The following is a 57671-nucleotide window of genomic DNA, read 5'->3' as shown; positions in this document are numbered from 1 at the left end:
GGGGCGGTCCGTCCGTACAGTGGTTGACGTGCCAAGGATTCGAGCGGCCTCCGTGGCCGAGCACCGGTCGATGCAGCGAGCCGCCCTGTTGGACGCGGCGAGGTCCCTGCTGTCCGAGGGCGGGACGGAGGCGCTGACCTTCCCGGCTCTTGCCGAGCGGACAGGGCTGGCGCGGTCCTCCGTCTATGAGTACTTCCGGTCGCGGGCGGCCGTCGTCGAGGAACTGTGCGAGGTCGACTTCCCGGTCTGGGCGGCCGAGGTCGAGGCGGCGATGGCCGCGGCGGACGGGCCCGAGGGCAAGGTCGAGGCGTATGTGCGCAGGCAGCTCGCCCTGGTGGGCGACCGACGGCACCGGGCCGTGGTGGCGATCTCGGCGAGCGAGCTGGACGCGGGGGCCCGGGAGAAGATCCGGGCGGCGCACGGGGCGCTCGTGGCCATGGTGGTCGAGGCGCTGCGGGACATCGGGCATGAGCAGCCTCGGATGGCCGCGATGCTCTTGCAGGGGATCGTCGACGCGGCTGTGCGGCGGATCGAGTTCGGGGTGGCGGAAGATCCTGCGGTGATCACGGATGCGGCTGTGGGGATGGCTCTGCGGGGTGTGCGGGGCTGAACCCGGCCGCGGGCGGGGCAGCGGGGTAGTGGGCTGAGAGTCGGTCGCGGGGATGCATGCCCGCCGCAGGCTCCGCCGCGTCTACGTCGGCAGCGGTACGCCCAGTACCGGCAGCAGGCGGGACGGGCCCCTGCGGAGCAGCCACGGGGGAAGCAGCGTCAACGGGTCCAGGTACGTGTCCCCTCTCAGCAGACCCCAGTGCACACACGCGGCCGTGCAGTGCCCGGCCCCGATCTCCACCGTGCCCACCACCTCGCCCGCCGTCACCTCCGCGCCCTTTTTCACCGTGGCCGTCACCGGTTCGTAGGTCGTGCGCAGGGATGGGGTGCCCGTGCCCGACAGCTCCACCGAGACGACGCCCCTTCCCGCCACCCGGCCTGCGAAGTGCACCCGGCCCGGTGCCACTGCCCGGACCGGGGCGCCGGGGGTGGCAGTCAGGTCCACGCCTCGGTGGCCGCGGGCGTAGGGCGATGGGGGCGGTTCCCAGGCTCGTAGGACCAGCGGGCGGGTTCCGACCGGCCAGGTGCGGCCGACGGTCGGGGTGGGCGGGGCGTTTGTCGAGGTGGGGTCGGTCCGGGGTGCCGGGGCTGTCCAGGCTCCCCGTGCCGTCGACGCCGCCGATGCCGTCAACGTCAGGCACAGCAGCAGTCCAAGCCCCGTACGCACTCCTCGTTTCGCTCGCATGGGAGGAGCCTGGCCGGATTCGTGGCGGTGTGGGCGGGCCTGTGGAGTACTGACCGGTTGTGGACAACGGCGTCACCCGAGGCCTCGCGGGTCCCGTACACTTCCTTTGGCGATCCGGGTCACCGGGTCGACTTCGCACGCCCCGGCATCCAGCCCCGTACAGGGTGGGTGTCAGCGCCTCTCGGTCCCTCGTGGCAAGGCGTATGCGGGCGTCAGGCGTGGGTGCCGGCCGGTGCCCACAGCACAACCGAGAAACACAAGGAGAACGGCCATGGCCGTCGTCACGATGCGGGAGCTGCTGGAAAGCGGCGTCCACTTCGGTCACCAGACCCGTCGTTGGAACCCGAAGATGAAGCGCTTCATCTTCACGGAGCGCAACGGCATCTACATCATCGACCTGCTCCAGTCGCTGTCGTACATCGACCGCGCCTACGAGTTCGTCAAGGAGACCGTCGCCCACGGCGGCACGGTCATGTTCGTCGGCACGAAGAAGCAGGCGCAGGAGGCGATCGCCGAGCAGGCGACCCGCGTCGGCATGCCTTACGTCAACCAGCGCTGGCTGGGCGGCATGCTCACCAACTTCTCGACCGTCTACAAGCGTCTGCAGCGCCTCAAGGAGCTTGAGCAGATCGACTTCGAGGACGTCGCCGCGTCCGGTCTGACCAAGAAGGAGCTTCTCGTGCTCTCGCGCGAGAAGGCCAAGCTGGAGAAGACCCTCGGTGGTATCCGCGAGATGTCCAAGGTGCCCAGCGCCGTCTGGATCGTGGACACCAAGAAGGAGCACATCGCGGTCGGTGAGGCCCGGAAGCTCAACATTCCGGTCGTCGCGATCCTCGACACCAACTGCGACCCCGACGAGGTCGACTACAAGATCCCGGGCAACGACGACGCGATCCGCTCCGTCACCCTGCTCACCCGCGTGATCGCCGACGCTGTCGCCGAGGGCCTCATGTCCCGTTCCGGCGTCAACACCGGTGACAAGGGCGAGAAGGCCGTCGCCGAGCCCCTCGCCGAGTGGGAGCGCGAGCTCCTCGAGGGCGAGAAGAAGGCCGACGACGCCGAGGCCCCCGCCGCTGAGGCCGCTGCTGTTGAGGCCCCCGCCGAGGAGGCCGCTGCCGAGGCTCCGGCCGAGGCCGCTGCTGACGCCGAGGTCGCCGCTGAGGCCCCCGTCGAGGCTCCCGTCGCCGAGGCTCCGGCCGCGGACGCCGAGCAGGCCTGACCCTCACCCCTTCGGGTTGTTGACGGCGGGGGCACCTCCATCGGGCCCCCGCCTTCGATCCGTAGATCTTTCAGACTTCGAGAGAGACTCCGAGAATCATGGCGAACTACACCGCCGCCGACGTCAAGAAGCTCCGTGAGCTCACCGGCGCCGGCATGATGGACTGCAAGAAGGCGCTGGACGAGGCCGAGGGCGATGTCGACAAGGCCGTAGAGGCCCTGCGCATCAAGGGCCAGAAGGGCGTCGCCAAGCGCGAGGGCCGTTCCGCCGAGAACGGCGCCGTCGTCTCGATCATCGCCGACGACAACACCTCCGGTGTTCTGGTCGAGCTGAAGTGCGAGACGGACTTCGTCGCCAAGGGCGAGAAGTTCCAGGCTGCCGCGGGCACGCTCGCCGAGCACGTCGCCAAGACCTCCCCGGCCGACCTGGAGGCGCTCCTCGCCTCCGAGATCGAGCCCGGCAAGACGGTTCAGGCGTTCGTCGACGAGGCCAACGCCAACCTGGGCGAGAAGATCGTCCTGGACCGCTTCGCGCAGTTCGCGGACGGTTTCGTACTGGCGTACATGCACCGCACGATGCCCGACCTGCCCCCGCAGATCGGTGTCCTCGTCGAGCTGGACAAGCCCAACGCCGAGGTCGCCAAGGGCATCGCTCAGCACATCGCCGCCTTCGCGCCGAAGTACCTCTCCAAGGAGGACGTGCCGGCCGAGGTCGTCGAGACCGAGCGTCGTGTCGCCGAGGAGACCACCCGCGCCGAGGGCAAGCCCGAGGCCGCCCTGCCGAAGATCGTCGAGGGGCGCGTCAACGGCTTCTTCAAGGACGCCACGCTGCTCGGCCAGCCGTACGCGCTGGACAACAAGAAGTCCGTCCAGAAGGTCCTGGACGAGGCCGGTGTCACCCTGAAGCGCTTCACGCGCATCAAGGTCGGCATCTGAGTCCGTACCGCGATCGACGCGCGGCCCACGTAGGCATGCCTATAGGGTCGACGGCAGTCGCGCGCGTACGCCGTCACGCACGCGCGCGTGGCGGACGACAGCAGATCTGACGAGGAGGCCATTGCCGAACATGGGATGCGATCGACACCCCATCGGCAGTGGCCTCCTTCGTATGTGTGACACGTGAAGAGGCGAGATTCTCCATGACCACCAAGGCCCAGAAGAGCGACGACGGCAAAGTGCGCGGCCGGTACATGCTGAAGCTGTCCGGAGAGGCCTTCTCCGGTGGCGGGGGCCTGGGCGTCGACCCCGACGTGGTGCACAAGATCGCCCGTGAGATCGCGGCCGTCGTGCGCGACGGCTCCCAGATCGCCGTCGTCCTCGGCGGCGGCAACTTCTTTCGCGGCGCGGAACTCCAGCAGCGCGGCATGGACCGGGCCCGCTCGGACTACATGGGCATGCTCGGCACCGTCATGAACTGCCTCGCTCTCCAGGACTTCCTGGAGAAGGAGGGCATCGACAGCCGGGTCCAGACCGCCATCACCATGGGGCAGGTCGCCGAGCCCTACATCCCGCTGCGCGCCGTACGGCACCTGGAGAAGGGCCGTGTGGTCATCTTCGGCGCCGGTATGGGCATGCCGTACTTCTCCACCGACACCACCGCCGCACAGCGCGCCCTGGAGATCGACGCCGAGGCGCTGCTGATGGGCAAGAACGGCGTGGACGGGGTCTACGACTCCGACCCGAAGACCAACCCCGAGGCCGTCAAGTTCGACTCGCTCGGCTACGGCGAGGTCATCACCCGGGACCTCAAGGTCGCCGATATGACCGCGATCACGCTGTGCCGCGACAACAAGCTCCCGATCCTGGTCTTCGAGCTTCTGGCCGAGGGCAATATCGCTCGGGCCGTCAAGGGTGAGAAGATCGGCACTCTCGTGGGTGAACACAGCAGCCGGGACTGACCGGGGATCAGCCCTGCCCGGGGACGCACCCTGAGCGGGGGATGGACAATGTCCTGCCGGTCGGGAACCGTGCAGGAAGAAGACGCGACGCAGCCGGCCGCCGAACCCGACCGAGAACAGCAGCCGGGCCTACTCAAGACACGCAGGAGCAAGTGGTGATCGAAGAGACCCTCCTCGAGGCCGAGGAGAAGATGGAGAAGGCCGTCGTGGTCGCCAAGGAGGACTTCGCCGCGATCCGCACCGGCCGTGCGCACCCGGCGATGTTCAACAAGATCGTGGCCGACTACTACGGCGCGTTGACGCCGATCAACCAGTTGGCCTCGTTCTCCGTGCCCGAACCGCGCATGGCGGTGGTGACCCCGTTCGACAAGACCGCGATGCGCAACATCGAGCAGGCGATCCGCGACTCCGACCTCGGCGTCAACCCGAGCAATGACGGAAACATCATCCGCGTGGTGTTCCCCGAGCTCACCCAGGAGCGCCGCAAGGACTACATCAAGGTGGCCCGGACCAAGGCCGAGGACTCCAAGATCTCGATCCGGGCGATCCGGCGCAAGGCCAAGGACGCCATCGACAAGTTCGTCAAGGACGGCGAGGTCGGCGAGGACGAGGGCCGCCGCGCGGAGAAGGAGCTCGACGACACCACCGCGAAGTACGTCACGCAGGTGGACGAGCTCCTCAAGCACAAGGAAGCGGAGCTTCTCGAAGTCTGATGAACGACTCTTCCTGGGGGGCGCCGCCACACGCCGGGTACTGGGGGCCGTCCGACCAGGGGCCTGTCCAGGGGGCTGCCCCGGCGGGTCCCACGTACGATGCGCAGCACGCGCCGCAGACTCGCCCCATGCCCATCGTGCCCGACGTACCCGCACATGGCGGAAACCAGGATGACGACAGGGGGGCCGCTCGGCCGGGCGGCCCCTTGTTCCGCGACGAGATGCCGCAGGCACAGCCCTATGGGGCGGTGCCGCAGAAGCCGGATTCCATGCCCACGCCCGACGATGCCTCGCAGCCCGCCCCCGCACCGCAGAAGAAGAGCGCGGGGCGGGACCTGGGCGCGGCCATAGGGGTCGGCGTCGGGCTCGGTGCGGTGATCATCGCGTCGTTGTTCGTCGTCAAGGCCGCCTTCGTCGGCGTGATAACTGTCGCCGTCGTGGTGGGCCTGTGGGAGCTGACGTCCCGGCTCCAGGAGCGCAAGGGCATCAAGGCACCCCTGGTGCCGCTCGCGCTCGGCGGGGCCGCGATGGTCGTCTCCGGATACGTCCGGGGTCCCGAGGGCGCATGGGTCGCGATGGCGCTCACCGCGCTCGCCGTCCTGGTCTGGCGCATGACGGAACCACCGGAGGGCTACCTCAGGGACGTCACGGCAGGGGTCTTCGCGGCCTTCTACGTCCCGTTCCTGGCCACGTTCGTCGCGATGATGCTCACCGCCGACGACGGTGCGCAGCGCGTGATGACGTTCCTGCTCCTGACCGTCGTCAGCGACACCGGCGCGTATGCGATCGGCTGGCGCTTCGGCAAGAACAAGCTCGCGCCGCGCATCAGCCCCGGCAAGACCCGCGAGGGCCTGTTCGGAGCGGTCGCGTTCGCGATGGTGGCGGGCGCGCTGCTCATGGAGTTCGCGATCGACGACGGCACCTGGTGGCAGGGTCTGGTGCTGGGCCTCGCGGTCGCGGTCAGTGCCACGCTGGGCGACCTCGGTGAGTCCATGATCAAGCGGGACCTGGGCATCAAGGACATGGGCACACTGCTGCCGGGGCACGGCGGCATCATGGACCGGCTGGACTCGTTGCTGCCGACGGCTCCGGTCGTGTGGTTGCTGTTCGTCGCCTTCGTCGGGTGAGGTCGATCGGAATGTTCCAGTACGGTCCGGGTTTCCTGTGAAACACCTATGTCGGCCTGAAACCACCCCTTTCGAACCTAAGATCGACTTCAGTGCGGTCGATGTGTCCGGAAGGGGTGGCGTGCATGTGGGGGCGTAGTCGTCTCAAGCAGCAGCGGCAGGCCGAGGGGCTGGCAGCTGTCGTCGGCCCTGTCGAGGCGGCCGATGCCGCTCACCAGGCGCTGCTGGAGCTGCGCCGGGCGGTGCAGGGCGAACTGGCACGGCTCGAAGCGCTCCTCGACCGGGGCGACGGGCTGCCCTCGGACACCATCCGCGAGCAGACGCTCGGCGCGGTGAGCGTCTTCGCCGACCTGGACGGTGTGTCCCGGCGCTACGACGAGATCCGCACCGGGACCGTCGTGGCGGCCGAGCACGGTGTCGAGGTGGCCGCGCCCTGGCTGGAAGCGCTCGGGGGGCACATCAGGACGATGACCGAGCTGGGGGAGACGTTCACCGGAGTCGGTGAATCCATCGCCTATCTCCGCGAGCGCACCGAACGGCTGCGCGCCGACCTGGTCCCGCTGCGCGAGGGGGCCCACACGGCCCTGCGTGCCGCCCAGGACGAGCTGGCCGCCGCCCGGGGCGCCGACGACTGGGACGACTGGCAGGCCGGCCTCACGGCCCTGGGCGATCAGTTGACCGAGCTCGACGGGGGCCGTGTCACACCGACGGCCCGGCGCAAGGTCAGCGATCACTATCGCGAGCTGGAGCGGGAGGTCGTGCAGCTCCGGGGGGTCATGGCCGCTGCGCCTCGGTGAGGGTGTAGAGGGCCTGCTGGGCTGGGCTTTTGTTCCTGCTGCGGGGGTTGTCCACAGGGCGGCGAGGGGCCTGTCCGGATGTCTGCGGCACTGGTATGGCCGTGCCTAAGCCCGGAGAACTGGCACTGATCCGGCAGCAACAGGCCCCCTACCTGCGCGTTTGGTGCAGGTAGGGGGCCTGTTTCGGTAGCTGGGCCGTCTGTGGGCCGTGGGGCTGCGCCGATCAGGCCTGTGAGAGGCGGCGGCGAACCACCGCGCCGCTCGCGGCGATGAACTGTGCGGTGGCGGCACGGTACCGGTTCAAACGGCTGGTGTACCCGGCTTGGTCGACATTGCCGCGACGCCAGTAGCTACCGAGTTGCTGGCCGGCCTTGTTCAGTTCGTCCAGTGCTGAGAGCAGGGTCTGATCTGTCGAAAGGATGTGCAGCCGGGCAGATGCCAGCTCGTGAGCTGACAGATCCCAGTTGCTGACGCGGTCTTCCATGCTGAGGACCTGCTCTTCCCAGACCCGGTTCTGGAAGTCTCGGGATGAGGCGGCTAACAGGGCACATTGCTCCAAGAGCAGCTCTGCCAGGCGAGCCTTGCCCTCAGCGCGCTTCACGAGGTGCTGTCCCAATAGCGCGATCGCCGCACCGACGATGGTTGCGAGCAACGTCCCCCATGCGTCCATAGTCGGCATTGTTCCCTCGCCGTCACTCGCTGCATGCCGAATCGGTGGACGCAGTTACTGAGGCGGTACGTGCTTGTCGAGGGAAAGAACGCTGTCCACTGCTTTGTTGGTTCGCTCCTGACTCGATGGCATGAGGTGCGCGTACACACGCAGGGTCAGCCCCGGGTCGGAGTCCCCCAGGTACTGGCTGACGGCCTTGATGTTCTCGCCGGCGTCCAGGAGCGCGGACGCGTAGAAGTGCCTCAGCGCGTGCATGCCGTGCTCGCGCGCGGACTCGTACTTGGCGCCCTTCTCGACTTGGAGCTTCTCAAGACCACCGATGTTCGCGAAGGGCGGCCAGGAGCTCGACGGCCTCGGTGACGTACTGGTAGACGGTGGTGGTGCCGATCCCGAAGCCGGCCGCGAGCTGGGCACAGGGCCGGCCGTTGCGCAGGTGGACGAGGGTGAGCAGGGCCTGTCGGCCCGCGCTCAGGCGCCGCCATCGGGTGCCGAGAATGCGCCGACGTTCCGGGCTTCATCCGCCTGTCAGGCCAACTGCTCAGCCAACGCGGGAGGTTGGAAAAGGCTCACTGCGTACCGCCGACGGAGTTGAGACGATCAGGGTGCTGTGCGAGCGCATTCTGCAGGAGCTCATGAGGCCGCCACTGAGACCATCGGCGCCGCCCCGGGCGAGCACTCCGACCAGCGCACCACCTGGCGCAACGGGCACCGGGAGAGGCTGCTGACCAGCCAGGCCGGCGACCTCGATCTGAAGATCCCCAAGGTGCGGACCGGGTCGTTCTCCCCCTCTCTGCTGGATCGGCGCCGGCGGATCGACCGGGCTCTGTTCGCCGTGGTCATGGAGGCATACGTGCATGAGGTCTCGACCCGCTCGGTCGAGGTGCAGGGAGGACGTACAGCCAGACCCCAAGGCAGGAGACGTCCAGATCACGCTGCTGATAGCCGGACCTCGCTCGGCATGGCGGCGGCATTTTGCTGACTTAGCATGAAAAAGTAGCGCTTGGTTAGTTCGATTACTGCTCGAGCAGGAAAGCAGGGTCACATCATGTACATGATGCGCGAGGTCTACCAAGCTGAACGCGGGAAGGCGCCGGAGATCGTGGCGGCGTTCAAGACCCTCACCAAGATGTTTGAGGAGGCCGGGTACGCGAACCGGCGAATCTACGTCGACTACGCCGGTCCCATGGATACGGTCGTCTGCCAATGGGAATTCGACAGCCTCGACCAGTACTTCTCCATGGAGCGAGCTTCCTTCGTGGATCCCAACGCCCAGTCACTGATCGATACGCTCAACAGCAACGCGGTATCCGGCTACAAGGAGATCTACGAGGTCATCCAGTAGCGGATCGCGTGGGCGGCAGAGGCCACCGTCACCCGCGCGTTCCCGAGCCACGACCGGCTACACCACTCAGCGGGACGCCACCGTTCACCGCCGTGCGCGCACCCCGCCTGACTGAGGGCCGGCCCATGGGCGGTCCGTCTGTCCAGCGGCCCGTCTCGTAGAGTCGGACAAGCTGTACCCGACCGGTAGAACTTGCACGGGCTCTACCAGCACAGACGCACCCTCCGACTATGGCGTGCGGGCCGCCTGTGGGCCGTCCGAGGGGGCCCATGACGACCAGAGACGACCAACGACGACCACCCACCCCGGCTCGCGCACCAGGTCACACGATTCGATCTGCGACACTGGTACAGCCATGCCTAAGCCCGGAGAACTCACATTCGTCGCCCCGCGCGGAGCTCAGAAGCCGCCGCGGCATCTCGCCGATCTCACGCCCGCTGAGCGTAAAGAGGCGGTTGCCGCGATCGGTGAGAAGCCGTTTCGTGCCAAGCAGCTCTCGCAGCACTACTTCGCGCGGTTCGCGCACGATCCGGCCGAGTGGACGGACATTCCGGCCGCCTCGCGCGGCAAGCTCCAGGAGGCGCTGCTTCCGGAGCTGATGACGGTCGTCCGTCATCTGTCGACCGACCAGGAGACCACGCGTAAGACGCTGTGGCGGATGGTCGACGGGACGCTCGTCGAGTCGGTGCTCATGCGGTACCCGGACCGGGTGACCATGTGCATCAGCTCGCAGGCCGGCTGCGGGATGAACTGCCCGTTCTGCGCGACCGGGCAGGCGGGGCTGGACCGGAATCTGTCCACCGCCGAGATCGTGCATCAGATTGTCGATGGCATGCGGGCGCTGAGGGACGGCGAGATTCCTGGCGGTCCTGCGCGTCTCTCCAACATCGTGTTCATGGGCATGGGCGAGCCCCTCGCCAACTACAAGCGGGTCGTCGGTGCCATCCGCGCGCTGACTGACCCCGAGCCGGACGGGCTCGGGCTGTCGCAGCGTGGGATCACCGTCTCGACCGTCGGACTGGTACCGGCCATCCACCGGTTCTCCGACGAGGGCTTCAAGTGCCGCCTCGCCATCTCCCTGCACGCCCCCGACGACGAGCTGCGCGACACCCTCGTGCCCGTCAACACGCGGTGGAAGGTGCGGGAGGTTCTCGACGCAGGGTGGGAGTACGCGGCCCGGTCGGGGCGCCGGCTGTCCATCGAGTACGCGCTGATCCGGGACATCAACGACCAGGCCTGGCGTGGGGACCGGCTCGGGCGGCTGCTCAAGGGCAAGCCTGTGCACGTCAACCTGATTCCGCTGAACCCGACTCCGGGGTCGAAGTGGACCGCCTCGCGGCCCGAGGACGAGAAGGCGTTCGTCGAGGCGATCGCCGCCCACGGGGTGCCCGTCACCGTTCGGGACACCCGGGGGCAGGAGATCGACGGGGCGTGCGGGCAGCTCGCGGCCACCGAGCGGTAGTCTTACGCCGTACATACATATCTTCATATTCCGACAGGGGAGCGCCACAGCGCTGAGAGTGCGGCAGCCAGATCACATTGGTGGGCCGCAGACCCTCTGAACCTCGCCCAGGTCATTCTGGGTAGGAAGTTCGGTCATCACTCTTGCTGTTGCGCCCTGCCCGGGACCCGTCCGTCGGGTCGCGGGCAGGGCCGCGTCTCTTCCTGGTCATCCCAGGAGGAAAATTCCAGTGAGCATCACCAGGCAGGTCACGGCCGTGGCCGTCGGGCTCGGCCTTGTCACGCTGACCGCGTGCGGGTCCGAGGACGGCGGGGGCAGCGGCTCGGCTGCCGAGTCCAAGACAGTCACCCTCATCAGCCATGACTCGTGGGCCGTCTCGAAGGGCGTCCTCGCCGCCTTCGAGAAGCAGTCCGGGTACACCGTCAAGGTCCTCAAGGACGGCGACGCCGGGCAGGCCGTCAACAAGGCGATCCTGACCAAGGACAACCCGCAGGGCGACGTCTTCTTCGGCGTCGACAACACCCTGCTCTCCCGCGCGCTCGACAACGGGCTTTTCCAGCCGTACGAGGTGAAGGACGCCGGCGCGATCCTGCCCGCGTACCGGGCTGACCAGGACAAGCACCGGGTCACGCCGATCGACACCGGTGACATCTGCGTCAACTACGACAAGGCCTGGTTCAGCGAGCACAAGCTGACCCCGCCCGAGTCCCTCGACGATCTGATCAAGCCCGCGTACAAAAATCTGCTGGTCACCGAGAACGCCTCCACCTCCTCTCCCGGGCTCGGGTTCCTGCTCGGGAGCGCCGCCAAGTACGGCGACGACGGCTGGGTCGACTACTGGACGAAGCTCAAGGCCAACGGCGTGAAGGTCGTCGACGGGTGGGAGCAGGCCTACAACGAGGAGTTCTCCGGGTCGGCCGGCGGTAAGAAGGCCAAGGGCGACCGGCCGCTCGTCGTCTCGTACGCCTCCTCGCCGCCCGCCGAGGTGATCTTCGCCGACCCGAAGCCGGCCACCGCCCCGACGGGGGTCGCCACCGGCACCTGCTTCCGGCAGGTCGAGTACGCCGGGCTACTGAGCAACGCCAAGAACGGCACGGGCGGCAAGGCGCTGCTCGACTTCCTTGTCGGCAAGACCTTCCAGGAGGACATGCCGCTGAACATGTTCGTGTACCCCGTGCGGGAGGGTGCCCAGGTGCCCGCCGAGTTCACCGAGTTCGGGCCGCAGGCCAAGGACCCCGAGACCATGGACCCCGCGAAGATCGCCGAACACCGTGACCAGTGGGTCAAGGCGTGGACATCGCTCGTACTGAAGTAGCCGCAGGAGCGGAAGCAGGCGAAGCGGCCGATGTGGCCGCGCGCGGGAAGGGCGCTGCTCTGCGGGGCGCCCTGCTCGTGCTGCCCGTCGTCTTCTTCGCGCTCTTCTTCGCCTACCCCGTCGCCGCGATCGTCGCGCGCGGTCTCCACGTCGACGGGGTCTGGCGGTTCGGGCAGGTGGGGGAGGTGCTCGGGGACTCCGGCATCCGGCACGTCCTCTGGTTCACCACCTGGCAGGCGCTCGCGTCGACCGTGCTCACGCTGCTGATCGCGCTCCCCGGCGCGTATGTCTTCGCGCGCTTCGATTTCAGGGGCAAGCAGATTCTGCGGGCCGTGGTGACCGTGCCGTTCGTGCTGCCGACGGTCGTCGTCGGTACGGCGTTCCTGGCGCTGGTCGGGCGCGGCGGGCTGCTCGACGAGCTGTGGGGCATACGGCTGGACACGACCGTGTGGGCGATCCTGCTCGCGCATGTCTTCTTCAACTACGCCGTCGTCGTACGGACCGTTGGAGGGCTGTGGGCGCAGCTCGATCCGCGGCAGGAGGAGGCCGCGCGGATGCTCGGCGCCTCGCGGTTCGCGGCCTGGCGGCGGGTCACCCTGCCCGCCCTCGGGCCCGCTGTCGCCGCCGCCGCGCTCATGGTCTTCCTCTTCACGTTCACGTCCTTCGGGGTGGTGCAGATCCTCGGCGGGCCGACCTTCGCCACCCTCGAAGTGGAGATCTACCGCCAGACCTCGGAGATCTTCGACCTCGGGACGGCCGCCGTCCTGACGATCGTCCAGTTCGTGGCCGTGGGCGCGATCCTCGCCGTGCACGCCGGGACGGTACGGCGGCGGGAGAGCGCCCTGCGGCTCGTGGCGCCGGAGACGACAGCGCGCCGGCCGCGCGGCCGGGGGCAATGGGCGCTCTTGGGTGGGGTGCTGGCGAGTATCGCCCTGCTGCTCGTGCTGCCGCTCGGCGTGCTCGTGCAGCGGTCGTTCGGTACGCCCGGGGGTGCCGGCCTTGGTTACTACAGGGCGCTCACCAGCGACGACTCCGGGATCTTCCTGGTGGCGCCGATCGCCGCGATCGGGAACTCGCTCCAGTACGCCGTCGCCGCCACCGGCATCGCCGTCGTCGTCGGGTCGCTGGCCGCCGTGGCACTCACCCGGCGCGATGCCGGGCGGATCGTACGGGGGTTCGACGCGCTGTTGATGCTGCCGCTCGGGGTGTCGGCGGTGACCGTCGGGTTCGGGTTCCTCATCGCGCTCGACGAGCCGCCGCTGGATCTGCGGAGCAGCTGGATCCTCGTACCGCTGGCGCAGGCGCTGGTCGGGGTGCCGTTCGTCGTGCGGACCATGCTGCCGGTGCTGCGGGCCGTGGACGGGCGGCTCAGGGAGGCGGCGGCCGTGCTCGGGGCCTCGCCCTGGCGGGTGTGGCGTGAGGTCGATCTGCCGATCGTGCGGCGGGCGCTGCTGGTCGCGGCCGGGTTCGCGTTCGCCGTGTCGCTCGGTGAGTTCGGGGCGACCGTGTTCATCGCCCGGCCCGACAATCCGACCCTGCCGGTCGCGGTGGCCCGGCTGCTCGGGCGCCCGGGTGACCTCAACTACGGCCAGGCGATGGCCCTTTCGACGATCTTGATGGTGGTGTGTGCGGTGGCCCTGCTGGTGCTGGAGCGGCTGCGGACCGACCGGACGGGGGAGTTCTGACCATGCTCAGTCTCGAAGGCGCGACCGTACGGTTCGGGCCGCGGGCCGTGCTCGACGATGTCGGTCTCGATGTCGACGAGCACGAGATCGTGTGCGTGCTGGGGCCGAGCGGCAGCGGCAAGTCGACGCTGCTGCGGGCGGTTGCGGGACTCCAACCCCTGGACGCGGGGCGGGTGTTGCTCGACGGCCGGGATCTCTCCGGTGTGCCGGCGCACAAGCGCGAGGTCGGTCTGATGTTCCAGGACCACCAGCTGTTCCCCCAGCGGGACGTTGGTGGCAACGTCGCCTTCGGGCTGCGTATGCACCGCGTGTCCAGGGCTCAACAGGACGTGCGTGTGCGGGAGTTGCTGGAGTTGGTTGGGTTGCCGGGGGCCGCTGGGCGGGCCGTCGCCGCGCTGTCCGGCGGGGAGCAGCAGCGCGTCGCCCTGGCCCGCGCTCTCGCGCCCCGCCCCCGGCTGCTGATGCTCGATGAGCCGCTCGGCCAGCTGGACCGCTCGCTGCGCGAGCGGCTCGTCGTCGAACTCCGGGAACTCTTCGGGCGGTTGGGCACCACCGTGCTCGCCGTGACCCACGACCAGGGCGAGGCCTTCGCCCTCGCCGACCGGGTGATCGTGATGCGCGACGGGCGGATCGCCCAGTCCGGTACGCCGCTCGAGGTCTGGCAGCGGCCTGTTGATGAGTTCGTGGCGCGGTTTCTCGGCTTCGACAATGTCGTCGGGGCGACGGTGAGCGGGCAGGTCGCGGACACGCCCTGGGGCAAGGTGCCGGTTCCTGAGGGCGCCGTGCAGGGGGTGCGCACGCTGCTCGTACGGCCCGCCGGTGTGCGTCTGGTGCCTGCCGACGAGGGCCTGCGCTGCTCCGTGGCCGCGCGTACCTTCCGGGGTACGCATGTCGCCGTGCAGCTTCAGCCGGAGGATGCGCCTCGGCTGGAGGCGGCGTGTGCGCTGCGGGAGGCGCCGGAGTCGGGGGATGAGGTCGGGGTCGCCTTCGATGCGGCGGAAGTTGTCGTGCTGGGGTGAGGGGTCGGCTGTTTTCGCCCCCGCCGCCCCTACCCGTCCCATCCATGGGGGCTGCGCCCCCAGACCCCCCTTTCGCGCTGGACGCGCTCGTCCTCAAACGCCGGACGGGCTGAGAGGCGGGGGCCTGGGCTGGAGAAGCGGCGGGGGCTGGTGGGTGGGAGAGAAGCTGGGGCCGGACGGGCCTTGTCCTCGAACGCCGGACGGGCTGAGAGGCGGGGGCCTGGGCTGGAGAAGCGGCGGGGGCTGGTGGGTGGGAGAGAAGCTGGGGCCGGACGGGTCTCGTCCTCGAACGCCGGACGGGCTGAAGATGCCGCCGGTGGTTGAGAGGTTCCGCTGTCGCGCTGAAAATCCCGGGCCTGGGGTGATGGTGCGGCCTTAGGGTTCGGGGCATGATGACGCTCGAACATGACCGCTATTGCGATGAAATCGCCCACCAGGTGGGGCAGTTGAGGACTGTCGTGACCTCCGGTGCCGATCTGTCCGCGACCGTGCCTACCTGTCCCGAGTGGTCGCTGGAGCAGCTGGTGCGGCACACGGGTGGTGCGCTGCGGTGGGTGGACATGCTGGTGCGCACGCGGGCCGAGGGGGACGTCGACGAGGAAGCGGTGCCCCTGGGCGGCGGTCCCGATGTCCAGGGTGATGCCGCCGCGTTGGACGCCTGGCTGGCCGAGACCGGTGAGCTGGTCGTCGGTGCGCTGCGTGAGGCCGGGCCGGACACCGCGGTGTGGGCGTGGGCCGGGATCCACACGTCGGGGTTCTGGGCGCGCCGGATGGCCCACGAGATCACCGTCCACCGCGCGGACGCGACCCTCGCCGCCGGGCTGCCGTACGAGGTCGCGGCCGACATCGCCGCCGACGCGATCGACGAGTGGCTGCAGATCGTCGAGTTCGTGCAGCGGACCGAGCCGCACGACGCTGCGGTGGAACTGCGCGGGCCCGGTCGCAGTATTCATCTGCATGCCACGGACACCGCCCCCGAGCTGAACGCCGAGTGGCTCGTCGAGCTGACGGAGGACGTCCTCGTATGGCGTCGTGGCCACGAGAAGGCGACGGTCGCCCTGCGCGGCCCGCTCACCGACGTCATGCTCGCCTTCTACCGCCGACTGCCCCTGGACAGCTCCCGGTTGGAAGTCCTCGGGGACCGGGAGCTGCTGGAGTTCTGGCTGGAGAGGGCCACCTTCGGGTGACAGGTGACAGGTGACAGGTGACAGCGGAGTGGCCCGCCCCTTGATACCGGGGCGGGCCACAACGTACTGCGGGACAGCGGGTGGAGCGGAACGTCAGCGGTTGCCGGCCGTTCCACGACGGCGCATGCCGAAGAAGACAGCGCCGCCACCGACGGCGACCAGGGCAGCCGCGATACCGGCGATCACACCGGTGTTCGAGCTGGCGCCGGTCTCGGCGAGGTTGGAGCTGCCGCCCGCGGGGGTGGGAACGCTGTCCGCCGGGGCAGCCGGGGTGCTCTCCGGCGCCGACGGGGTCGGGGTGGCGGACTCCTCGGGCTCCGATGCCGACGGGGTCGGCGTGGCGGGCTCCGAGGGGGTCGGGGTCTCCGACACCGGCGGGGTGGGCGTTGGGGTCGGGGTCGGCTCCGTCTTGCAGGCCTCGCCCGGGGTGGTCAGATCCGGCTTGATGTCCTCGTCGACCTGGTTGCCGGCCTTGATGTGAACGCGGTACGTCGCGTTCGGCGCCCAGTCCTCCGAGAAGTCGACGGTGACGCCCTCGCGGGTGCCCACGACGTCCTGGGTGCCGATGAGCTTTTCGCCCAGGAACACGGTGACCGTGGCGGGGGTGCCCGACGGGTCCTTGTCGGTGACGCTGATGACACCCTTTTCGCCGTCGCACTTGGCGGCGGCGGAGAACTCACTGATGTTGCAGGCGAACGCGTTGCCGGCGACGCCCAGGGCGAGCGCGGCCGAAGCGGACGCAACACCGAGAATGCGCACAGAACGTGCGGTACGGCGAGATATGGACACGATTGCCCTTCGCGGGATGCACAACTGAGGGGGGTGGAGGGAGTGATGAGACCTCATCACCTCGTCACTCCCAGGAGAATCACAGGTTTATAAGCGCGGCGTAAGGGCTGTCAATCTGTATGCAGGTTCCAGGCATTGGTTTTGCCTACCCGTTAACCGGCGAGGCGTTTCAAGGCCTCCGGAGCGTCTTCGATCCGGTCGACGAGGGCGATACGGTCCTCCATCGCCCGCTCGCGCGCGAGAGCTTGGAGCAGTGGCCAGGCGGGCAGCCGTTCGGTCCAGTGCGCCCGGTTCACCAGCACCATCGGTGTGGGCTCGCCGCGCGACTCGTAGTAGTTCGGAGTCGCGTTGTCGAAGATCTCCTGTACGGTCCCGGCGGCGCCCGGCAGGAAGACGATCCCCGCGTTCGAGCGGGCCAACAGGCCGTCCTCGCGGGTGGCGTTGGCGAAGTACTTGGCGATGTGCGAGGCGAAGGCGTTCGGCGGCTCGTGCCCGTAGAACCAGGTCGGGATGCCGACCGAACTGCCGCCCTTGGGCCAGCGCGAGCGGACCTCGAAGGCGGCGCGCGCCCAGTCGGTGATCGAGGGCGCGAACGACGGTGCCCCGGCGAGGAGTTCGCACGCCTTGTCGAGCATGGCGTCCTCGAAGGGGGCCGCGTACGCCCCGAGGTTCGCCGCCTCCATCGCGCCCGGCCCGCCGCCCGTGGCCACCGTGAACCCCGCGCGCGTCAGCTCGCGCCCCAGGCGCGCGGCACCGGCGTACGCCTCGGTCCCGCGGGCCATCGCGTGCCCGCCCATCACCCCCACCACCCGCGTCCCGTACAGGAGTTCGTCGAGGGCGTCGGAGATGGCGTCGTCGTGGACCGAGCGCAGCATCGAGGCGAAGATGTCGCCGTCGGCCTTGGTGAGCTGGAACCAGGCGTACGCGAGGGCGTCGGGCGTCCGCTCGTACCCCTTGTCGAGCCCGGCGAACAGCTCGTGCGGCGAGTAGAGATGGCCGCGGTACGGGTCGAAGGGCAGGTCCGGGACGGGCGGGAAGACCAGGGCGCCGTCCGTACGGATCTTCGCCGCCGCGTCCTCACGCATCGGGCAGCCGAGGAAGACGGCGCCCGCGGTGTCGCTGGCCAGCAGTTCTTTCGTACGGTCCGTCAGATCGACGGCCTGGACGCGGAATCCGGCGAGGGTGCCGCGCGCCGAGACGGTCGCGTCGAACTCCTGGAGCGTCTCGATCTCACGGTCGTCGTGGTGGGCCGCATGGGCGGGGCTCGTCTGCACCCGCCCATGTAAGCACGGCCCGTGACACGGCCCGGTTCAGCCCTGGATCGCTGCCGGGTCCATCCAGGCCACCTCCCAGTGGTGACCGTCGAGGTCGTCGAAGGAGCGGCCGTACATGAAGCCGTGGTCCTGGGTCTCGCCCGCCGGTGAGCCGCCGATGGCGAGCGCCCTGTCGACCAGCTCGTCGACCTTCTCGCGGCTCTCGGCGCTCAGCGCGATCATCACCTCGCTGGTCTGCGTCGCGTCCGCGATCTCCTTCTTGGTGAAGGTCGCGTAGAACGGCTTCTTGAGCAGCATCGCGACGACGCTGTCGCTGATCACGACGGACGCCGCGTTCTCGTCGGTGAACTGCGGGTTGATCGTGTAGCCGAGTTCCGTGAAGAACTTCTTCGAGGCGTCGAGGTCGTTCACGGGCAGGTTCACGAAGATCATCTGCTGGTACGTCGGCGAGGTCATCGGAGTATCTCCCATCGGATGCGTGCTGTTCGAGGGGTAGACGCCGGGGCGGCGCGGAACTCATCGGCGGGTGCGGACTTTTTTCGTACGGGTTTTCAGGCGGCCAGCGGCAGGGCGGCCAGCTCCGCGATCACGAGGGTCAGCGGGGCGAACAGGGCGAGGAGGGCGCCCGCGCGCAGGGCGGCGGCGGTGCGCAGCGTCGTGGCCGGGGCGCCCAGGCGGAGCAGGGCCGCCGTGGTGTCCGCGCGGGCGTGTCTGGCCTCCGCGGCGGCCGTGAGGAGCGCGGCGACGGTGGCGCCCGCCACGACCAGGGCACCCAGAGTGGTCAGGGGGCCGAGGGACGGGTCGTCGGCAGCGTCGTCGTAGAGCACGATCATGGCGTACGCGCCCGACGCCACCGCGCAGACGACGCCCAGCGGGCGGCCGATGCGGGTCGCCTCCTCCATGAGGACGCGGCCGGCCAGGAGGCGGAGGGCGCCGGGGCGGACGGCCTGGAGCAGGCGTCCGCAGAGGTGGGTGAGGCCGGGGCCGGCGAGGGCGAGGCCCAGGGCGGTGAGGGTCCAGCCGACCAGTACGGCGGCGGGGCTGCCGGTGGCTCCGCCGGGCATGGCGAGGCCGGTGGCGGTGGTGTCCCGGCCGGCGTACGCCTCCACGGCGAGGCCCGCGGCCAGCACCGCGATACCCCAGGGGAGCTCTCGGGGGGTCGGGCGGGGGGCGGGGAGGGGGTGCGGGTCGGTGCTGGTGAGGTTGGGTTCCTGGGCGGGGTCGCTGGAGGTGCCCGGGGTGGGTGCTGGGAGGTGGGACGCGCTGCCCGGCGCTGACGGGGTGCCGCCTCGCTGTGGGACGGGCGCCGCCCCAACGGCACTGCTGCCCGCAGCTTTGCGGCCTTGGGGCGCTGCCCGGCAGGTTTCCCGGGGGCGCAGCAGCAGGGCGACCGACAAGGACGCCGCCACCGGGACCAGGGTCAGCAGGGTCAGGGCGGCAGGGAGGGGGAGGGGCTGGTCCGCGGCCAGGAAGGCTGCCGCGTCGCCGTCGAACGGCATGCCGGTGAGGTCGCCCCGCAGATGGAGGAAGAGCAGGAGGGCCAGCATCGAGCCCAGCAGGCAGGAGAGGGCCGTGGTCGTGGCCGAGATCGCCATCAGACGGGCCGGGCCCAGGCCGATCGCCGACAGGCCGGGGCGCGGTCGCGTGCCGGGGTCGGTACGTGCGACGGTCACCGCGAAGTACACCGTGGCCGCGAGGGGTGCGACGCACCAGGCCAGGCGCAGGGCCGAGCCGCCGGGGGTGTCCTGGTGGGCGAGGGCGTGGCCCAGGGTGGACAGGAGGAGGAAGCCCGTGGCCGCCGACGCCGTCGCGACCAGCAGACGGCGGAACTGGACGGCCGGCTGGGAGCCGCGGGCTAGACGGAGAGCGAGCACGCGGCTCGGCCTTCCGTGTCCGTCTCGTTCCCGGGCCCCGTTCCGTCGACCGGGGGCAGATGGACGGTGTTCACGCGCCGCCCGTCGAGCAGCGGGACCGTGCGGTCCGCCAGCGCCGCCGTGTCCGCGTCGTGTGTCGCCAGGACCACCGTGATGCCGTGCGAGCGGGCCGCTGTCGTCAGGGTCCGCAGCACCTGGGCCCGGTCCGCCCGGTACAGGGGCGCCGTCGGTTCGTCCGCGAAGAGGACCGTGGGCGCTGAGGCCAGGGCCCGGGCGATCGAGACGCGCTGGCGTTCGGACTGGCGCAGCTCGTACGGGCGTTTGCGGGCCCGGTCGCCGATGTCCAGGCGCTCCAGCCACTCCATGGCCGCCGTCCTGGCCCGCCCGCGGCTGGTGCCGCGCAGCATGAGGGGCAGGGCCGCGTTCTCCCAGACGTTCAGTTCCGGTACGAGGACGGGGGCCGGGTCGATCCAGCCGAACCGGTCGCGGCGCAGCCGTTCCCGGGAGAGCGGGCCCATCGTGTGCACGGGCACGCTGTTGAACCAGACCTCGCCCCGCAGCGGTCGTACCAGGCCCGAGAGGCAGCGCAGCAGGGTCGTCTTGCCGCTGCCGCGCGGACCGCTGACGGCGAGGATCTCGCCCTCGCGCACACCGAGCGAGACACCGCTCAGCGCGGGCGAGCCGTCCTCGTGCTGGAAGTGCAGGGCGCGTGCCCAGAGCACGTCGTTGTCCGGCGGGGCCACCATCGCGTACACCTCGGTTCAGATCCGTTTTGCCGTGCCAATCCCCCGTGCGGGGGAACGAAGGCAGGGCCGATCGGTTACAGGCACGCTAGGTATTCGGTGGCGCGGGGCCGGACAGCACACGGCCCGGGTACGCCCGTTCTCACTCCTACGGGTGTACCCGGGCCGTATGAACAGCTGAACCGTCAGCCGGACAAGCCGGATCGCCGGACAGGCCTTACAACTTCGTCCACGCCTCCGTCAGGGTCGCGCGCAGGATCTGCTCGATCTCGTCGAACGTCTCCTGGTTCGAGATCAGCGGCGGGGCGAGCTGGACGACCGGGTCGCCGCGGTCGTCGGCACGGCAGTACAGGCCGTTCTCGAAGAGGGCCTTGGAGAGGAAGCCGTAGAGGATACGTTCCGTCTCCTCCGCGTCGAAGGACTCCTTGGTCGTCTTGTCCTTGACCAGTTCGATGCCGTAGAAGAAGCCGTTGCCGCGGACGTCGCCGACGATCGGCAGGTCGTACAGCTTCTCCAGGGTCGAGCGGAACGCGCCCTCGTTGTCCAGCACATGCTGGTTGAGGCCCTCGCGCTCGAACAGATCGAGGTTCGCCAGGCCCACGGCCGCCGACACCGGGTGGCCGCCGAACGTGTAGCCGTGCAGGAAGGTGTTGTCACCCTTGTAGAACGGCTCGGCGAGGCGGTCCGAGATGATGCAGGCGCCGATCGGGGAGTAGCCCGAGGTCATGCCCTTGGCGCAGGTGATCATGTCCGGCACGTAGTCGAACTTGTCGCACGCGAACATCGTGCCGAGGCGGCCGAAGGCGCAGATGACCTCGTCGGAGACGAGAAGGACGTCGTGGCGGTCGCAGATCTCGCGGACCCGCTGGAAGTAGCCGGGCGGGGGCGGGAAACAGCCGCCGGCGTTCTGGACCGGCTCAAGGAAGACCGCGGCCACCGTGTCCGCGCCCTCGAAGAGGATCTCCTGCTCGATCTGGTCGGCGGCCCAGCGGCCGTAGGCCTCCGGGTCGTCGCCGAAGAGCGGGGCGCGGTAGATGTTGGTGTTCGGGACCTTGTGGGCGCCGGGGACCAGAGGCTCGAAGGGGGCCTTCAGAGCGGGCAGGCCGGTGATGGACAGGGCGCCCTGCGGGGTGCCGTGGTAGGCGACGGCACGCGAGATGACCTTGTACTTGGTGGGCTTGCCGACCAGCTTGAAGTACTGCTTGGCGAGCTTCCAGGCGGTCTCGACGGCCTCGCCGCCACCGGTGGTGAAGAAGACCTTGTTGAGGTCGCCCGGCGCGTAGTCGGCCAGACGTTCCGCCAGCTCCACCGCCTTCGGGTGGGCGTACGACCACACCGGGAAGAAGGCCAGCTCCTGCGCCTGCTTGAAGGCGGCCTCGGCCAGCTCGACGCGGCCGTGACCGGCCTGGACCACGAACAGACCTGCCAGACCGTCGAGGTAGCGCCGGCCCTTGTCGTCGTAGATGTAGGTGCCCTCGCCCCGGACGATCGTGGGGACGGGGGCGTTCTCGTACGAGGACATGCGGGTGAAGTGCATCCACAGGTGGTCGTACGCGGTGCGGCTGAGGTCCTTGGGACTGTCGGTGGACTCGGTGGTCACGGTTATCGGGTTCCCCACATGTAGGTCTGCTTCTTGAGCTTGAGGTAGACGAAGCTCTCGGTGGAGCGCACGCCGGGCAGGGCCCGCATGCGTTTGTTGATGACCTCCAGCAGGTGGTCGTCGTCCTCGCAGACGATCTCGGCGAGGATGTCGAACGAACCCGCTGTCATCACCACGTACTCGACTTCCGGCATGGCGCTCAGCGCGTCGGCCACCGGGTCCAGGTCGCCCTCGACGTGGACGCCGACCATCGCCTGCCTGCGGAAGCCCACGGTGAGCGGGTCCGTGACGGCGACGATCTGCATCACGCCCTGGTCGAGCAGCTTCTGGACACGCTGGCGCACGGCCGCCTCCGACAGGCCGACGGCCTTGCCGATCGCGGCGTACGGACGGCGGCCGTCCTCCTGGAGCTGCTCGATGATGGCGAGGGAGACGGCGTCCAGCTGGGGAGTGCCGCTCCTGGACTCGCGGGAGTCCTTGTGCTCTGCGCTTCGACTGGCCACAGGCTCACTGTGCACGAGGAGTCGACGGTTTCGCAAGGTTCGATCGATGAAATTCGTTGCCAGCGGGCGCTTTGCTTGCGGATTTCGCAGCCTGCGGGGGATCGGGGGTGTTGAAAACGTCGGACTGCGGAATAGGGTGGGTGTCTCAGTCAATGGACACCTGAACCTGGAGGGCCGGCAGTGAGCACCGAGCTGCGTCGTCTGCGCAACTACATCGATGGTGAGTTCCGGGACGCCGCCGACGGGCGGACCACCGAGGTGGTCAACCCCTCGACGGGCGAGGCGTACGCGAGCGCGCCGCTGTCCGGGCAGTCGGACGTCGACGCCGCCATGGCGGCGGCCGCCGCCGCGTTCCCCGCCTGGCGCGACCAGACGCCGGCCGAGCGGCAGCGGGCCCTCCTGAAGATCGCGGACGCGTTCGAGGAGCGGGCCGAGGAGCTGATCGCGGCCGAGGTGGAGAACACCGGCAAGCCGATCGGGCTCACCCGGTCCGAGGAGATCCCGCCGATGGTGGACCAGATCCGCTTCTTCGCGGGTGCGGCCCGGATGCTGGAGGGGCGGTCCGCCGGCGAGTACATGGAGGGCATGACGTCGATCGTCCGGCGCGAGCCGGTCGGGGTCTGCGCGCAGGTCGCGCCCTGGAACTACCCGATGATGATGGCCGTATGGAAGTTCGCCCCGGCGATCGCGGCCGGCAACACGGTGGTGCTGAAGCCGTCGGACACGACTCCCGCGTCCACGGTTCTCATCGCCGAGATCATCGGCGCGATCCTGCCCAAGGGTGTCTTCAACGTCATCACCGGTGACCGCGACACCGGCCGGCTGATGGTCGAGCACAGGACGCCGGCCATGGCGTCGATCACGGGTTCCGTGCGCGCCGGTATGCAGGTCGCCGAGTCCGCAGCGAAGGACGTCAAGCGCGTCCACCTGGAGCTGGGCGGCAAGGCGCCCGTCGTGGTCTTCGAGGACACCGACATCGCCAAGGCGGTCGAGGACATCTCGGTCGCGGGCTTCTTCAACGCGGGTCAGGACTGTACGGCGGCCACCCGCGTCCTCGTCCAGGCGTCCATCCACGACGAGTTCGTGACCGCGCTGGCGAAGGCCGCCGCCGACACGAAGACCGGCCTGCCGGACGACGAGGACGTGCTGTACGGGCCGCTCAACAACGCGAACCAGCTCAAGCAGGTCTCCGGGTTCGTCGAGCGGCTGCCCGCCCACGCGAAGGTGGAGGCGGGCGGCCACCGGGTCGGCGAGAAGGGCTACTTCTACGCCGCCACAGTCGTGTCCGGTCTGAAGCAGGACGACGAGATCATCCAGAACGAGGTCTTCGGACCGGTCATCACCGTCCAGTCCTTCACGGACGAGGCGCAGGCCGTGGAGTGGGCCAACGGTGTGGACTACGCCCTCGCGTCCTCGGTGTGGACGAAGGACCACTCGCGTGCGATGCGGATGTCGAAGGTCCTGGACTTCGGCTGCGTGTGGATCAACACCCACATCCCGCTGGTCGCGGAGATGCCCCACGGCGGCTTCAAGAAGTCCGGCTACGGCAAGGACCTCTCGGGGTACGGGTTCGACGACTACACGCGGATCAAGCATGTGATGACGTCGCTCGACGCCTGACGATCGGCTCGTTCAGGTGAGCGCGCGGCCCCGGACGGGAGTGTTCCGTCCGGGGCCGGCTGTGATGAGGAGAAGTGTGACCACGCGACTTGACGACGACGGTCCGGATTTCGATCCCGACGACCCCCTCGCCGTCATCCTGCGGGCCGGCACCGAGTATCTCGGCCCGCCCGTCGGCCGGTACGAGGCGGTCCGGCGCCGTGCTTCCAGGCGCCGCCTCCTGCGCACCTCGGCCGGCGTCGGCGTCGGTCTCGCGTGCGCCGTCGGTGTCCTCGTCGCCCTGCCGTTTCGCGCGACGGTGTCCGACGCGCCCACCTCCCCGACGGTCCCCCTCGCCCCGCCGCGCGTGAGCGGCGCCCCGTCGAGCACGCCCTCGACCGCGTCCACGCCGTCGTCGTCGACCGTGCCCGAGAGCCTCCAGCCCTCCTTGGCCGCCCCGGCCGAACCCTCCGCCCCCACGCCCGCACCGGTCTCGCCGACCGCCGCACCGGCCCCCGTCCCGACGGTCGACGCCCCGTAGCTGCCGGGACACGGTTGCTCCTACCATGGAGGTCGCCGTCGGGGGAGGGTGGGACGTGACACGCAGCACACCTCAGCCGTCCGGGCGCCGGCTGGAGAACTGGATCGCGTGGGCGGTCCGCAACGCGGACGGTGTCGTCGCCATCGGGGTCGCCCTGGTCATCGGGACGATGGACATCCTGGACAAGGACTTCGACGACAACATCGTCTCCGGCGCCATCCTGCTGGTCCTGGCCGCACTGGTCTACGGCTCGCTGACCGAGCGCCGCCGCCGGATGGCCGACATCCGGGCCGCGACCGGCGGCACCAGCCGGGCCATCGAGGATCTGGCCATGGTGCGCACCCTGTCCGGCGCGGAGGTGGGCCTCGCGCACGAGCAGGCCCGGCACTCCGCCTCCCGCTGGGTGTTCAAGGGCGGCACCGGCACCTATCTGCGCGCGGTCACCCTGCCCGAGTGCGTCCTGGAGGCGCAGCGGCAGCGCCGCTCGCTCAGCATGAAGATCGACATCGTCAATCCGGCCGACGACCGGGTCTGCACGGCGTACGCGCGCTTCCGGCGCACCTTCGGCCACCGCCAGGAGGGCGGCGCGTTCACGGAGTGGACCCCCGAACGCACCCGCAAGGAGGCGTACGCCACCGTGGTCGCCGCCGCCTGGCACCGGCAGCGCCTCGACACGCTGGAGATCGACGTGCACCTGTCCTCGGTGGCCCCGACGCTGCGCTTCGACCTGTCCGACACCTGTCTGATCATCACCCAGGACGACCCGCGCCGCGTGAGCCTGTACGTGGAGCGGGGGCGGCCCCTGTACGACTACTACGTCACCGAGTTGCACCAGAGCCGCGAGCAGGCGGTCAAGCTCGATCTGCGGGAGGCCACGCCGCTCGGCGACGAGCCGACCGTGGACGAGGTCAGACGCCTGCTGGACCGGCTGGGCCTGCCACTGCCGGCGAGTTTCACCGACCGTGACGTCGGCGACATCATCGACAGGGCGCTCCGGGCGGAGGATCCCTACCGCGGGTGAGCGCCGTCATGCCAGGGGCTGCAGGGGGGAAGCGATGGACTACCCGGCCCTGGAACGGGCCGCACGGCAGGGAGTCGCCGCCGAGTCGATGCGGTACGCCGCGTCGGAACTGGAAGAGATCGCCGCGGGCCGCCGAGCGCTGCGCGCGGTACGTCACCCCCTGGGATTCGTCTGTCTGCCCGTCCTGCGCGACGGTCCCCGGGGGGTCTGCGTCCATGTCTTCGGACCGGCCGACCCCGTACTGACGGATCATCAGGTCCACTCGCACAGCTGGGAGTTGACCAGCACCGTGCTGTACGGGCGGCTGGGCAACCGGCGGATGGGGGTCCGCGAGGAGACAGAGCGGCCCACCCACCGGGTGTTCGAGGTGCACAGCGAACCGTCGGGAGTGGACGAACTGCGGCCGACCGAACGGCTGGTGCGCTGCCGGCCCGGCACCGAACAGACGAGCTCACAAGGCCAGACCTATCGCCTTCCGGCGGGTGAATTCCACACCACGGTGGTGCCGGAGGGCCGTCCGGCCGCCACCCTGGTGCTGGGGCGGACGCTCCCCGGCCGGGCAGACCTCTCCCTGGGCCCGTTGCAGGCCCGGGGCCACCGGATGGTCCGCGCGCTGTGCGACCCGCACCAGACCGTCCGGATCGCCCGGGCCGCCCTCAGGAGGATCCATGAGCCCGACTCCACGCCACTCCTCGACTGACGCATCGGCCTCCTTCACCGCCGAGTGCCGTACGGCGGTGGCCGCCGCCGAGGAGGCCGGCGCGCTGCTGCGCTCCCGCTTCCCGGACGGTTTCGCCGCCCGCCCCAAGGGTGAACTCGGCGATGTGGTCACCGACCTGGACCTGGCCGCCGAACGCCTCGTGGTGGACCGCATCCGGGCGAGCTTCCCGCACGACCGGATCCTCGCGGAGGAGGCCGGGGAGCTCGGTACCGGCTCGGACGACGGTCGTACGTGGCTGGTGGACCCCCTCGACGGCAGCAACAACGTGGTGATCGGGCTGCCCGTGTACGTCGTCGGCATCGCCCTGTGTGTCGACGGGGCGCCGGTCGTCGGTGTGGTGCACGACCCGGTGACCGGACGGACCTGGTCGGCGCTGCACGGCGGCGGCGCCCACGGACCGGACGGCCGGCTCGTCGCGGCCCCCGTCGCCCGCGCGCTGTCGGCGGCGGGGCCGCTGCTGGCCTGGACCCAGGGGCACGCGGTGCGCCGCGACGACCCCGCCGCCCGCGCGCTGCGGCACACGCTGGAGATCCGGAGCCGGAGGCTGCTCCAGCTGTGGGCACCGCTGCTGGCCTGGACGATGCTGGCCCGGGGGGACATCGACGGGTTCGTGGGCTACCGCGCCGAGGCGATCGACCTGCCGGCCGGCGCGCTGCTGGCCCGCGAGGCCGGGATGGCCGTACGGCACCTGGACGGCCGCGAGTTCGGCGGCGGCTTCACCGGACCGGACACCGGGCGTTGCTTCGTCGCGGCCCGGCCGGACGTCCTGCCGCAGCTGCTGGAGCTGGTGGCACGGGCCGAGCTGGGGGACATGGTCTGAGGGACGGGAACGGGGGCGGCTACCGGGTCAGTGTCAGGGCCGCGACCGACGCCGTCACCGAGGCGACGGCCAGGACCGCGCCGGTTCCCATCAGCCGCGCGACCGGCACCCGTACGCCGTACGCGTGGCAGCGTTCGTACCAGAGCAGCGTGGCGAGTGAGGCCCAGGGGGTGATCACCGGGCCCGCGTTGGTGCCCACCAGGAGGGCGAGCAGCTGGTCGTGGTTGGCGGGGGAGACGGCGCCCTCTCCGGCGAGGTAGACGGGGAGGTTGTTCAGGACGTTGGACAGACCGCCGCCGACCGCCGCCGCCCGGATCATGCCCACGATGCCGCCGTCCTGGCCGATCGCCGAGGCCAGCAGGTCGTGCAGCCCGTTGGCGTTGACCGCCTCCACCACCAGGAACATCCCGGGGACCATCACCAGCAGCCGCCACGGAATCAGCGACAGCCGCAGCTCCGAGCGGCGGCGCAGCGCGAAGACCCCGACGGTGACGACCGCGGCCGTCGCGGACGCCACCCACAACTCCACGTCGGCCACGAGGGTCGCCAGCAGGAAACCGGCACAGGCGACCGCGCAGACGCGGAAGAGCACGGGGTCGGCGGGCCGGTGCACCTTGGGCGGCACATAGCGGTCGGCGGCCGGCGTCGCCGGTACGTTCGGCGTGTCGGTCGGTCGTACGTCGGTGGCACGCGCCGCCCCCGGGCCGCCGATCGGGGGGACCGCAGCCGGTGCGCCCTCACCCCGCTTGCCCTTCCGCCAGAAGAACACCCACAGGCAGGCCATGGTGACCCCGATGGCCGCCAGCTGGGGTGCCCACATGCGGCCGGCCAGGCCCAGGGGGGACAGGGCCACCCGGTCGGCGGCCAGCAGGTTCGTGAGGTTGGAGACCGGGAGGAGAAGGCTGGCCGTGTTGGCCAGCCAGACCGTGGTCATCGCCAGCGGGACCGGCGAGATGCCGATCCGGACCGCCAGGGCCAGCATCACCGGCGTCAGCAGTACGGCGGTCGTGTCCAGGTTCAGGACGATCGTCGTCACCGAGGCGAACGCCACGCACAGGAGGAAGAGGAGCGCGTAGCTGCCCCGGCCCGCCCGGGCCACACGGGCCGCCACCACGTCGAACACCTCGGCCCTGCTGGTCAGCTCGGCCAGCACGATCACCGTGGCCAGGAAGGCCAGCAGCGGGGCGATCCGGGACATCGCGTCGGACGCCTGCCCCGTCGGCAGCAGGCCCGTGGCCACGCACACCAGTCCGGTCGCGAGGAGACCGATCGCCACCCGGTCCAGCACATGCAGACGCCGAAGGAAACGCACGGTGGGAAGGGTCGCACACTTGTGCCACGGTGTGACCAGGGGGTGTCCGGCCGTTTCGTCGTCGGAGGGATCCGGCCAGGAGTGTGGCTGTGAAAGCAGCCCATTTCGATGCTCGTTCATTGCATGATGAATGCTATGGGGGCTCGTCAGACTGCCGGTGACACCGGACCGCTGGACTTCTTCGTCAGTTACTCGCCCGCCGACGAACGCTGGGCGTCCTGGATCGCCTGGACTCTGGAGGAGGCCGGGTACCGCACGGTGCTCCAGGCCTGGGACTTCGTGCCGGGCACCAACTTCGTCGACTTCATGGACCGGGGTGTCTCCGAGTCCGCCGCCGTGATCGCCGTACTCTCGCGCAACTACGAGCGCTCCCGCTACGGCCGGATGGAGTGGCAGGCCGCGCTGCGCGCCGACCCGGACGCCCCGGAGAGCCGGCTGCTCACCGTGCGGGTCGAGGACATCCCGGTGGAGGGGCTGCTCGCCACCATCACCTACGTCGATCTGGTGCCGGTCGTCGACCCGGCCGCCGCCCGTGAGCTCCTCCTCACCCGGGTACGGCAGGCCCTCGACGGACGTGCGCGGCCGACCCTGCGCCCCGAATACCCGGGCGGCGAGGGCAGGTCGACCCCGGGTCGGTCCCCGTCCACGCCCGCCGAACCGGCCGCGTCGTCCGGTCGGCCGCTCGGGCGGCCCGGCTGGGCAGGGCGGCGCAGGCCCGCCGCGCCGCCGGTGTATCCGCGGGTCGCCGGGGACGGGCGGGCGCGGGAGGCGGCCACCGTCCTCCAGCTGGCCGGGCCCGCCTTCGGTCGGGGGCAGGATCCGGCCGAGTTGCAGGCGGCGATCTGGGGCGACCTGGTCGAGCTCGCCGACGCCGGGGCGCCCGCGCCCGACCTGCTGGTGGTCACCGGTGACCTGACCGCCTCCGGCAGCCCTCGGGAGTTCGACCAGGCGCTCGCCTTCCTCACCGGACTACGGGCGCTGCTCGGCCTCGAACCCCACCGGGTCGCCCTCGTCCCCGGCGGCCAGGACGTCAACCTGGCCGCCTGCCGGGCCTACTTCAGCACCTGCGAGGCCGACGAGATGCCGCCCCGGCCGCCGTACTGGCCCAAGTGGCGGCACTTCGCCCGGCTCTTCCAGGAGCTGTACCAAGGGCTCGACGTCGTGTTCGACAGCGACCAGCCCTGGACCCTCTTTCCCGTGCCCGAACTGCACACGGTGGTGGCGGGGCTCAACTCGTCCATGGCGTACAGCCATCGGCTCGACGACCAGTACGGCCTCGTCGGACCCGAGCAGGCCGCCTGGTTCGCCCAGGCGCTGCGGCCGTACGAGGAGGAGGGCTGGCTGCGGATCGGCGCGCTGCGGCACGCCCCGGGGACCGGCCGTACCGGCGGTGGCCTGCGCGGTGGCGCCCCGGACGGCGCGGGGCCGCTGCGTGACTCCGATGTGCTGGCCCGGCTCACCGCCCCCCGGCTGCATCTGCTGCTGCACGGGCCGGCCGGCGGCGCGCCGACCGCCCTGGCCACCACCGGCGGTGAGGTGCCGCTGCTCGGCGCCCTCGGGCCCGGACGGCACCGGCTGCTGCGCATCGGACGGGACGGACTGGTCGCCTGGCAGGGGCCCGGGGAGCCGGAGCGGCGCCAGGTCGAATGGCGGCGGACGCACCGGGCGTTCGGCGCCGGGGAGCCGGAGGCCGGCGACGATCCGGACACCGGCGCCACCTCCGCACCGGAGTCCGAGCCGCGTGGTGTGCAGTCGCCCGCCGAGGTGCTGCTCGCCCGGGTCGCCGAGGTCTGCCGGACCCGGCACGAGGGCGCCCAGCTCCGGCCGGTCGCCGGGCCGGTGCCCCAACTCCTCGTCACCTGGAACCAGTCGGGCTTCGTCCGCCAGCAGCGGGTCGCCGTGCTCACCGGCACCCCGACCGCCGACGACGTCGAACGGGTCGTGGCCCTCGTCCACGCAGCAGACTCCGAGACCGAGGCCGAACTCGTCCACGACGGCCCGCAGCCCGCCCGCGAACTGCGCGACCTGGCCCGCCGCCGAGGCGTCCGGGTACGCAGCTTCACCGAGTTCCAGGGGCTGTTGGACCTGCGCGGCTACGTCGGCGCACAGAGCGAACGGCTGCGCACCGACCCCCGCTATCCGCCGGGCATGTATCTCCCGCAGCGGTACCGGGAGGTGGAGCGCCTCGACGCCGAGGACCGTGACGGACTCGTCGACGACATGCTGCGCCTCCTCGACTCCGACCAGGGCCGCTTCCTGCTGCTGCTCGGCGACTTCGGGCACGGCAAGACCTTCGCGCTGCGCGAGCTGGCCCGCCGTATCCCGGCCGAACTCCCGCACCTGGTACCGCTGTTCATCGAGCTGAACGCACTCGACCGGGCCTACTCCTTCGAGGGGCTGGTCGCCGCGCACCTCGCCGGGCACGGCGTCGACAACATCGACCTGCGCGCTTTCCGGTACATGCTCCGGCAGGGCCGGATCGTGCTGCTCTTCGACGGCTTCGACGAACTCGTCACCCAGGTGACGTACGACCGGGCCGCCGAACGGCTCCAGGTGCTGCTCGACTCCGCCGTGGACAGCGCCAAGATCGTCGTCAGCAGCCGTACCCAGCACTTCCGTTCCCAGGGGCAGGTGCTGACGGCGCTCGGCGAACGCGTCGGTCTGCTCCCGCACCGCCGGGTGCTGGCCGTCCAGGAGTTCACGCCCCGGCAGATACACGCCTACCTGGTCAACCGCTACGACGGTGACGAACGCGCCGCCGAGCGCCGGGTGCGGCTCCTGGACGCCATCCCCGATCTGCTCGCCCTGTGCCGCAACCCCCGGCTGCTCGGCTTCGTCGCCGACCTCGACGACGACCAGCTGCGCGCGGTCGCCGGGGCCGGACGCGCGCTCAGTCCCGCCGGGCTCTACCAGGAGGTGCTGACCGCCTGGCTGCGCTTCGAGGAACAGCGGGCCGGCGGCGGCCACGGCCGGGCACCCGGACTGAGCCTGGCGCAGCTGTGGGACGCGGTCACCGCGCTCGCCCTGCGACTGTGGGAGATCGGCCAGGACTCGCTGCGCCTCGACGAACTCACCGACGTCGCCGAGACGTTGACAGGGATCGCGGACAGCCGGCTGTCGGTGCCGCAGGCCGCGCACGCCGTCGGCTCCGGCAGTCTGCTGGTGCGCACCGACGACGGGGTGTTCCGGTTCATCCACGGCTCGGTGGTGGAGTGGCTGATCGCCCGCGAGTGCGCCCGGCGACTGGCCGCCGGGGACAGCACGCTGCTCGGCCGGCGCCAACTGAGCCGCCTCGCCGTCGAGTTCCTGTGCGACCTCGCCGACCACCGGGCCTGCCAGGAGTGGGCCGAGCGGACGCTGAGCGGCACGGGCGACAACGGCAGCGGGGATGGGCTCGGGGGCGGTCTCGGGGGTGAGGAGGCCGCCCGGGCCAACGCCGTGAAGATCCTCTCCCGGCTCCGCGTGCCCGCCCACACCGATCTGCGCGGCGCCGCCCTGGCCGGCGAGGACCTCTCCTACCGTGACTTCTCCGGCGTCGACCTCACCCGCGCCGACCTCACCGACGCCCGCCTGGTCGGCGCGAACCTCTCCGGCGCCGTCCTGCGCGACGCCCGGCTGACCGGGGCCCGTCTCGACGGCGCCGATCTGACCGGGGCCGACCTGCGGGGGGCCGACCTGCGCCGGGCGCGGCTGATCCGGACGGACCTGACCGGCGCCCGGGTCGAGGGGGGCCGGTGGCAGCGGGCGGCGCTCGTCTCGGCGACGACGGGCCCCGACCTGACGGGCACCCCCGAACTGGCGTCCGCCGCGTTCGCCCCCGGCATGGCGGTCGACTCCGGGTTCCGGCCCTCCGCGGTCGGCGTGCCGTACGGCTTCGACATGCGCACCAGCCGACTGCCCGAGCCGATCTCCTACAGCCCCGACGGCGAACTCCTCGCCGTCGGCAGTGAGGACGGCGGCGTCCTGGTCTGCGACGCCGTCACCGGCACCGCCCTGCGCACCCTGGAGGGCCACACCGACCGGGTCTACGCGGTCAAGTGCCGCGCCCGGGTGCTCGCCACCGGCAGCGCCGACGGCACCGTACGGCTGTGGGACCCGGTGTCCGGTCGCTGTCTGCACCGGCTGGAGATTCATCCGGACGGGGTCTGGCCGGTCGTGCTCAACGGGGACGGTTCGCTGCTCGCGACCGGCGACGCCGACGGTGTCGTCACCCTGTGGGACACCGCCTCGGGCCGGCCGCTGCACCGGCTGCCGGGCCACTCCGCCCCCGTCTACACCGTCGCGTTCGGACCGGACGACACCACCCTTGTCACCGGGGACGCCTCCGCCGCCGTACGCCTGTGGGACCTCGGCAGCGGACGGCTTCTCGGGGAGCTGACGGGACATCAAGGGGCTGTGTTCCGGGCCCGGTTCAGTCCCGACGGCACCCTGCTGGCCACCGGTGACATGGGGGACGGGCGGGCGGGGACGGTCCGGGTGTGGGACGTCGCCGGGCGGCGCGTGGTGCACACGTTCACCGGGCACGCGGGGCGCGTCTACACCCTCGACTTCCACCCCGGCGGCCGGTTCCTGGTGAGCGGTGACACCGAGGGCGAGGTGCGGCTGTGGGACCTGGCGGCGGGGAGCGGCGCGGGGCTGCTCGGAGGCTGCCGCGGGGCCGTGTACCAGGTGCTGTTCGATCCCGACGGGACGCTGCTCGCCGCCGGGGACAGCGCCGGCGCGGTCCGGCTGTGGCGGCTCGACCCGGGCGCCGAACCTGCCGACGGGGGCCCGCCTCTCGCCGTGCCGCTCACCCGGCAGCCCTCGGAACACCGCGGCTCGGTCTGGGTGTGCAAGTTCCGGCCGCACGGCGACGCGCCCGCCCCGGAGGCCGGCGCGCTGCTGGTCACCGGCGGCAACGACGGTGTCGTACGGATCTGGGACCCGGCCACCGGTCAGGGGCGGCGCATCCTGCGCGGCCACGGCCGTCGGATCGCCACCCTCTCCTTCAGCGGCGACGGCTCGTTGCTGGCGGCGGGCGGCAACGACGGTGTCGTACGCCTCTGGCACTCCGCCTCCGGGCGGCGGCTGCGGGAGCTGGCCGGACAGAGCGACCGGCTGGTCTCGGCGGTGTTCGGCCCCGGCGACGGTCTGCTCGCCACCGCGAGCAGCGACGGCGACATGTACCTGTGGAACGCGGCCACCGGCGAGTACCAGCGCGAACTCGACGTGGAGACCGACCATGTGTGGGCCGAGGCGTTCAGCGCCGACGGCGAACTCCTGGCCACCGCCAACGACGACGACACCGTACGGCTCTGGTACCGGGCCACCGGCGCACATGTCGCCACCGTCACCGAGCACTTCGGCCGGGTCCGCTCGATCGCCTTCCGCTCCGACGACACCCTCCTGGCCACCGGCTGCGACGACCGCAAGGTACGGCTCTGGGACGTCGTCGGCCACCGGATCACCGCCGTCCTCGACGGTCACACCGACCGGGTGTACGCCGTCGCCTTCGGGCCCGGCGGGTCGTGGCTGGCCAGCGCCTCCTGGGACGGGCAGGCGGTGATCTGGCGGGACGGCGAGATCGCGCACCGGCTCACCGGCCACACCGGCAAGCTGTGGACGGCCGCTGCGCATCCGGCCCGCCCGCTGCTCGCGACGGCCGGCGACGACCGGACGGTGCGGCTGTGGGACGCGGACACGGGCCGGGAGAGCGCCGTTCTCACCGGCCACACGGGCCGCGTACTGGCGGTCGTCTTCAGCCCCGACGGTTCCCTGCTCGCCAGTGGCGGCGAGGACGGCACGGTCCGGCTGTGGAACGTGGGCGACGGCGACCCCGCCACGCTCCGCGCCGTCCTGGTCGGCCTGCCGGGCGGCTGGGCTGCGCTGGCACCGTCCGGCGGCTACAAGTACGAGGGCGATGTCACCGGCGAGTTCTGGCACGCGGTCGGCATGTGCCGCTTCGAGCCCGGCGAGCTTGACGGCCACCTGCCGGGGGTACGGCAGGTGCCTCTGGACGAGGCGCTGGACTGAATTCGCAGGTCGGTGGGGGCCGGCCGCGCCCCGCGGCGGAGCCGCAGATCGACACAGCCCCGCGCCCCTTTCGGGGCGCGGTTGCGCACCCGACTGCACCAGGTCCACGTTCGCCGCACTCGATTTTGAACGTGTTCAATTATGGGCGTACGCTGCTCCCATGAGCGACAGAGCCGCCCTGCTCAAGGGCATCCGCGCCTGGTTGGTCCTCTTCGTCGTCTGTCTGGTGCTCAGCGGGGCCACCGCCTTCCCCCTCGTGCACGAACTGCGCTGGACCGAGAGCCTGTTGCGGGCCCTGTCCGTCCCCGAGTACCTGCCGGGGCTGATGGACTGGGTCGCGCGCGTACGCGACGGTCTCGACGCCACCGACGCGCGCTACCCCTTCGTCCTCTACGGCACGGACTGGCTGGCCTTCGCCCACCTCGTCATCGCGGTCGCCTTCTACGGGCCCTACCGCGACCCCGTACGCAACATCTGGGTCGTCGAGTTCGGCATGATCGCCTGCGCCGGGATCGTTCCGCTCGCGCTGATCTGCGGGCCGATCCGGGGGATTCCCTTCTGGTGGACGGTGATCGACATGTCGTTCGGCGTGTTCGGGGTGATCCCCCTGTACGCCGTACGGAAGCGGATCAAGCGGCTGGAGGCGCTCACCCAGGCGCCGCCCACCGCGGCGGCCGTCACCGCGTGAACGCCGCCCCGATGACGCGCGCGGCGACGGGATTCATGACCCGGCCCTTCGCGTCGGTCGAGTTGACCGAGTAGACGAGGGCGCGGGAGAGATCGCGGGTGGCGGCGATGATCGTGTTGTAGCCCCAGCGGCCGCCCGACTTCCCCCATATCTCCGTGCCGTCCGCGGTGACGTCCCGCTGGAGACCCGCGCTCATCCTGGCGCCGGACACCCCGGCGGGCAGGGTGAACATCTCCTCCAGCTGCGGCTGAGGCACGACCCGGCCGCGGAACAGGGCCGTCAGGAACCGCTCCAGATCCGCCGTCGTGGAGATCATGGCCCCCGCCGCTCCGCTGTCCGTGGCGCCCCACACGGTGACATCGCGGAACTCCGTCGTGCCGTCCGCGCGCGGCACGGCCTGGTAGCCGTGGTTGTGCGGCCCTCTGATGCGCGGATCGGTGCCGGGGAGATACGTGTTCCGCATCCCCAGCGGGCCGAAGATCCGGTCGGCCGCCTCCTGTGCGTACGGGTGGCCGGTGCGCCGTTCGATCAGCAGCTCCAGCACGGTGTAGCCGATGTTGAGGTAGTGCTGCGCGGTGCCCGGCACGAACTCGGGCTTCTTCGCGGTGGCCGAGGCGACCATCTCGCGGGCCGTGTGGATGTCGAAGCGGTGCGCGTACACCTCCTCGAAGGTGTCGCCCGGGAGGTCGGGGGCCGGGATACCGCTGGTGTGGTTGAGCAGTTGGCGCACGGTCACTTCGCTGTACGCGGCGGGGATCACGTCGGGCAGATAGTGCCGGGCGGGCCGGCCGAGGTCCACCTCGCCCTCCGCCGCGAGCTGGAGCACGACGGCCGCCGTGACCACCTTGGTCGTCGACCCGGCCCGGAAGCGCCCGTCCGGGTCCGCCGGGCGCCCACTCGCCAGGTCGTGCACACCCGCGCTGCCGCGCCAGTCGGCACCCTTGCCCCCGACCCGTACGAGCGCGGCCGTCGCGTCCGCGTTCGGCAGCCCGGAGATCGCGGCCCGCAAGGCCTTGGCGTCGGGGCCGGTGACCTGCGTTGACACCGGGGTGGAGACGGACGTGGAGGCGGCGAGTGCGGGGACGGCCAGCGGGCCGGCCGCCACGGCGAGGGTGAGGGCGGTGGCGAGAGCGGTGGTGCGTAAGGCGGTGCGGGTACGGGTGCGCGTACGCATGTGCATGGGCTGCTCCTGGGGGCGGCTGGTGTCGATGTTCACATCCTCGATCCGTACGGGCTCGGGTGGATCGTCGGTGAGGAGGACGCCGACCCTGGTGTCGGAGTGCGGGCAACAGGCGTGTCGCGTACGGCTGTTGTCGGGGATCGCACCTAGGGGCCGTGCCCTGGAAGGCGTGGGCGGGAGCCAAAAACTGTTATCGCCGGCGCCCGCAGCCCGTCTCCTTGGGAGACCTGGTGTGCAACAGGGGGACGTATGGTGCACACACGTACGAGAAAGGGCTTTCGTGGACGGGCGCCAGTGGAGTTCCACCATCGCTGCGGCGCAGGCCGGTGACCGGCGGGCGCTGGACGAGCTGGTCGCGGGGTGGCTGCCGCTGGTCTACAACATCGTCGGCCGGGCTCTGAACGGGCACGCGGACGTCGACGACGTCGTGCAGGAGACCATGCTCCGGGCCGTCGACAACCTCGGCTCGCTGCGCGACCCGGACAGTTTCCGGTCGTGGCTCGTCGCGATCGCGATGCGGCAGATACGGGACCGGGCGCGTCGCCGTACGGCCGACACCCTGCGTGATGAGACAGCCGGGGCCGCCGCCGACTTCGCCGAACTCACCGTATTGAAACTCCAGTTGGAGGGGCAGCGACGCGAGGTCGCGGAGGCGGTGCGCTGGCTCGACGACGAGGACCGGCAGCTGCTGTCCGTGTGGTGGCTGGAGGTCGCCGGCGAACTCACCCGGCGTGAACTCGCCGCCGCGGTCGGCATCAGCAGACAGCACGCCGCCGTACGCGTCCAGCGGATGAAGGAGCGCCTGGAGACCTCGCGCGGAATCGTCCGGGCGCTCGACGGCGCCTGCCCCGACCTGCGCGAACTGACCGCCCGCTGGGACGGCGACCCGGACTCCGTCTGGCGCAAGCGACTGGCCCGGCATGTCCGGGGGTGCGCGTACTGCGCGAGCCCCGGCGAGGCGGTCGTCGTACCGGCGGAACGCCTACTGGTCGGCATCGCACTGGTCCCGCTCCCCGTCGGCTTCACCCTGTCGCTGGCCCTCGGCGGCAAGACGGCCGTCGCCGCCACCACCGCCGCTTCCGTCGGCTGGTCGGGCAAGGTGCTCGGCGCCCTGACCAAGCCGGCCGTCGCCCTGAGCGCCGGGGCGACGATCGTCGCGGGCGGCGCCTACGTGGTGACGAACCCCCCTCAGGACCCGCCGCCGGCCATCGCGGCCCCCACGGCCCGCCCCCAGCCCCAGGCGCCCACCACCGCCCCGCCCCGGTCCCCGTCGGCATCCCCCTCGGCATCGCCCTCGCCCTCCCCGTCGGCGACGCGGCCGAAGTCCGACCCGTACGGCACGGTCGTCGACGCCGTCGACACGGCACCCGACCCGAACACGCGCCCTGCCCCCCTCCCGCACCGGCCCGAGTCCGGGATCACCAGCACCGGCGGCGCGCACGCCACCATGAACCACCGCGGGGACAGCGTGACGCTCACCGGCCAGGGCTATGTCCTCGTCCGCTGGCAGATCTCACCGCAGTACCGGCCCGGCAGCCTCGTCATGCCGACCTGGACCGCCCTGAAGGGCAAGCTCTTCCACGTGGCCTCGGGCGGTGGCCGCCGGATGGACGACCGCGTCAGCAGCACCGACACCACCGCCACCGGCATGGGCAACACGACCACCGGCTACGCCGTTCTGCCGGCCGGCACCCAGCAGATGTGGCAGAACGAGTACTTCTACGTCGACGGCAGCGTCACCCTCACCGTGAACGAACGCGGCGCCGACTACGGCCTGAACGTCTTCCCGACGGCCTGGGACAAGGTGGAGGCGGACGTGACCGGCGGACCCCCCGAGGGCGCCACGCGCTACGGTCTGGTCCGCGACACCGGCAAGGACGACACGCCTGTGCCGCAGTACGTCACCCGGGACACCCCGTCCGACCCGGCGACCGTGGCTCAGGCGTCCCGCGTGTAGTCCATCAAGGCGTCCGGCAAGGCGGACGCCCGCTCGCCGTCAGCCCTTGCGCAGCGCGCACAACGCGTCGATCCGGTTCGTGGTGATCGAGTCGACGCCGACGTCGAGCAGCCGCCGCATGGAACGACGGGTGTCCGGGGTCCACACCGACAGCAGGTAGCCGTCCCGGTGCACCCGTGCCGTGAGCCCCCGGTCGACAAGACCGAAGCGGTAGTTGAGCCAGCGCGGACGCAGCGCGGCCAGCAGGGCCGGGCGTGGCGGCGCGGTGCTCTTCCAGGTCAGGGCGATCTCGGCGGAGGGGTCGGCCGCGCGCACGGCGAGCATCGCCGGGGCGTCCGCGCAGTAGTACACGCGGTCGTCCGCGGCGCACTCCCGGACCAGGTCCACCACCCGGCGCACCGCCCGCGCGTCGGGCGTACCCGGCAGATCGATCATCACCCGGCTGCCCTCGGTCACGGCCAGCGCCTCCGCGAGCGTCGGCACCCCTCCCTCTGTCAGCCCGCGCACCTCGGCCGCCGACAGCCCGGTCAGCGGCCGTTCCTGTACCCACAACCGCTTCAGCGTCGCGTCGTGCAGCAGTACGGGCACGCCGTCACGGGTGAGCCGTACGTCGATCTCGACCGCGTCCGCGCCCTGTTCGAGCGCGGAACGCAGCGAGTCGATCGTGTTCTCGCGGATGCGGTAGGGGTCGCCGCGATGGGCCACGGCGGTCACGTTCTGCATGGGTCCATTGTGCTGGGGTGGGGGTTGGTGATGTTCCTCAGGGGGTGAGCCACGCCGAGGTGTACGTGTCGATCTCGGCGACCAGCCGGGCCTTGCCGGCCGGGTCCAGGAAGGAGGCCTCGACGGCGTTCTTGGCGAGGTCGGCGAGGCCCTGTTCGTCGAGGTCGAGGAGGCGGGCGGCGACCGCGTACTCGTTGTTGAGGTCGGTGCCGAACATCGGCGGGTCGTCGGAGTTGATCGTGACGAGCACCCCGGCCTGCACGAACTCCCTGAGGGGGTGCTCGTCGAGCGTGCGGACCGCGCGCGTGGCGATGTTGGAGGTCGGGCAGACCTCCAGGGCGATGCGCTGCTCGGCGAGGTGCGCGAGGAGCGCGGGGTCCTGGGCGGAACTCGTGCCGTGCCCGATGCGCTCGGCGCGCAGGTCGCGCAGCGCGTCCCAGACCGTCTCCGGGCCGGTGGTCTCGCCGGCGTGCGGCACGGACCGCAGTCCGGCGGCGATCGCCTGGTCGAAGTACGGCTTGAACTGCGGCCTGGGTACGCCGATCTCGGGCCCGCCGAGCCCGAACGAGACGAGCCCCTCCGGGCGCAGCCGGTCGTCGGTGGCGAACCGCACGGTCTCCTCGGCGGATTCGAGCCCGGCCTCGCCCGGGATGTCGAAGCACCAGCGCAGTACGGTCCCGAACTCGGCCTCGGCCGTCTTGCGGGCGTCCTCGATCGCGTCCATGAAGGCGCGCTCGTCGATGCCGCGCCGGGTGGAGGAGAACGGGGTGATGGTCAGCTCGGCGTACCGCACCTGCTGCCGGGCCAGGTCCCGGGCCACCTCGTACGTCAGCAGCCGGACGTCCTCCGGGGTGCGGATGAGGTCGACCACGGACAGGTACACGTCGATGAAGTGGGCGAAGTCCGTGAACGTGAAGAAGTCGGCCAGGGCCTCGGGGTCGGTGGGCACCTTGGAGTCGGGGTGACGCGCGGCCAGCTGCGAGACGATCCGGGGAGAGGCGGAGCCGACGTGATGGACGTGCAGTTCGGCCTTGGGCAGCCCGGCGATGAAGGCGTGCGGGTCACGGACGCCGGCTGCGGCACGCTGGTGGTGATGGTCGGTCAAGGGTTCCTCCCCGGGAACGGCGCCCCGGACCTGCGGTCGGCGGAGCGCGGGTGATCGGCTGATCGATGACTCGGGATCATCGTAGGCCGGGCACACGGGGGGACGCCCGCGGATTCCGTTCCACGGCGGGCGTCCGGCGGCGGGCGGCGGGACAGGGCGGAAATGGCGGGCGACGAGAGTGCGGATGCGGCGGGCAGGCGACGGGGCGGGGTCGACACGGCGGGGCGGGCGGACGCGGCAGCCAGGGATGCCGAGGTACCCCCGCGCCCCCTGATCCTGGGCCGTAGCATGACGGAACGTTCGAACGAGGGGACCCCACGCATGTCCGACGCCGTGCCGCCGCCGCACTCACCGGAGAACCTCCCTGCGGAGGGGGCGACTTCCGGGGGAGAGGCCGTCGGTGAGGGCCCCGCGAACGGCACGCCGGCGCGGGTCCCGCTGGACAAGGCCCCGGCCGACTCAGGCTCCGGCTCCGGCAGCACGGCAGGTTCCGGTGCCGCGCCCGGCCCCGAGGTGAGCCCCGAGTTCGATCCCTGGGCGCCCCCGGCAGACGATGCCCCGGGCCCCCGCACAAGGACCGGCGGCCCCGGCAACACGGTGTTCTGGAGCAACAGCGGTACGACGCCACCGCCCCCCTCCGTCCACACTCACCCGACGGCGACCTCGATGCCGGCGGCCGGCCCGCCCCCGGCGAGCGCCCAGCCCTGGGCCAACCCCTTTGCCCCGCCGGGCGGTTCCGCGCCCGGCACCCCGCAGGACAACCCCTTCGCACCCCCCGCCTCGCACGCCTCCTTCGCCCAGCCCGCCGCTCCCGGCGAGCCCGTGCCCCCGCCGCCGATAGCCCCCGACGGTCCTGGACAGTCCCCGTACAGCTACCCGGGCCAGAGCTCGGGCCCGGCCTGGGGCGCCCCGCCGCAATCCGGATACGCAGGACCGGGCCCCGGGTATCCCGCACCCCCGATGTACAACGGCGGCCCCGGCTACGGCTGGGCCCCCGTGGCACCCCAGCCGAGCAACGGGATGGGTACCGCAGCCCTAGTGGTCGGCATCATCGCGCCCGTGCTCTTCTGCATCTGGCCGGTGGCGATCATCCTGGGCATCCTCGCCGTGATCTTCGGCATGATCGGCCGTGGGAAGGTCCGCCGAGGCCAGGCGACCAACGCGGGCCAGGCGCTGGCCGGGATCATCTGCGGTGCCGTCGGCATCGTCATCGCCACGGTGTTCGGCGTGCTCGTCATCATGTACCCATAGGACAGCGATTCGAGCTCCGTGGACGACTGCCCCACCTTTCTCACCCTGGCCGCGCGGCCTCACCAGCAGGCCTAGGACGGCCGATCATGCCGCAGACGCGGGGTGGCCGTGACATCAGCCGCTGCGCGGCGGGCGCACATCTGCCGCGTTGTCGTCGGTTGCCGACTCCCCCACGCTCGGCTGCGCTCGCGCGGGGGGACCCCATCCCCCCGCTCACCGGCGCTCCAAGGTCCCGCCCCTTTCCTGCGACCTGATCGGCCGGACAGGTCCTAGGCGCTCCGCAGGCGGGCAGGGCGCGCCCGAAGGGGCGCGGGGCCGTATCGATCTTGCGGCTCCGCCACGGGGCGCGAGCCCCCACCGGCCCGCAGTCAAAGAACCGCCTACCCAGCGGAGCGCAACCGCTCCCGCGCCACCATCAGCGCGAACCCCAGCAGGTTCGGCCCCCGCCACCGCGCGGGATCCATCGCCGCCTCGTCGTCCGCGGCGAGGCCGATGCCCCACACGCGGTCCATGGGACTCGCCTCCACCAGCACCCGGTCACCCGTGCCCAGCAGAAACCCCCGCAGGTCCGCATGGGCGGCGAACTTGTGGACGCTGCCCTCGACCACGATGCCGAACCGCTCGCGCTCCCATACGGCCTCGTCGAAGCCGCGCACGAGCCGCCCGGCCTTCTTGGCCAGCGCCGGGTTCGGCGCGGTGACCGCCCGGAGTTCCGCCTCCGCGTCCTCGAACAGGCGGGCCTTGGCGGCCATCATCCAGTGCTCGGCCGTCGCGTACTCCACCCCCGCGACCGAGAACGCGGACGGCCACCACTGGCTGAGACAGCTCGCCCCCACCCGGCCGTCCGGAAATGGCCGGTGTCCCCAGAAGTGCAGGTACTTGACCTTCGCCCCCGCACGGACTTCCCTGGTCAGAGTCTCGAATGAGTCGATCTGCCCCGACTTCCCCATGATTTTCCCCATGCACGCGAGTCTGGCATCCACCACTGACATCGCGTCCTGCCTTTTCCCGTCCGGCTCGACACCTGGTCGACAGATTCCGTCGCGTAACCAAAAGGCAACAACGGAATCACTTGTTGGAGTCACCCTGTTCTGTCAGGATCGGCACTCAAATCGACCTGAAGCTACGTTGACATCCGCAGCACGGGCAGGGCGACGGAGGAGACCGACATGCACAATCCGGGCCATCGCTTCCCGGCCGAGGAGCGCCTCGCGGCCGGCGCGCAGTACATCGCGGGCCGCCCGGCCCACGGCACCTCCGGCCGTACGCACGCCGTCGTCGACCCCGCCACCGGCGACGAGGTCTACACGTACGAGCTGGCCGGCCGTGACGACGTGGACGCCGCTGTCGCCGCCGCCCGCGAGGCGTTCCCGGGCTGGGCCGGAGCCACCCCGGGCGAGCGTTCCGACGCGCTGCACCGCTTCGCGGCCGTCCTCGCCGAGCGCGCCGAGGAATTCGCCCGCGCCGAGTCCCTCCAGTGCGGCAAGCCGCTCAAACTGACCCGCGAGTTCGACGTGCCGGGCACGATCGACAACACCGCGTTCTTCGCCGGCGCCGCCCGGCACCTGCAGGGGCAGTCGGCCGGGGAGTACTCCGGCGACCACACCTCGTACGTCCGCCGGGAACCCCTCGGGGTCGTCGGCTCCATCGCGCCCTGGAACTACCCCCTCCAGATGGCCGCCTGGAAGATCCTTCCGGCGATCGCGGCCGGCAACACGATCGTGCTCAAGCCCGCCGAACTCACCCCGCTGACCTCCCTCCTCTTCGCCGAGGCGGCCACCGTGGCCGGGATTCCCGACGGGGTCGTCAATATCGTCACGGGGACCGGGGTGGTGGCCGGTGAGCGTCTCGTCGGGCATCCCGATGTCGCCATGACGTCGTTCACCGGGTCCACCGCCGTAGGCAAACGCGTCTCCGAGGTCGCCACGGCCGCCGCCACCGTCAAGCGGCTCCACCTGGAGCTGGGCGGAAAGGCGCCCTTTGTCGTCTTCGACGACGCCGATCTCGACGCGGCCGTCAACGGCGCTGTCGCGGGCGCCCTCATCAACACCGGGCAGGACTGCACGGCCGCCACGCGCGCGTACGTGCAACGGCCGCTGTACGAGGAGTTCGTCGCGAGAACGGCCGCCCTCATGGAGAGCGTCCGGCTCGGTGATCCGTTCGCCGCGGGCACCGACCTCGGGCCGCTCATCTCGCACGCGCAGCGCGACCGGGTCGCCGGTTTCGTCGAACGGGCGCGTGCCTACGCGCGCGTGGTGACCGGCGGCGAGGCTCCCCAGGGGGAGCTGAAGAACGGCGCCTACTACCGGCCCACCCTGGTCGCCGACGCCGCCCAGGACAGCGAGATCGTCCAGTCCGAGATCTTCGGCCCGGTACTTGTCGTACTGCCCTTCGACAGCGACGACGAGGGCATCCGGCTCGCCAACGACACGCCCTACGGGCTCGCGGCCTCCGCCTGGAGCCGGGACGTCTACCGGGCGAACCGCGCCACCCGCGAGATCAAGGCGGGCTGTGTGTGGGTCAACGACCACATTCCGATCATCAGTGAGATGCCCCACGGGGGATACAAGGCGTCCGGCTTCGGCAAGGACATGTCTGCGTACTCGTTCGAGGAGTACACGCAGATCAAGCACGTCATGTTCGACAACACTGCGGTTGCCCGGAAGGACTGGCACCGCACGATCTTCGGGGACCGCTGACAGGACCACAGGCCGACCGACCAGCGGCCGCACACCCTCCCGAAAGGGCATCACGCGCATGGAGAAGTACGAGCCCGACCGCCTTTCCCCGGCCCAGTTGGCCGCCATGCGGCGCAGCTTCCGAAGTGGCAGGGCCGCCCTGACGCGCCGGTCGCTGCTGCGCGCCTCCGCGGGCGGCGCGCTCGTGGCCGGCGGCCTCGGCGCGCTGACCGGCTGCGGTATCCCCGCGGCCGGCAAGACCGCGGGCGGCGTCTCCGCGGACGACCACTCGGCCAAGGAGAAGACCGTCAACTTCTCCAACTGGACCGAGTACATGGACGTCGACGAGAGCGAGAAGCACCATCCGACGCTCGACGCGTTCACCGAGCGGACCGGCATCAAGGTCAAGTACACCGAGGACATCAACGACAACGTCGAGTTCTTCGGCAAGATCAAGCCGCAGCTCGCGGCGGGCCAGGACACCGGCCGGGACATCATCGTCCTCACCGACTGGCTGGCCGCCCGGCTGATCCGCCTCGGGTGGGTCCAGAGACTGGACCCGTCGAACCTCCCGCACGCCTACGCGAACCTGTCGCAGCAGTTCCGTACCCCCGACTGGGACCCGGGCCGCGCCTACTCGTATCCCTGGCAGGGCATCTCGACGGTCATCGCCTACAACAAGAAGGCGCTCGACGGCGTCGAGGTGAAGTCGGTCTCCGACATGCTCGACAACCCCAAGCTGAAGGGGCGCGTCGGGTTCCTCTCCGAGATGCGCGACAGCATCGGCATGACCCTGCTCGACATGGGCAAGGACCCGGCGAAGTTCACCGACGACGACTACGACGCGGCGATCGCCCGCCTTCAGAAGGCCGTCGACAAGGGCCAGATCCGGCGCTTCTCCGGCAACGACTACACCGCGGACCTCACATCCGGCGACTTCGCGGCCTGTATCGCCTGGGCCGGGGACGTGGTCCAGCTCAAGGCGGACAGCCCGGACATCGACTTCGTCATCCCGGACAGCGGCTACATGACGTCGAGCGACAACATGCTGATCCCCAACAAGGCCCGCCACAAGACGAACGCCGAGCGGCTCATGGACTACTACTACGAGCCCGAACCGGCCGCCCAACTGGCCGCCTACATCAACTACGTGTGTCCCGTCGACGGAGTGAAGCCCTACCTCGCGAAGATCGACGAGTCGGCGGCGGACAACCCGCTGATCATTCCGGACGCGGCGATGGCCGCGAAGTCCCGGGCGTTCAGGTCGCTGAGCCAGAAGGAAGAGACGGCCTACGAGGGCCAGTTCGCCAAGCTCACCGGCGCGTAGCCGAATCGTTCCGCTCCGCCGCTGCCCTGCGGAACGCCTGCCCACGGCCTCGCGACAGCCCCTCCGACTCTCCCCAGGGACCCACACCATGACCAGCACAGACCGCACAGACCACGGCGGCGACGTCCGTCTCTCCGGGATCAGCAAGAACTACGGCTCCTTCACCGCCGTACACCCCCTCGACCTCACCGTCCCGCAGGGCTCCTTCTTCGCTCTGCTCGGCGCCTCCGGCTGCGGGAAGACGACCACCCTGCGGATGATCGCGGGCCTGGAGGAACCTTCCTCCGGCACCGTCTTCCTCGGCGACCAGGAGGTCACGAACCTGCCGCCCTACAAGCGGCCGGTGAACACGGTCTTCCAGTCCTACGCCCTCTTCCCGCACCTGGACATCTTCGAGAACGTCGCCTTCGGTCTGCGCCGGCGCGGCATCAAGAGCGTGAAGAAGCAGGTCGGGGACATGCTGGAGCTCGTGCAGCTGGGCGAGCAGGCGCGCAAGAAGCCGCACCAGCTCTCCGGCGGCCAGCAGCAGCGCGTCGCCGTGGCCCGCGCGCTGATCAACACCCCCAGGGTGCTGCTCCTCGACGAGCCGCTCGGCGCCCTCGACCTCAAACTGCGGCGCCAGATGCAGCTGGAGCTGAAGCGCATCCAGACCGAGGTCGGCATCACGTTCGTCCATGTCACGCACGACCAGGAGGAGGCCATGACGATGGCCGACACGGTCGCCGTGATGAACGGGGGCCGGGTCGAGCAGCTCGGGTCGCCCGCCGACCTCTACGAGAACCCGCACACCACCTTCGTCGCCAACTTCCTCGGCACCTCCAACCTCATCGAGGCCGAGGTGGACTCCAAGAGCGGCGACGAGATCGTCCTCAAGGCGGGCGGCGGCAAGCTCCTGCTCCCCGAGGCGCGCTGTTCCGCGCCGACCAGGACGGGCGGGAAGGTGCTGGTCGGGGTCCGCCCCGAGAAGATCTCCCTCACGCACGCGGACGACGCCGGCGACATCCCGGCCGGCCGCAACCGCATCACCGGCAAGATCGCCGACAGCAGCTTCATCGGCGTCTCCACGCAGTACGTCGTCGACAGCCCCGTCTGTCCCGAGTTCGAGGTGTACGTCCAGAACATCGACCGCGACGCCCGGCTGACCCCCGGCGCCGACGTCGTCCTGCACTGGAACCCGGCGCACACCTTCGGGCTGGACGCGGACCAGGACATCGACGCCGGAGTCGAGACGGTCGACGAGGAGGCGGCCGCCTGATGGCCACCGTCGCTCCCGAGGCGCCCCCTCTGGCGCCCGCCCCGACCCGGAAGCCCTCGCGCAGGAGGGGCCGCTGGACGCCGTACTGGCTGCTCCTGCCCGGCCTGCTCTGGCTGTTCGTGTTCTTCGCGCTGCCGATGGTCTACCAGGCCTCCACGTCCGTGCAGACGGGCTCCCTGGAGGAGGGCTACAAGGTCACCTGGCACTTCGCGACCTACTGGGACGCGCTGTCCGGCTACTGGCCGCAGTTCCTGCGCTCGGTGCTGTACGCCGGTGCCGCGACGATTCTGTGCCTGGTCCTCGGCTATCCGCTGGCGTATCTGATCGCGTTCCGCGCGGGACGCTGGCGCAACCTGATCATGATCCTGGTCATCGCGCCGTTCTTCACCAGCTTCCTGATCCGTACGCTCGCCTGGAAGACGATCCTCGCGGACGGCGGCCCGGTCGTCGGCGCCCTCAACTCGCTGCACGTCCTGGACGTCACCAGCTGGCTCGGCATCACGGCGGGCGACCGGGTACTGGCCACGCCGCTCGCGGTGGTGTGCGGTCTGACGTACAACTTCCTCCCGTTCATGATCCTTCCGCTCTACACCTCACTCGAGCGCATCGACGGACGGCTGCACGAGGCGGCCGGCGACCTGTACGCCAGGCCGTTCACGACCTTCCGCAAGGTCACCTTCCCGCTGTCGATGCCGGGTGTCGTCTCGGGCACGCTCCTCACGTTCATCCCGGCGAGCGGCGACTACGTCAACGCCGATCTGCTCGGCTCGACGGACACCCGCATGATCGGAAACGTCATCCAGACGCAGTTCCTGCGCATCCTCGACTATCCGACGGCCGCCGCCCTCTCCTTCATTCTCATGGCGGCGATCCTCGTCATGGTCACCCTGTACATCCGTAAGTCCGGGACGGAGGACCTGGTTTAAATGGCCTTCGTGAATTCGATCGGACGCTGGCTCAAAAGCCATTTCGTAGTCATCGCGGGACTCGTCACCCTCGGCTATCTGCTGCTCCCGAACGTCGTTGTCACGGTGTTCTCCTTCAACAAGCCGAAGGGCCGCTTCAATTACGCGTGGCAGCAGTTCTCGACGGACGCCTGGCGCGATCCCTGCGGGGTCGCCGGCCTGTGCGGCTCGCTCTCGCTCAGCCTCCGGATCGCCTTCTGGGCGACCATCGGAGCGACCGTCCTGGGCACGATGATCGCCTTCGCGCTGGTGCGGTACCGCTTCCGCGCGCGGGGGGCCGTCAACTCCCTGATCTTCCTCCCCATGGCGATGCCCGAGGTCGTCATGGCGGCCTCGCTGCTCACCCTGTTCCTCAACCTGGGCGCCCAGTTGGGCTTCTGGACCATCCTGATCGCCCACATCATGTTCTGCCTCAGCTTCGTCGTCGTCGCCGTGAAGGCCCGCGTGATGTCGATGGACCCGCGACTGGAGGAGGCCGCCCGGGACCTCTACGCGGGGCCGATCCAGACCTTCGTCCGCGTCACGCTGCCCATCGCGGCCCCCGGGATCGTCGCGGGCGCGCTGCTCGCCTTCGCGCTCTCCTTCGACGATTTCATCATCACCAATTTCAACGCGGGATCGACCGTCACCTTCCCCATGTTCGTCTGGGGCTCGGCACAGCGCGGAACGCCCGTTCAGATCAATGTCATCGGCACGGCCATGTTCCTTGTCGCCGTACTGTTCGTGCTGACCGGAATGGTCATCGGTAATCGCCGCAACAGGCAAAAGGCATAACCGGATAAACCCTGTAGGGAGTTGACATCATGGCCCCGAGCGCCATGAGCATGTGGACCAGGTCTCTTTCCGAAGCCCAGCCGGGCGCGTACTGGCTGGACGACCCCGCCAAGCCGCGCCCCGAACCCGCCCTCACCGGCGCCGAGAACTGCGACCTGCTGGTGGTGGGCGGCGGCTACAGCGGACTGTGGACCGCGCTGATCGCCAAGGAGCGCGACCCGCAACGCGACGTCGTACTCGTCGAGGGCCGCGAGGTGGGCTGGGCCGCCTCCGGCCGCAACGGCGGCTTCTGCGCGGCCTCCCTCACCCACGGCCTGGCCAACGGCCTCGCCCGCTGGCCGGAAGAGATCCACCGGCTTGAGGAACTCGGCGCCCGGAACCTGGACGAGATCGAGAAGTCGGTCGCCCGGCACTCCCTCGACTGCGACTTCGAACGCACCGGTGAGATCGACGTCGCCACCGAACCGCACCAGGCCGCCGAACTCCGCGCCTGGCACGAGGAGTCGACGGACAAGGGCCTCGCGACCGGCACCGAGTTCCTCGACACCGAGGCGGTACGGGACCAGGTCGCGTCCCCCACCTTCCTGGCCGGCCTGCACGACCGCACCGGCGTCGCGCTGCTCAACCCGGCGAAACTGGCCTGGGGTCTGAAAAGGGCCTGCCTGCGCCTGGGCGTCCGCGTCTACGAGCACACCCCCGCCCTCACCCTGCGGCCGTACGGTGCCGGAATGGCCGTACGCACCCCCTACGGCTCGATCCGCGCCCGCCGGATCGCGCTCGGTACGAACATCTTCCCGAGCCTGGTGAAGCGGGTACGGGCGTACACCGTCCCCGTCTACGACTACGCGCTGATGACCGAACCGCTGAGCGAGGCGCAGCTCGCCGACATCGGCTGGCGCAACCGCCAGGGCCTCGGGGACAGCGCCAACCAGTTCCACTACTTCCGGCTGAGCGCCGACAACCGCATCCTCTGGGGCGGCTACGACGCGATCTATCCGTACGGCGGCCGGGTGCGCGCCGAGTACGACGACCGCCCGGAGACCTACGCCAAGCTGGCCGGCCACTTCTTCACCTGCTTCCCCCAGCTGGAGGGCGTCCGCTTCACCCACGCGTGGGGCGGCGCGATCGACACCTGTTCGCGCTTCTCGGCGTTCTTCGGCACCGCGCACGGGGGCCGGGTGTCATACGCGGCGGGGTACACCGGCCTCGGCGTCGGCGCCACCCGCTTCGGTGCGGACGTGATGCTGGACCTGCTGGCGGGGGAACGCACGGAGCGAACGTCGCTGGCGATGGTCCGCAAGAAGCCGCTGCCTTTTCCTCCGGAGCCGTTCGCGTGGACGGGGATCGCGCTGACGAAGTGGTCGTTGGCGCGGGCCGATGCGAACGGGGGTCGCCGGAACCTGTGGCTGAGGGCGATGGATCAGTTCGGGTTGGGATTCGACAGTTAGCAGCTTGTATGTTCGCTGCGGGCTGGTGGGGGCTGGTCGCGCCCCGCGGCGGAGCCGCAAGATCGATACAGCCCCGCGCCCCTTACAGGGCGCGTGAGGCGCCGTAGTGATCCACGGCGTACGCCAGCTCAATGATCGTGACCTGATTCACTGCCAAGAAGTAGCGGAACCCGCGTAATGCCCCGAGGGAACTGCCCTCTCTCTCGTGAACGCGACCAGCGTTCACGAGCGAAAGGGAGGACCCCTCATGACTGGGGCGAAAACGGCGGTCGAGTGGCTGGCGTCCGTTGCTCCGGACCCCGAGGCCTGCCGCTGGGAATGGGAGCGCAATCCCCTCGGGATCGCGCTGCTGCCGGCCGGCAGGGCCTGGGACGTACTGATCCTGCCGGGTGAACTCGGCTATCCCACCCTCGATGTCCTCACCCGCGTCATCGACCAGCTCGGTCCGGTACTCGTCGACTTCGGCGACTCCCGGATGGGGTTCTTCGTGCCGCCGGGCACCGCGGCCAGGTGGCTGGGCACGGGGGTGCGGTCGGCGGGGAGCGGCACCTGGATCGTCGTGCCGTATCCGGGCCGCTCCACCGGAGGCGTCCGCTGGCTGATCCCGCCGGACGGCTCCGGCACCCTCACGGACCCGGCACTCCTCGAACTGGCCATGCACGAGGCGGCGGCGGGTCTGGCGACCGACGAAGACAGGTGATGTCCGAGAATCTCGCGGTTCCCACGATCTCCGCGTGACCACGCTCTCGTCGGCCGTCCGTGCGGTCGACGCGAACGGTGGGCACGTGGTGCTCAGGTGTGCCGCTCGGTCAGCGGGCCCGGCGACGGCGGAGGAGCCGCGGCAGAATCAGCAGCGCAGCGCACAGACACCAGCTCGCCACCACGTCCAGCGGCCAGTGGAAGCCGCGGACGACGAGTCCGACCGCGACGGCGGCATTGAGAGCGAGGCAGCTGGTCAAGAGGAGTCGACGGGCGTACGTACGACGCAGCCACGGCAGCAACAGCAGCGTGGCGGAGCCATAGGCGACGACGGCCGTCGCGGTGTGGCCGGAGGGGTAGAACCCGGTGCCGGGGCCCATGACCGGCGGCCCGGACCGGGCGACGAGCTCCTTTATCGGGACGACGATCGCCGGTACGGCCGCCATCAGCAGGCCCGCGCCGACCGGTTCCCGCCACCAGCGCTCCGTGCCCGCCCGACGCGCCCGCAGACCGACGTACACCGAGGCGACCAGCAGGACGGGAACGGCGACCGTGATGTTGCCGAGGTCGGCGAGGAGTTCCCAGCCGCGGGCCGGGTGGACCAGGGAGTCGCTGAGGCGTTCGTCCGCGCGGGCGAGGGGGCCGTGGACGGCGACCTGCCAGGTGATCAGCGCGAAGAGGAGGACCGCGAGGGTCAGGACCGCGAGGAGATTCCGAGAGGTCGGCCATCCCGAGGCAGGGGGGGTAGCTTCGGGATGGCCGATCAGATCGGATCGTCGCACGCCCCGGGGGGTTTGGGGCGGGCGACTGTCCGATCGGTGAGGAGACCCGGAGCCGGAAGCTCCGGTTGTGTGCGCGAGGGCACGACCGGATCGAAGCTGGGGAGGCCCCGACCAGGCACCACCCACAGTTTCCTGAGGGCGGGGTGTATCTCTCATCTGGAGAGAACCTACGGCAGGGGAGGGGGCGGAGACAGGCCGAACGGCATCCCGCCATCCACCTCGCACACCTTCTTCACACGCTCTGACGGTGCCCGCACAGGCCCGGAAAAAAGCGGAATCCGAACCGGTCGGCTGGTACGAACGAGGGGCGCGTACGGGCGGCGGAGGGCCGGGCGTACGTCAGATGCTGGTGAAGGCCTGCTCGATGATGTCGAGGCCCTCGCTCAGGAGGTCCTCGCCGATGACGAGCGGAGGCAGGAAGCGGAGGACGTTGCCGTAGGTGCCACAGGTAAGGACCACCAGACCCTCCTGATGGCAGGCCTTGGCGAGCGCGGCGGTCGCCTCCGGGTGGGGCTCCTTGGTGGTGCGGTCCTTGACCAGTTCGATGGCGATCATGGCGCCGCGCCCGCGGATGTCACCGATGACCTCGTACTTCTCGGCCATGGCGGACAGCCGCGCCTTCATGACGGACTCGATGTGCCTGGCGCGGGCGTTGAGGTCGAGTTCCTTCATGGTCTCGATCGAGCCGAGCGCACCCGCACAGGCGACCGGGTTTCCGCCGTACGTTCCACCGAGGCCGCCCGCGTGCGCGGCGTCCATGATCTCGGCGCGCCCGGTGACGGCGGCGAGCGGCAGCCCGCCCGCGATGCCCTTCGCGGTGGTGATCAGATCGGGCACGATGCCCTCGTCCTCGCACGCGAACCACTGTCCCGTACGGCAGAACCCGGACTGGATCTCGTCGGCGACGAAGACGATGCCGTTGTCGGCGGCGAACTGGCGGATCGCCGGCAGGAACCCCTTCGCCGGTTCGATGAAGCCGCCCTCGCCGAGCAGCGGCTCGATGATGATCGCGGCGACGTTGTCCGCCCCGACCTGCTTGCTGATCTGGTCGACGGCCTGCGCGGCGGCCTCGGGACCGGCGTTCTCCGGCCCGGTCGGCCACCGGTAGCCGTAGGCCACCGGTACGCGGTACACCTCGGGCGCGAACGGCCCGAACCCGTGCTTGTACGGCATGTTCTTGGCGGTGAGGGCCATGGTGAGGTTCGTACGCCCGTGGTACCCGTGGTCGAACACGACCACGGCCTGCCGCTTGGTGTACGCCCGCGCGATCTTCACCGCGTTCTCGACGGCCTCGGCACCGCTGTTGAAAAGGGCGCTCTTCTTGGCGTGATCGCCCGGCGTCAGCTCGGCGAGCGCCTCGGCGACCTCGACGTATCCCTCGTACGGCGTGACCATGAAACAGGTGTGCGTGAAGTCGGCGAGCTGGGCCGTCGCCCGGCGTACGACGGCTTCGGCGCTCGCACCGACCGACGTGACGGCGATACCCGATCCGAAGTCGATCAGCCGGTTGCCGTCGACGTCCTCGATGATCCCGCCGCCCGCGCGCGCGGTGAAAATGGGGAGCACCGAGCCCACCCCGGCCGCGACCGCGGCGAGGCGTCGGGCCTGGAGTTCCTGCGACTTCGGTCCGGGGACGGCGGTGACGAGGCGGCGCTCCTGCGGGAGGGAGGTCATGAGGGGGCTCCTGGGGGCGAGACGGAGGCGGGTCTTTTGTCCGCACCTTTCTCCGCAGGCTAGGCCTGGGCGGTGGGGGCGGGCATGCACCGTTTGGGAGCGGTGGAGGCGTGTCGTTGTCCTTGGTGGACAGAGGGACGTCCCGTGCGCGGCAGGGTCCGCCCTGCGAGGTCGGCCCGGTAAGCGGTGAACTCCCCTTACGGGGGCGTTAGATTGACCGTTGTTGACTGATGGCGGACGGAACGGCTGGTCAGGGGGCAAGGCGATGGACAGCGACGGGACGCAGGACGCGCGGGGTACGCATGCGAACCCTGTGCCGCGTCCGGCGGGGCCGCCGGGGGTGCCCCCGGTGCCGCCTCGGCCCGCGCGGGCGCCGCGGCCGGTCGAGCAGGGGGGCCCGGGGAGCGGGCAGCCGCGTGTCTCTGTCGGCGAGTGGCTCAACGAGGTCCGGCCGGAGGCCAAGCCCGGGATCTGGCGGTACGGGTACCGGCTGCCGAAGCGCGCCCAGGCGGCGGAACGGCTCTCCCCGGTCACTGTCGTCGGGTTGCTGGTGCCGCTCGTCGTGGGGTTGTTCCTGTGGTCCGTGTGGCGGCAGGGCGCGATGCCGTACCAGTGGGTGCTGCTGAAGCTGTTCACGCCGGACGACTGGTGGTACGGCGGCACGGTCTCGCCCAAGGGGTGGGAGGGCGACGCGGCCGTCCTCGTCTACAACGGGGTCTTCTTCCTCGTACTGCTGTACGGGATGGGACGGCTGGGCAGTTGGCCCGACATCGCCCGTCATTTCGTCGGACACAGGCCTCAGCCCGCTCGCGCTCTGCTCGCGGCGCTCGGCGCTCTCGTCACGCTGAGTTTCGTGTTCCCGAACGCCTTTCCCGGTGTCGGCTGGGACGCCCTGCCGATCGTCGACGCGGTCGTCGCCCTCGTCGCGCTGGTCTCCGGCGGCTTTGATGTGTTCGGGTCGACCGTCTTCAAGGTCGGCCTCTACACCGTCATCACCCTGCTCGTCGTCTGGCCGTTCGCCCGGATCGGTGGCTGGTGGGCGTACGTGAAGGAGCGCATCGCCGCGCGCAAGGCCGCCGCCGGGCCGACCGGGCCCGCGCCCGCCGACCGGCCCCGCGAACAGTGGCCCGACCTCCGGGAGGCCGGTCAGTACGAGGCCGCCGAGCTGCTCACCGCCGAGGTGAGCGGCGGTCGTATGAACGACGTGGACTGTGCCCGGGTCGAGCACGCGTGGACGCTCGCCAGGCGGGACGGGCTGCTCGCGGGCTTCCGGGACACCGTGCTGCGGCAGGGTGCGGCGGCCTGGGTCCACCCCTCCGGGGCACGGGACCTGGCCCGGCGTACCGCGCATCACGACCTGTCCGCGGGGCAGGTGCGCATCGGGCGGTGGGTGGCGGCGGAGCGGGCCCCGCTCGCCTATCACGGCGCCGGGGCGGCGCTCGGGCCGGAGGTGCTGGGCACCTCGTTGCTCGCGGTCGGGCCGCCCGGCTCGGGCAAGACACGGCAGCTCATCGAACCGGTGACCGAGGCGCTGGCCCTGCGGGCGCTCACCGGACAGGGCGCCTTCGTCGCGGTCTCCGCGCCGGGGACGCCGCTCGCCGCCGACTCGGCGTTCGACGTCGTCGTACGGATCGGGGACCGCGACTCGGTCCACGACCTGGACCCGTACGCCGACTCCGACGACCCCGACGAGGCGGCCGCCTTCCTCGCCGAGGCCCTGGTCGGTGACCTCGACACCGTCGGCACCGAGAGCGCTGCCACCGCGCTCGCCCAGGTACTCGGACCGTACCGGGCGGCGTACGGCGGCTTCCCGGCCCTGCCGGTGCTGAGGGAGCTGCTGGAGAGCGAACCGGCGGTGCTGTCCGCCCTGCGCGACGCCCTGGCCGGGGAGGAGTTCAGCGTCATGCGGCGCGAACTCGACGTACGCATCCGGCAGGCGGCGAGCCCCGCGGACGTCGGCCGGGCCCTCGCCGACCGGCTCGCGCTGCTCAACCGGCCCGTCTTCGACGGGTTCTTCGGCGCGGGCGGCACCGCGCGCCCCTTCTCCCTGCGCTCCCTCGCCCAGTACCCGCTGCGCGTCCGCATCGACCTGCCCGAGCACGGCCACGAAGAGGCCGCCCGGCTGATCACGCGGCTCGTTCTCGCCCAGTTCTGCGCCGTCGTACGCGACGGGCGGCGCCCCCACTTCGCCTGTCTCGTCCTCGACGACGCCACCGGGACGGTCACCGCCGGTTCGGTACGCCGTATCCAGCGGCTGCGCTCCCAGAACGCGGGCGTCGTCCTCGCCCTGCGGACCGTCGGCGACGTCCCGGAGGCGCTGCACGGGCCGCTGTACGGTGCCGTCGGCTGCCGGATGGCGTTTTCCGGCGTGACGACCTGGGACGGTGGCCGTTTCGCCCAGGCCTGGGGCACGGCCTGGGTGGAGACACGGGACGTGGCCAAGCACACGGTCTTCGCGGACCAGCCGATGACCCGGGCCATCCACGCCCTGCGCAAGCTGGTCACCGGCAAGGCCGTCACGACCGACGCCGTGACCGTACGTACGGTCGAACGGGAGCGCTGGTCGGCGTCCGAACTGGCGCACGAGGTGCCGCCGGGTCACGCCGTGCTGTCCCTGACCACGGTGGAGGGCGAGCACGCGCCGCCGCTGCTGGTGAACCTGCGGGGCTGAGCCGAGCCGGTCATGCGTACGGTGAGGCAGAATCGGCACAGGCCGTTCATACATGACGGCCAAAGGTTCACGGAGATCACACAGACCTGAAGGCCTCATGCCCCCGACGCTCGCCTCGCTCGTCCACCACTCCACGCTCAAGCTGACCGTGCGGGCGGGCGGGGACCGCCTGGACGTACCCGTGCGCTGGGTGCACGCCAGTGAACTGGCCGACCCCGTCCCCTACATGGAGGGCGGCGAACTGCTCCTGATCACCGCGCTCAAACTGGACGCGGAGGACCCCGAGGCCATGCGGCGCTATGTGAAGCGGCTGGTCGGGGCAGGGGTCGCCGGACTCGGCTTCGCCGCCGGGGTCAACTACGAGGAGATCCCGAAGGCGCTGGTGGAAGCGGCTGAGCATGAGGGGCTTCCGCTCCTCGAAGTCCCCCGCCGCACGCCCTTCCTCGCCATCAGCAAGGCGGTTTCCGCGGCCATCTCCGCCGACCAGTACCGGGCGGTCACGGCCGGATTCGCGGCGCAGCGGGAGCTGACCCGGCAGGCCCTGAGCCACGGCCCCGAGGGGCTGCTCGCCGCGCTCGCCTCCCAGGTCGACGGCTGGGCCGCGCTGTACGACGCCTCGGGCGCCGTCGTCGCCACCGCGCCCGAGTGGGCCGGACGGCGCGCCGGGCTGCTCACCGCCGATGTGGAGCGGCTGCGGGAGCGGCCGGCGCCGGCGAGTGCGGTGGTGGGGGGCGCGGAGGACGGCGACGACGACGGGGCCGGGGTCGAGGGCCGTGACCGGGTGGAGCTGCACTCCCTCGGCACCGGGCGCCGCCCGCGCGCCGCGCTGGCCGTGGGTACGGCCGCCGCCCTGGGCACGGCGGAGCGGTACGCCCTCCACTCGGCCATCGCCCTGCTCACTCTGACGACCGAGCGGTCTCGTTCCCTCCAGGCGGCCGAGCAGCGCCTCGGGGCGGCGGTGCTGCGCATGCTGCTGGCCGGCGAACCCGACCACGCGCGCGCTGTCGCCGGGGACCTGTACGGCGAGCTGCTCGACGCACCGTTCCGGATCGTCGTCGCCGAGTCGGCGACGGCGCCGGTGGGAGCGGTGCGGGAGGCCGGAGCGGTGGAGAAACCGACGGCCGGCGCGCTGGTCGCCGCCGACACGAACGGCGATCCGCTGGGCGGGCTCGCCGAGTGCCTGGAATCGGCCGCCGCGCGGGCGGGGGAGGCGGTGCTGGTGGTGCCGGAGGGGGACCGGCTGGTCGTGCTCGCGGTCGACGGGGGTGCGGCGGCGGGGGCCTGCGGGGAGTTCGCGGCGGCCCTGGAGGCGGCGCGGGCGGAGGGGCGGGATCAGGGACAGGGCAGGGTCTCCCGCTCCGCATCTGGTGCTGCCGGTGCTTCTGGTGGCTCCGTTTCGGGCTACGAGGACGAGCTGGTGGTGGGGATGTCGGGGCCGGCGGGGCCGATCGCCGCGGCGGCCGCGTACAAGCAGGCCGAGCAGGCCTTGTCGGTGGCCCGGCGGCGGGGGCGGGTACTGGTGGAGCACGAGCAGCTGGCCGCCGGGTCGGTGGTGCCGTTGCTGGCCGACGACGCGGTGCGGGCGTTCGCGGACGGGTTGCTGCGTCCGCTGTACGAGCATGACGCGACCGGCCGTGGGGATCTGGTGGCGTCGTTGCGGGCGTGGCTCTCGCGCCACGGCCAGTGGGACGCGGCTGCGGTGGACCTCGGTGTGCACCGGCATACGTTGCGGTACCGGATGCGGCGGGTGGAGGAGATCCTGGGGCGGTCACTGGACGATGCGGATATGCGGATGGAGCTGTGGCTGGCGCTGAAGACGACGGCTGCGGCGGGGGAGTGAGTGGGGGTGCGGGTGGGGTTGTTTCGCCCCCGCCGCCCCTACCCGTCCCATCCCTGGGGGCTGCGCCCCCAGACCCCTGCTCCGGCCCTGAACGGGCCTTGTCCTCAAACGCCGGACG

The 57671-nt window shown here is 70.8% G+C and carries 46 protein-coding genes, 4 pseudogenes and 1 riboswitch; of the genes and pseudogenes, 32 read left to right on the top strand and 18 right to left on the bottom strand.

All coding sequences use genetic code 11. The features are described 5' to 3' along the window. The first annotated feature begins 52 nt into the window (after positions 1-52). Positions 53-610 (top strand): TetR/AcrR family transcriptional regulator, encoded by a 558-nt coding sequence (locus ACH4TV_RS28845; RefSeq protein ID WP_398403550.1) that lies wholly within the window; start codon positions 53-55, stop codon positions 608-610. 81 nt (positions 611-691) lie between these two features. Here the strand turns inward: ACH4TV_RS28845 and ACH4TV_RS28840 are convergent, their stop codons facing one another. Next, a complete protein-coding gene (locus tag ACH4TV_RS28840) occupies positions 692-1294 on the bottom strand; it encodes a M23 family metallopeptidase (protein WP_398403110.1) in 603 nt (200 codons plus the stop codon). A gap of 271 nt (positions 1295-1565) precedes the next feature. Here ACH4TV_RS28840 and rpsB point away from each other — a divergent pair, with 271 nt between their 5' ends. The 6 genes from rpsB to ACH4TV_RS28810 all read left to right on the top strand — a co-directional run bounded on the left by rpsB (position 1566) and on the right by ACH4TV_RS28810 (position 7047). After that, the gene (gene rpsB, locus ACH4TV_RS28835; protein ID WP_398403108.1) at positions 1566-2513 is read left to right on the top strand and encodes a 30S ribosomal protein S2; all 948 of its coding nucleotides are present in this window, start codon (positions 1566-1568) and stop codon (positions 2511-2513) included. A gap of 98 nt (positions 2514-2611) precedes the next feature. Continuing rightward, positions 2612-3448: a translation elongation factor Ts gene (gene tsf / locus ACH4TV_RS28830; protein ID WP_398403106.1), complete on the top strand. Its 837-nt coding sequence runs from the start codon at positions 2612-2614 to the stop codon at positions 3446-3448. A 203-nt stretch (positions 3449-3651) separates the two neighbouring features. Next, positions 3652-4410 (top strand): UMP kinase, encoded by a 759-nt coding sequence (gene pyrH, locus ACH4TV_RS28825; protein WP_398403104.1) that lies wholly within the window; start codon positions 3652-3654, stop codon positions 4408-4410. Positions 4411-4565: 155 nt separating this feature from the next. Further along, complete coding sequence (gene frr, locus ACH4TV_RS28820) at positions 4566-5123, top strand: ribosome recycling factor (RefSeq protein WP_398403102.1); 558 nt, start codon at positions 4566-4568, stop codon at positions 5121-5123. Continuing rightward, entirely contained in the window at positions 5123-6250 is a 1128-nt protein-coding gene (locus ACH4TV_RS28815; protein ID WP_398403100.1) for a phosphatidate cytidylyltransferase, read from the top strand. The genes frr and ACH4TV_RS28815 overlap by 1 nt, the downstream gene beginning before the upstream one ends. Positions 6251-6375: 125 nt before the next feature. Continuing rightward, a complete protein-coding gene (locus ACH4TV_RS28810; protein WP_398403098.1) occupies positions 6376-7047 on the top strand; it encodes a hypothetical protein in 672 nt (223 codons plus the stop codon). Positions 7048-7270: 223 nt separating this feature from the next. Here ACH4TV_RS28810 and ACH4TV_RS28805 read toward each other — a convergent pair whose 3' ends face one another. The 3 genes and pseudogenes from ACH4TV_RS28805 to ACH4TV_RS28795 form a co-directional block, all read right to left on the bottom strand. Next, positions 7271-7717, bottom strand: a complete 447-nt coding sequence (locus ACH4TV_RS28805; RefSeq protein ID WP_398403096.1) for a hypothetical protein — start codon at positions 7715-7717, stop codon at positions 7271-7273. A 54-nt stretch (positions 7718-7771) separates the two neighbouring features. Next, positions 7772-7993 (bottom strand): annotated as a pseudogene (locus tag ACH4TV_RS28800) (site-specific integrase); the annotation flags it as partial. 52 nt (positions 7994-8045) lie between these two features. Next, a pseudogene (locus tag ACH4TV_RS28795) lies at positions 8046-8222 on the bottom strand (transposase family protein); the annotation flags it as partial. Between the two features lie 91 nt (positions 8223-8313). On the opposite strand from ACH4TV_RS28795, the pseudogene ACH4TV_RS28790 reads away from it, so the two are divergent. The 7 genes and pseudogenes from ACH4TV_RS28790 to ACH4TV_RS28760 all read left to right on the top strand — a co-directional run. Next, positions 8314-8597 (top strand): annotated as a pseudogene (locus tag ACH4TV_RS28790) (transposase); the annotation flags it as partial. A gap of 165 nt (positions 8598-8762) precedes the next feature. Next, positions 8763-9059: a hypothetical protein gene (locus ACH4TV_RS28785; protein WP_398403094.1), complete on the top strand. Its 297-nt coding sequence runs from the start codon at positions 8763-8765 to the stop codon at positions 9057-9059. Positions 9060-9414: 355 nt separating this feature from the next. Beyond that, a complete protein-coding gene (rlmN, locus tag ACH4TV_RS28780) occupies positions 9415-10521 on the top strand; it encodes a 23S rRNA (adenine(2503)-C(2))-methyltransferase RlmN (protein ID WP_398403092.1) in 1107 nt (368 codons plus the stop codon). Positions 10522-10546: 25 nt separating this feature from the next. Beyond that, a riboswitch (TPP riboswitch) is annotated at positions 10547-10667 on the top strand. Positions 10668-10750: 83 nt separating this feature from the next. Next, entirely contained in the window at positions 10751-11836 is a 1086-nt protein-coding gene (locus ACH4TV_RS28775) for a thiamine ABC transporter substrate binding subunit (RefSeq protein WP_398403091.1), read from the top strand. Then, on the top strand, positions 11812-13521 hold the full coding sequence (locus ACH4TV_RS28770) for an ABC transporter permease (protein ID WP_398403089.1): 1710 nt from the start codon (positions 11812-11814) through the stop codon (positions 13519-13521). The genes ACH4TV_RS28775 and ACH4TV_RS28770 overlap by 25 nt, the downstream gene beginning before the upstream one ends. 2 nt (positions 13522-13523) lie before the next feature. Continuing rightward, positions 13524-14540, top strand: coding sequence for an ABC transporter ATP-binding protein (locus ACH4TV_RS28765; RefSeq protein ID WP_398403087.1), 1017 nt, complete (start codon positions 13524-13526; stop codon positions 14538-14540). Between the two features lie 389 nt (positions 14541-14929). After that, complete coding sequence (locus tag ACH4TV_RS28760) at positions 14930-15727, top strand: maleylpyruvate isomerase N-terminal domain-containing protein (RefSeq protein WP_398403085.1); 798 nt, start codon at positions 14930-14932, stop codon at positions 15725-15727. Positions 15728-15820: 93 nt separating this feature from the next. Here the strand turns inward: ACH4TV_RS28760 and ACH4TV_RS28755 are convergent, their stop codons facing one another. The 7 genes from ACH4TV_RS28755 to ACH4TV_RS28725 form a co-directional block, all read right to left on the bottom strand. Next, positions 15821-16516 (bottom strand): LAETG motif-containing sortase-dependent surface protein, encoded by a 696-nt coding sequence (locus ACH4TV_RS28755; RefSeq protein ID WP_398403083.1) that lies wholly within the window; start codon positions 16514-16516, stop codon positions 15821-15823. A 152-nt stretch (positions 16517-16668) separates the two neighbouring features. Then, positions 16669-17790 carry an LOG family protein gene (locus tag ACH4TV_RS28750; protein WP_398403081.1) on the bottom strand — a complete coding sequence of 374 codons (1122 nt, stop codon included), beginning with the start codon at positions 17788-17790 and terminating at the stop codon, positions 16669-16671. A 36-nt stretch (positions 17791-17826) separates the two neighbouring features. Continuing rightward, positions 17827-18246: a VOC family protein gene (locus ACH4TV_RS28745; RefSeq protein WP_398403079.1), complete on the bottom strand. Its 420-nt coding sequence runs from the start codon at positions 18244-18246 to the stop codon at positions 17827-17829. A gap of 95 nt (positions 18247-18341) precedes the next feature. Continuing rightward, on the bottom strand, positions 18342-19664 hold the full coding sequence (locus tag ACH4TV_RS28740) for a hypothetical protein (RefSeq protein ID WP_398403077.1): 1323 nt from the start codon (positions 19662-19664) through the stop codon (positions 18342-18344). Next, positions 19646-20410, bottom strand: coding sequence for an ABC transporter ATP-binding protein (locus ACH4TV_RS28735; RefSeq protein WP_398403075.1), 765 nt, complete (start codon positions 20408-20410; stop codon positions 19646-19648). Before ACH4TV_RS28735 ends, ACH4TV_RS28740 begins: the two co-directional genes overlap by 19 nt. Before the next feature lie 214 nt (positions 20411-20624). Beyond that, positions 20625-22025, bottom strand: a complete 1401-nt coding sequence (locus ACH4TV_RS28730) for an aspartate aminotransferase family protein (protein ID WP_398403073.1) — start codon at positions 22023-22025, stop codon at positions 20625-20627. Then, the gene (locus ACH4TV_RS28725) at positions 22010-22525 is read right to left on the bottom strand and encodes an Lrp/AsnC family transcriptional regulator (RefSeq protein WP_398403071.1); all 516 of its coding nucleotides are present in this window, start codon (positions 22523-22525) and stop codon (positions 22010-22012) included. Before ACH4TV_RS28725 ends, ACH4TV_RS28730 begins: the two co-directional genes overlap by 16 nt. A 165-nt stretch (positions 22526-22690) precedes the next feature. Here ACH4TV_RS28725 and ACH4TV_RS28720 point away from each other — a divergent pair, with 165 nt between their 5' ends. From ACH4TV_RS28720 to ACH4TV_RS28700, 5 genes are all read left to right on the top strand, one after another. Continuing rightward, complete coding sequence (locus tag ACH4TV_RS28720) at positions 22691-24130, top strand: gamma-aminobutyraldehyde dehydrogenase (RefSeq protein WP_398403070.1); 1440 nt, start codon at positions 22691-22693, stop codon at positions 24128-24130. A gap of 76 nt (positions 24131-24206) precedes the next feature. Further along, positions 24207-24650 (top strand): hypothetical protein, encoded by a 444-nt coding sequence (locus ACH4TV_RS28715; RefSeq protein WP_398403068.1) that lies wholly within the window; start codon positions 24207-24209, stop codon positions 24648-24650. Positions 24651-24705: 55 nt separating this feature from the next. Then, positions 24706-25671, top strand: a complete 966-nt coding sequence (locus tag ACH4TV_RS28710) for a hypothetical protein (RefSeq protein WP_398403066.1) — start codon at positions 24706-24708, stop codon at positions 25669-25671. A 34-nt stretch (positions 25672-25705) separates the two neighbouring features. Beyond that, on the top strand, positions 25706-26371 hold the full coding sequence (locus ACH4TV_RS28705) for a hypothetical protein (protein WP_398403064.1): 666 nt from the start codon (positions 25706-25708) through the stop codon (positions 26369-26371). Next, positions 26340-27212: an inositol monophosphatase family protein gene (locus ACH4TV_RS28700; RefSeq protein WP_398403062.1), complete on the top strand. Its 873-nt coding sequence runs from the start codon at positions 26340-26342 to the stop codon at positions 27210-27212. Before ACH4TV_RS28705 ends, ACH4TV_RS28700 begins: the two co-directional genes overlap by 32 nt. A gap of 19 nt (positions 27213-27231) precedes the next feature. Here ACH4TV_RS28700 and ACH4TV_RS28695 read toward each other — a convergent pair whose 3' ends face one another. Then, positions 27232-28524 carry an SLC13 family permease gene (locus tag ACH4TV_RS28695; RefSeq protein WP_398403060.1) on the bottom strand — a complete coding sequence of 431 codons (1293 nt, stop codon included), beginning with the start codon at positions 28522-28524 and terminating at the stop codon, positions 27232-27234. Between the two features lie 135 nt (positions 28525-28659). Here ACH4TV_RS28695 and ACH4TV_RS28690 point away from each other — a divergent pair, with 135 nt between their 5' ends. Together ACH4TV_RS28690 and ACH4TV_RS28685 are read left to right on the top strand one after the other, a co-directional pair. Next, positions 28660-34536, top strand: a complete 5877-nt coding sequence (locus ACH4TV_RS28690; protein WP_398403058.1) for a TIR domain-containing protein — start codon at positions 28660-28662, stop codon at positions 34534-34536. Between the two features lie 160 nt (positions 34537-34696). Next, positions 34697-35224, top strand: coding sequence for a hypothetical protein (locus tag ACH4TV_RS28685; RefSeq protein WP_398403056.1), 528 nt, complete (start codon positions 34697-34699; stop codon positions 35222-35224). Here the strand turns inward: ACH4TV_RS28685 and ACH4TV_RS28680 are convergent. Next, entirely contained in the window at positions 35214-36398 is a 1185-nt protein-coding gene (locus tag ACH4TV_RS28680) for a serine hydrolase domain-containing protein (protein ID WP_398403548.1), read from the bottom strand. The two genes, ACH4TV_RS28685 and ACH4TV_RS28680, sit on opposite strands and share 11 nt — an antisense overlap. Before the next feature lie 286 nt (positions 36399-36684). Between ACH4TV_RS28680 and ACH4TV_RS28675 the strand changes: the two genes are divergently transcribed. Then, entirely contained in the window at positions 36685-38361 is a 1677-nt protein-coding gene (locus tag ACH4TV_RS28675; protein WP_398403054.1) for an RNA polymerase sigma factor, read from the top strand. 39 nt (positions 38362-38400) lie between these two features. On the opposite strand, the gene ACH4TV_RS28670 is transcribed toward ACH4TV_RS28675, so the two are convergent. Continuing rightward, a complete protein-coding gene (locus tag ACH4TV_RS28670; RefSeq protein WP_398403052.1) occupies positions 38401-39084 on the bottom strand; it encodes a glycerophosphodiester phosphodiesterase in 684 nt (227 codons plus the stop codon). Between the two features lie 37 nt (positions 39085-39121). Further along, a pseudogene (locus ACH4TV_RS28665) lies at positions 39122-40285 on the bottom strand (adenosine deaminase). Between the two features lie 225 nt (positions 40286-40510). On the opposite strand from ACH4TV_RS28665, the gene ACH4TV_RS28660 reads away from it, so the two are divergent. Continuing rightward, positions 40511-41440: a DUF4190 domain-containing protein gene (locus ACH4TV_RS28660; RefSeq protein ID WP_398403050.1), complete on the top strand. Its 930-nt coding sequence runs from the start codon at positions 40511-40513 to the stop codon at positions 41438-41440. Between the two features lie 380 nt (positions 41441-41820). Here ACH4TV_RS28660 and ACH4TV_RS28655 read toward each other — a convergent pair whose 3' ends face one another. Further along, positions 41821-42432: an NADAR family protein gene (locus tag ACH4TV_RS28655; protein WP_398403048.1), complete on the bottom strand. Its 612-nt coding sequence runs from the start codon at positions 42430-42432 to the stop codon at positions 41821-41823. Positions 42433-42609: 177 nt separating this feature from the next. On the opposite strand from ACH4TV_RS28655, the gene ACH4TV_RS28650 reads away from it, so the two are divergent. The 7 genes from ACH4TV_RS28650 to ACH4TV_RS28620 all read left to right on the top strand — a co-directional run bounded on the left by ACH4TV_RS28650 (position 42610) and on the right by ACH4TV_RS28620 (position 50587). Next, entirely contained in the window at positions 42610-44139 is a 1530-nt protein-coding gene (locus tag ACH4TV_RS28650; protein ID WP_398403046.1) for a gamma-aminobutyraldehyde dehydrogenase, read from the top strand. Positions 44140-44197: 58 nt separating this feature from the next. Then, positions 44198-45445 (top strand): spermidine/putrescine ABC transporter substrate-binding protein, encoded by a 1248-nt coding sequence (locus ACH4TV_RS28645; RefSeq protein WP_398403044.1) that lies wholly within the window; start codon positions 44198-44200, stop codon positions 45443-45445. A gap of 88 nt (positions 45446-45533) precedes the next feature. After that, positions 45534-46700: an ABC transporter ATP-binding protein gene (locus ACH4TV_RS28640; protein WP_398403042.1), complete on the top strand. Its 1167-nt coding sequence runs from the start codon at positions 45534-45536 to the stop codon at positions 46698-46700. Further along, positions 46700-47626, top strand: a complete 927-nt coding sequence (locus tag ACH4TV_RS28635) for an ABC transporter permease (RefSeq protein ID WP_398403041.1) — start codon at positions 46700-46702, stop codon at positions 47624-47626. The genes ACH4TV_RS28640 and ACH4TV_RS28635 overlap by 1 nt, the downstream gene beginning before the upstream one ends. Further along, positions 47627-48439 carry an ABC transporter permease gene (locus tag ACH4TV_RS28630; protein ID WP_398403039.1) on the top strand — a complete coding sequence of 271 codons (813 nt, stop codon included), beginning with the start codon at positions 47627-47629 and terminating at the stop codon, positions 48437-48439. 29 nt (positions 48440-48468) lie between these two features. Next, complete coding sequence (locus tag ACH4TV_RS28625; RefSeq protein WP_398403037.1) at positions 48469-49887, top strand: NAD(P)/FAD-dependent oxidoreductase; 1419 nt, start codon at positions 48469-48471, stop codon at positions 49885-49887. A gap of 247 nt (positions 49888-50134) precedes the next feature. Next, entirely contained in the window at positions 50135-50587 is a 453-nt protein-coding gene (locus ACH4TV_RS28620) for a hypothetical protein (protein WP_398403035.1), read from the top strand. Positions 50588-50696: 109 nt separating this feature from the next. Here ACH4TV_RS28620 and ACH4TV_RS28615 read toward each other — a convergent pair whose 3' ends face one another. Both ACH4TV_RS28615 and gabT read right to left on the bottom strand, forming a co-directional pair. Next, complete coding sequence (locus ACH4TV_RS28615; RefSeq protein WP_398403033.1) at positions 50697-51368, bottom strand: phosphatase PAP2 family protein; 672 nt, start codon at positions 51366-51368, stop codon at positions 50697-50699. Between the two features lie 339 nt (positions 51369-51707). Further along, on the bottom strand, positions 51708-53042 hold the full coding sequence (gene gabT, locus ACH4TV_RS28610; RefSeq protein ID WP_398403031.1) for a 4-aminobutyrate--2-oxoglutarate transaminase: 1335 nt from the start codon (positions 53040-53042) through the stop codon (positions 51708-51710). Positions 53043-53307: 265 nt separating this feature from the next. Between gabT and ACH4TV_RS28605 the strand changes: the two genes are divergently transcribed. Further along, the gene (locus tag ACH4TV_RS28605; protein WP_398403029.1) at positions 53308-55713 is read left to right on the top strand and encodes an ATP/GTP-binding protein; all 2406 of its coding nucleotides are present in this window, start codon (positions 53308-53310) and stop codon (positions 55711-55713) included. A gap of 97 nt (positions 55714-55810) precedes the next feature. Beyond that, positions 55811-57553, top strand: coding sequence for a PucR family transcriptional regulator (locus ACH4TV_RS28600; RefSeq protein WP_398403028.1), 1743 nt, complete (start codon positions 55811-55813; stop codon positions 57551-57553). The last annotated feature ends 118 nt before the right edge of the window (positions 57554-57671 follow it).

The sequence above is a fragment of the Streptomyces sp. NPDC020898 genome (genome assembly GCF_044333925.1).
Lineage (GTDB): Bacteria > Actinomycetota > Actinomycetes > Streptomycetales > Streptomycetaceae > Streptomyces.
The sequence above is the reverse complement of the archived record's forward strand: the minus strand, read 5'-3'. Positions and strand labels throughout refer to the sequence as shown.

What these genes read in the sequence shown, in the direction of transcription:
- ACH4TV_RS28840 (WP_398403110.1), bottom strand. Translation starts at nt 1,294, where the DNA reads ATGCGAGCGAAACGAGGAGTGCGTACGGGGCTTGGACTGCTGCTGTGC.
- rpsB (WP_398403108.1), top strand. Translation starts at nt 1,566, where the DNA reads ATGGCCGTCGTCACGATGCGGGAGCTGCTGGAAAGCGGCGTCCACTTC.
- tsf (WP_398403106.1), top strand. Translation starts at nt 2,612, where the DNA reads ATGGCGAACTACACCGCCGCCGACGTCAAGAAGCTCCGTGAGCTCACC.
- pyrH (WP_398403104.1), top strand. Translation starts at nt 3,652, where the DNA reads ATGACCACCAAGGCCCAGAAGAGCGACGACGGCAAAGTGCGCGGCCGG.
- ACH4TV_RS28815 (WP_398403100.1), top strand. Translation starts at nt 5,123, where the DNA reads ATGAACGACTCTTCCTGGGGGGCGCCGCCACACGCCGGGTACTGGGGG.
- ACH4TV_RS28810 (WP_398403098.1), top strand. Translation starts at nt 6,376, where the DNA reads ATGTGGGGGCGTAGTCGTCTCAAGCAGCAGCGGCAGGCCGAGGGGCTG.
- ACH4TV_RS28805 (WP_398403096.1), bottom strand. Translation starts at nt 7,717, where the DNA reads ATGGACGCATGGGGGACGTTGCTCGCAACCATCGTCGGTGCGGCGATC.
- ACH4TV_RS28785 (WP_398403094.1), top strand. Translation starts at nt 8,763, where the DNA reads ATGTACATGATGCGCGAGGTCTACCAAGCTGAACGCGGGAAGGCGCCG.
- rlmN (WP_398403092.1), top strand. Translation starts at nt 9,415, where the DNA reads ATGCCTAAGCCCGGAGAACTCACATTCGTCGCCCCGCGCGGAGCTCAG.
- ACH4TV_RS28765 (WP_398403087.1), top strand. Translation starts at nt 13,524, where the DNA reads ATGCTCAGTCTCGAAGGCGCGACCGTACGGTTCGGGCCGCGGGCCGTG.
- ACH4TV_RS28760 (WP_398403085.1), top strand. Translation starts at nt 14,930, where the DNA reads ATGATGACGCTCGAACATGACCGCTATTGCGATGAAATCGCCCACCAG.
- ACH4TV_RS28745 (WP_398403079.1), bottom strand. Translation starts at nt 18,246, where the DNA reads ATGACCTCGCCGACGTACCAGCAGATGATCTTCGTGAACCTGCCCGTG.
- ACH4TV_RS28735 (WP_398403075.1), bottom strand. Translation starts at nt 20,410, where the DNA reads ATGGTGGCCCCGCCGGACAACGACGTGCTCTGGGCACGCGCCCTGCAC.
- ACH4TV_RS28705 (WP_398403064.1), top strand. Translation starts at nt 25,706, where the DNA reads ATGGACTACCCGGCCCTGGAACGGGCCGCACGGCAGGGAGTCGCCGCC.
- ACH4TV_RS28700 (WP_398403062.1), top strand. Translation starts at nt 26,340, where the DNA reads ATGAGCCCGACTCCACGCCACTCCTCGACTGACGCATCGGCCTCCTTC.
- ACH4TV_RS28690 (WP_398403058.1), top strand. Translation starts at nt 28,660, where the DNA reads ATGGGGGCTCGTCAGACTGCCGGTGACACCGGACCGCTGGACTTCTTC.
- ACH4TV_RS28685 (WP_398403056.1), top strand. Translation starts at nt 34,697, where the DNA reads ATGAGCGACAGAGCCGCCCTGCTCAAGGGCATCCGCGCCTGGTTGGTC.
- ACH4TV_RS28680 (WP_398403548.1), bottom strand. Translation starts at nt 36,398, where the DNA reads ATGCGTACGCGCACCCGTACCCGCACCGCCTTACGCACCACCGCTCTC.
- ACH4TV_RS28670 (WP_398403052.1), bottom strand. Translation starts at nt 39,084, where the DNA reads ATGCAGAACGTGACCGCCGTGGCCCATCGCGGCGACCCCTACCGCATC.
- ACH4TV_RS28660 (WP_398403050.1), top strand. Translation starts at nt 40,511, where the DNA reads ATGTCCGACGCCGTGCCGCCGCCGCACTCACCGGAGAACCTCCCTGCG.
- ACH4TV_RS28655 (WP_398403048.1), bottom strand. Translation starts at nt 42,432, where the DNA reads ATGTCAGTGGTGGATGCCAGACTCGCGTGCATGGGGAAAATCATGGGG.
- ACH4TV_RS28650 (WP_398403046.1), top strand. Translation starts at nt 42,610, where the DNA reads ATGCACAATCCGGGCCATCGCTTCCCGGCCGAGGAGCGCCTCGCGGCC.
- ACH4TV_RS28645 (WP_398403044.1), top strand. Translation starts at nt 44,198, where the DNA reads ATGGAGAAGTACGAGCCCGACCGCCTTTCCCCGGCCCAGTTGGCCGCC.
- ACH4TV_RS28640 (WP_398403042.1), top strand. Translation starts at nt 45,534, where the DNA reads ATGACCAGCACAGACCGCACAGACCACGGCGGCGACGTCCGTCTCTCC.
- ACH4TV_RS28635 (WP_398403041.1), top strand. Translation starts at nt 46,700, where the DNA reads ATGGCCACCGTCGCTCCCGAGGCGCCCCCTCTGGCGCCCGCCCCGACC.
- ACH4TV_RS28630 (WP_398403039.1), top strand. Translation starts at nt 47,627, where the DNA reads ATGGCCTTCGTGAATTCGATCGGACGCTGGCTCAAAAGCCATTTCGTA.
- ACH4TV_RS28625 (WP_398403037.1), top strand. Translation starts at nt 48,469, where the DNA reads ATGGCCCCGAGCGCCATGAGCATGTGGACCAGGTCTCTTTCCGAAGCC.
- ACH4TV_RS28620 (WP_398403035.1), top strand. Translation starts at nt 50,135, where the DNA reads ATGACTGGGGCGAAAACGGCGGTCGAGTGGCTGGCGTCCGTTGCTCCG.
- gabT (WP_398403031.1), bottom strand. Translation starts at nt 53,042, where the DNA reads ATGACCTCCCTCCCGCAGGAGCGCCGCCTCGTCACCGCCGTCCCCGGA.
- ACH4TV_RS28605 (WP_398403029.1), top strand. Translation starts at nt 53,308, where the DNA reads ATGGACAGCGACGGGACGCAGGACGCGCGGGGTACGCATGCGAACCCT.
- ACH4TV_RS28600 (WP_398403028.1), top strand. Translation starts at nt 55,811, where the DNA reads ATGCCCCCGACGCTCGCCTCGCTCGTCCACCACTCCACGCTCAAGCTG.